This window comes from Microbulbifer sp. MKSA007 (assembly GCA_032615215.1).
GTDB lineage: Bacteria > Pseudomonadota > Gammaproteobacteria > Pseudomonadales > Cellvibrionaceae > Microbulbifer.
The window spans coordinates 2,211,618-2,269,288 of the sequence record CP128433.1; the positions used below are offsets into that span (position 1 = coordinate 2,211,618).

At 45.9% G+C, this 57,671-nt stretch carries 51 protein-coding genes and 1 pseudogene (2 of these 52 cut by a window edge); 43 read left to right on the forward strand and 9 right to left on the reverse strand.

The window, feature by feature from the left end:
* On the reverse strand, positions 1–991 hold the 5' portion of the coding sequence (locus QT397_12720; GenBank protein ID WNZ58155.1) for an amidase family protein. It extends 392 nt beyond the left edge of the window; the window shows 991 of its 1,383 coding nt (coding positions 1–991); it begins with the start codon at positions 989–991; its stop codon lies beyond the left edge, outside the window.
* 180 nt (positions 992–1,171) lie between these two features.
* Between QT397_12720 and QT397_12725 the strand changes: the two genes are divergently transcribed.
* The 11 genes from QT397_12725 to QT397_12775 all read left to right on the forward strand — a co-directional run bounded on the left by QT397_12725 (position 1,172) and on the right by QT397_12775 (position 9,507).
* Positions 1,172–1,768, forward strand: coding sequence for an HAD family phosphatase (locus tag QT397_12725; GenBank protein ID WNZ58156.1), 597 nt, complete (start codon positions 1,172–1,174; stop codon positions 1,766–1,768).
* A gap of 510 nt (positions 1,769–2,278) precedes the next feature.
* Positions 2,279–3,487, forward strand: a complete 1,209-nt coding sequence (locus QT397_12730) for a transposase (protein ID WNZ58157.1) — start codon at positions 2,279–2,281, stop codon at positions 3,485–3,487.
* 74 nt (positions 3,488–3,561) lie between these two features.
* Positions 3,562–4,008, forward strand: coding sequence for a hypothetical protein (locus QT397_12735; GenBank protein WNZ58158.1), 447 nt, complete (start codon positions 3,562–3,564; stop codon positions 4,006–4,008).
* A gap of 94 nt (positions 4,009–4,102) precedes the next feature.
* Positions 4,103–4,450 carry a hypothetical protein gene (locus QT397_12740; protein WNZ58159.1) on the forward strand — a complete coding sequence of 116 codons (348 nt, stop codon included), beginning with the start codon at positions 4,103–4,105 and terminating at the stop codon, positions 4,448–4,450.
* A gap of 394 nt (positions 4,451–4,844) precedes the next feature.
* Positions 4,845–6,209 carry an IS4 family transposase gene (locus QT397_12745; protein ID WNZ58160.1) on the forward strand — a complete coding sequence of 455 codons (1,365 nt, stop codon included), beginning with the start codon at positions 4,845–4,847 and terminating at the stop codon, positions 6,207–6,209.
* 49 nt (positions 6,210–6,258) lie between these two features.
* Complete coding sequence (locus QT397_12750; protein ID WNZ58161.1) at positions 6,259–6,849, forward strand: hypothetical protein; 591 nt, start codon at positions 6,259–6,261, stop codon at positions 6,847–6,849.
* A gap of 113 nt (positions 6,850–6,962) precedes the next feature.
* Entirely contained in the window at positions 6,963–7,196 is a 234-nt protein-coding gene (locus QT397_12755; GenBank protein WNZ58162.1) for a hypothetical protein, read from the forward strand.
* Positions 7,197–7,295: 99 nt separating this feature from the next.
* Positions 7,296–7,691, forward strand: a complete 396-nt coding sequence (locus QT397_12760; GenBank protein ID WNZ58163.1) for a ribonuclease E inhibitor RraB — start codon at positions 7,296–7,298, stop codon at positions 7,689–7,691.
* 112 nt (positions 7,692–7,803) lie between these two features.
* A complete protein-coding gene (locus tag QT397_12765; protein WNZ58164.1) occupies positions 7,804–8,409 on the forward strand; it encodes a DUF4145 domain-containing protein in 606 nt (201 codons plus the stop codon).
* 93 nt (positions 8,410–8,502) lie between these two features.
* Entirely contained in the window at positions 8,503–8,859 is a 357-nt protein-coding gene (locus QT397_12770; protein ID WNZ58165.1) for a hypothetical protein, read from the forward strand.
* Positions 8,860–8,958: 99 nt separating this feature from the next.
* On the forward strand, positions 8,959–9,507 hold the full coding sequence (locus tag QT397_12775; protein WNZ58166.1) for an SLATT domain-containing protein: 549 nt from the start codon (positions 8,959–8,961) through the stop codon (positions 9,505–9,507).
* Positions 9,508–10,035: 528 nt separating this feature from the next.
* Here QT397_12775 and QT397_12780 read toward each other — a convergent pair.
* From QT397_12780 to QT397_12790, 3 genes are all read right to left on the reverse strand, one after another.
* Positions 10,036–10,719 carry a hypothetical protein gene (locus QT397_12780; GenBank protein ID WNZ58167.1) on the reverse strand — a complete coding sequence of 228 codons (684 nt, stop codon included), beginning with the start codon at positions 10,717–10,719 and terminating at the stop codon, positions 10,036–10,038.
* Positions 10,720–11,434: 715 nt separating this feature from the next.
* On the reverse strand, positions 11,435–13,411 hold the full coding sequence (locus QT397_12785) for an alkyl sulfatase dimerization domain-containing protein (protein ID WNZ58168.1): 1,977 nt from the start codon (positions 13,409–13,411) through the stop codon (positions 11,435–11,437).
* Between the two features lie 556 nt (positions 13,412–13,967).
* On the reverse strand, positions 13,968–14,357 hold the full coding sequence (locus QT397_12790) for a hypothetical protein (GenBank protein WNZ58169.1): 390 nt from the start codon (positions 14,355–14,357) through the stop codon (positions 13,968–13,970).
* A 70-nt stretch (positions 14,358–14,427) separates the two neighbouring features.
* Between QT397_12790 and QT397_12795 the strand changes: the two genes are divergently transcribed.
* A complete protein-coding gene (locus tag QT397_12795) occupies positions 14,428–14,550 on the forward strand; it encodes a hypothetical protein (protein WNZ58170.1) in 123 nt (40 codons plus the stop codon).
* A 61-nt stretch (positions 14,551–14,611) separates the two neighbouring features.
* Here QT397_12795 and putA read toward each other — a convergent pair whose 3' ends face one another.
* Entirely contained in the window at positions 14,612–17,758 is a 3,147-nt protein-coding gene (putA, locus tag QT397_12800; protein ID WNZ58171.1) for a bifunctional proline dehydrogenase/L-glutamate gamma-semialdehyde dehydrogenase PutA, read from the reverse strand.
* Between the two features lie 141 nt (positions 17,759–17,899).
* Here putA and QT397_12805 point away from each other — a divergent pair, with 141 nt between their 5' ends.
* The 11 genes from QT397_12805 to QT397_12855 all read left to right on the forward strand — a co-directional run bounded on the left by QT397_12805 (position 17,900) and on the right by QT397_12855 (position 33,942).
* Entirely contained in the window at positions 17,900–18,409 is a 510-nt protein-coding gene (locus QT397_12805) for an Lrp/AsnC ligand binding domain-containing protein (protein ID WNZ58172.1), read from the forward strand.
* 254 nt (positions 18,410–18,663) lie between these two features.
* Positions 18,664–19,818, forward strand: a complete 1,155-nt coding sequence (locus tag QT397_12810; GenBank protein WNZ58173.1) for an acyl-CoA dehydrogenase family protein — start codon at positions 18,664–18,666, stop codon at positions 19,816–19,818.
* Positions 19,819–19,994: 176 nt separating this feature from the next.
* Positions 19,995–22,001, forward strand: a complete 2,007-nt coding sequence (locus QT397_12815; protein WNZ58174.1) for an alkyl sulfatase dimerization domain-containing protein — start codon at positions 19,995–19,997, stop codon at positions 21,999–22,001.
* Positions 22,002–22,068: 67 nt separating this feature from the next.
* The gene (locus QT397_12820) at positions 22,069–23,295 is read left to right on the forward strand and encodes a phytanoyl-CoA dioxygenase family protein (protein ID WNZ58175.1); all 1,227 of its coding nucleotides are present in this window, start codon (positions 22,069–22,071) and stop codon (positions 23,293–23,295) included.
* A 36-nt stretch (positions 23,296–23,331) separates the two neighbouring features.
* Complete coding sequence (locus QT397_12825) at positions 23,332–24,558, forward strand: phytanoyl-CoA dioxygenase family protein (protein ID WNZ58176.1); 1,227 nt, start codon at positions 23,332–23,334, stop codon at positions 24,556–24,558.
* A gap of 780 nt (positions 24,559–25,338) precedes the next feature.
* On the forward strand, positions 25,339–27,183 hold the full coding sequence (locus QT397_12830) for a hypothetical protein (protein WNZ58177.1): 1,845 nt from the start codon (positions 25,339–25,341) through the stop codon (positions 27,181–27,183).
* A gap of 471 nt (positions 27,184–27,654) precedes the next feature.
* Positions 27,655–28,953: a hypothetical protein gene (locus QT397_12835; protein ID WNZ58178.1), complete on the forward strand. Its 1,299-nt coding sequence runs from the start codon at positions 27,655–27,657 to the stop codon at positions 28,951–28,953.
* Complete coding sequence (locus tag QT397_12840) at positions 28,914–31,931, forward strand: RHS repeat-associated core domain-containing protein (protein ID WNZ58179.1); 3,018 nt, start codon at positions 28,914–28,916, stop codon at positions 31,929–31,931. Before QT397_12835 ends, QT397_12840 begins: the two co-directional genes overlap by 40 nt.
* Before the next feature lie 41 nt (positions 31,932–31,972).
* Positions 31,973–32,368, forward strand: coding sequence for a DUF1308 domain-containing protein (locus QT397_12845; protein ID WNZ58541.1), 396 nt, complete (start codon positions 31,973–31,975; stop codon positions 32,366–32,368).
* Positions 32,369–32,653, forward strand: coding sequence for a hypothetical protein (locus QT397_12850; protein WNZ58180.1), 285 nt, complete (start codon positions 32,369–32,371; stop codon positions 32,651–32,653). It begins immediately after the preceding gene.
* A gap of 314 nt (positions 32,654–32,967) precedes the next feature.
* Positions 32,968–33,942 carry a DJ-1/PfpI family protein gene (locus tag QT397_12855; GenBank protein ID WNZ58181.1) on the forward strand — a complete coding sequence of 325 codons (975 nt, stop codon included), beginning with the start codon at positions 32,968–32,970 and terminating at the stop codon, positions 33,940–33,942.
* A 749-nt stretch (positions 33,943–34,691) separates the two neighbouring features.
* Here the strand turns inward: QT397_12855 and QT397_12860 are convergent.
* The gene (locus QT397_12860; protein WNZ58182.1) at positions 34,692–36,221 is read right to left on the reverse strand and encodes an NAD(P)/FAD-dependent oxidoreductase; all 1,530 of its coding nucleotides are present in this window, start codon (positions 36,219–36,221) and stop codon (positions 34,692–34,694) included.
* 195 nt (positions 36,222–36,416) lie between these two features.
* Between QT397_12860 and QT397_12865 the strand changes: the two genes are divergently transcribed.
* The gene (locus tag QT397_12865; GenBank protein WNZ58183.1) at positions 36,417–37,373 is read left to right on the forward strand and encodes an AraC family transcriptional regulator ligand-binding domain-containing protein; all 957 of its coding nucleotides are present in this window, start codon (positions 36,417–36,419) and stop codon (positions 37,371–37,373) included.
* A 22-nt stretch (positions 37,374–37,395) separates the two neighbouring features.
* Here QT397_12865 and QT397_12870 read toward each other — a convergent pair whose 3' ends face one another.
* Complete coding sequence (locus QT397_12870) at positions 37,396–38,598, reverse strand: DUF1254 domain-containing protein (GenBank protein WNZ58184.1); 1,203 nt, start codon at positions 38,596–38,598, stop codon at positions 37,396–37,398.
* A gap of 14 nt (positions 38,599–38,612) precedes the next feature.
* The gene (locus QT397_12875) at positions 38,613–38,927 is read right to left on the reverse strand and encodes a hypothetical protein (protein WNZ58185.1); all 315 of its coding nucleotides are present in this window, start codon (positions 38,925–38,927) and stop codon (positions 38,613–38,615) included.
* A gap of 880 nt (positions 38,928–39,807) precedes the next feature.
* On the opposite strand from QT397_12875, the gene QT397_12880 reads away from it, so the two are divergent.
* The 19 genes and pseudogenes from QT397_12880 (at position 39,808) to QT397_12970 (ending at position 57,585) form a co-directional block, all read left to right on the forward strand.
* Positions 39,808–41,283, forward strand: coding sequence for a long-chain fatty acid--CoA ligase (locus QT397_12880; GenBank protein ID WNZ58186.1), 1,476 nt, complete (start codon positions 39,808–39,810; stop codon positions 41,281–41,283).
* Positions 41,284–41,375: 92 nt separating this feature from the next.
* Entirely contained in the window at positions 41,376–42,524 is a 1,149-nt protein-coding gene (locus tag QT397_12885; protein WNZ58187.1) for a PLP-dependent decarboxylase, read from the forward strand.
* A gap of 3 nt (positions 42,525–42,527) precedes the next feature.
* The gene (locus tag QT397_12890) at positions 42,528–43,568 is read left to right on the forward strand and encodes a hypothetical protein (GenBank protein ID WNZ58188.1); all 1,041 of its coding nucleotides are present in this window, start codon (positions 42,528–42,530) and stop codon (positions 43,566–43,568) included.
* Positions 43,565–44,398, forward strand: coding sequence for a hypothetical protein (locus QT397_12895; GenBank protein ID WNZ58189.1), 834 nt, complete (start codon positions 43,565–43,567; stop codon positions 44,396–44,398). Before QT397_12890 ends, QT397_12895 begins: the two co-directional genes overlap by 4 nt.
* Positions 44,398–44,925: a hypothetical protein gene (locus tag QT397_12900; protein WNZ58190.1), complete on the forward strand. Its 528-nt coding sequence runs from the start codon at positions 44,398–44,400 to the stop codon at positions 44,923–44,925. The genes QT397_12895 and QT397_12900 overlap by 1 nt, the downstream gene beginning before the upstream one ends.
* Before the next feature lie 2 nt (positions 44,926–44,927).
* Complete coding sequence (locus tag QT397_12905; protein WNZ58191.1) at positions 44,928–45,947, forward strand: hypothetical protein; 1,020 nt, start codon at positions 44,928–44,930, stop codon at positions 45,945–45,947.
* On the forward strand, positions 45,940–47,802 hold the full coding sequence (locus QT397_12910; protein ID WNZ58192.1) for an acyl-CoA dehydrogenase: 1,863 nt from the start codon (positions 45,940–45,942) through the stop codon (positions 47,800–47,802). The genes QT397_12905 and QT397_12910 overlap by 8 nt, the downstream gene beginning before the upstream one ends.
* Positions 47,799–49,766, forward strand: a complete 1,968-nt coding sequence (locus tag QT397_12915) for a tryptophan 7-halogenase (protein ID WNZ58193.1) — start codon at positions 47,799–47,801, stop codon at positions 49,764–49,766. The genes QT397_12910 and QT397_12915 overlap by 4 nt, the downstream gene beginning before the upstream one ends.
* Entirely contained in the window at positions 49,763–50,146 is a 384-nt protein-coding gene (locus tag QT397_12920; GenBank protein WNZ58194.1) for an alpha/beta fold hydrolase, read from the forward strand. Before QT397_12915 ends, QT397_12920 begins: the two co-directional genes overlap by 4 nt.
* A 194-nt stretch (positions 50,147–50,340) precedes the next feature.
* A complete protein-coding gene (locus QT397_12925; protein WNZ58195.1) occupies positions 50,341–50,676 on the forward strand; it encodes a hypothetical protein in 336 nt (111 codons plus the stop codon).
* Positions 50,673–51,803, forward strand: coding sequence for a hypothetical protein (locus QT397_12930; GenBank protein ID WNZ58196.1), 1,131 nt, complete (start codon positions 50,673–50,675; stop codon positions 51,801–51,803). The genes QT397_12925 and QT397_12930 overlap by 4 nt, the downstream gene beginning before the upstream one ends.
* A 2-nt stretch (positions 51,804–51,805) precedes the next feature.
* A complete protein-coding gene (locus QT397_12935; protein WNZ58197.1) occupies positions 51,806–52,060 on the forward strand; it encodes an acyl carrier protein in 255 nt (84 codons plus the stop codon).
* A gap of 19 nt (positions 52,061–52,079) precedes the next feature.
* Positions 52,080–52,814 (forward strand): hypothetical protein, encoded by a 735-nt coding sequence (locus tag QT397_12940; protein ID WNZ58198.1) that lies wholly within the window; start codon positions 52,080–52,082, stop codon positions 52,812–52,814.
* Positions 52,814–53,259, forward strand: a pseudogene (locus QT397_12945) (ATP-binding cassette domain-containing protein). The gene QT397_12940 and the pseudogene QT397_12945 overlap by 1 nt, the downstream one beginning before the upstream one ends.
* 90 nt (positions 53,260–53,349) lie before the next feature.
* On the forward strand, positions 53,350–53,517 hold the full coding sequence (locus tag QT397_12950) for a hypothetical protein (protein WNZ58619.1): 168 nt from the start codon (positions 53,350–53,352) through the stop codon (positions 53,515–53,517).
* Entirely contained in the window at positions 53,514–54,104 is a 591-nt protein-coding gene (locus QT397_12955) for a hypothetical protein (protein ID WNZ58199.1), read from the forward strand. The genes QT397_12950 and QT397_12955 overlap by 4 nt, the downstream gene beginning before the upstream one ends.
* A gap of 130 nt (positions 54,105–54,234) precedes the next feature.
* A complete protein-coding gene (locus QT397_12960; GenBank protein WNZ58200.1) occupies positions 54,235–55,464 on the forward strand; it encodes an FtsX-like permease family protein in 1,230 nt (409 codons plus the stop codon).
* 12 nt (positions 55,465–55,476) lie between these two features.
* A complete protein-coding gene (locus QT397_12965) occupies positions 55,477–56,229 on the forward strand; it encodes an outer membrane lipoprotein-sorting protein (protein WNZ58201.1) in 753 nt (250 codons plus the stop codon).
* Positions 56,230–56,241: 12 nt separating this feature from the next.
* Positions 56,242–57,585: a hypothetical protein gene (locus QT397_12970; protein ID WNZ58202.1), complete on the forward strand. Its 1,344-nt coding sequence runs from the start codon at positions 56,242–56,244 to the stop codon at positions 57,583–57,585.
* On the opposite strand, the gene QT397_12975 is transcribed toward QT397_12970, so the two are convergent.
* Positions 57,582–57,671, reverse strand: partial view of a tetratricopeptide repeat protein gene (locus QT397_12975; GenBank protein ID WNZ58203.1) — the end only. Its footprint extends 2,175 nt past the window's final position; only the last 90 of its 2,265 coding nucleotides appear in the window; the start codon falls outside the window, past its right edge; the stop codon is at positions 57,582–57,584. The two genes, QT397_12970 and QT397_12975, sit on opposite strands and share 4 nt — an antisense overlap.

A 57,671-nucleotide genomic window follows, 5' to 3' on the forward strand; every position in this document is an offset into this window, starting at 1 on the left:
GATAGACCGCTTTCACATCCTCACTCTTGATCATTGCTACCAAACCCTCTAGTTGAGTTTGTGGTTGATAATTCGCCAGGAAATGCCCCATGGCTGTCCGCATCTGATGAAACCCGATGGGAAATCCGATTTCGAGAGCGGCGCTGACTATTGGCGAAAGGTCTACTTCTACCAGGTCTACTCCGGCATCAATAAGGGTACTTATTAGAGCCCTGAAAGACTGGCTTACTCCAGGTGAGAGGTTGTCAAATAGAGGATGGGCTAGCCCCAAGCGCAACTGATTGATTGGCTTGCATTGGGGTACGGAGACCCCTGTCATCACTTCAAACAGATAGATGGTATCTTCGACACTAACAGCCATAGGGCCGATTGTGTCAAATGCAGGCACAGAGGGTACGACTCCGTGGCTGCGAAGGCTGCCAGTTGAAGGGCGAAAGCCAACAATACCAGTTAACGCCGCCGGTAATCTGACGGAGCCGGCGGTATCGGTGCCGAGGCCAGCGGGCACAATCCCCGCAGCTACAGCAACAGCGGTGCCCCCCGATGAACCGCCGGGGAAGCAAGCGATGTCCCACGGATTCCTTACGGCACCAAATGCAGCGTTATTGGAGGTTACGCCAAAGGCAAGTTCATGTAGATTGGTCTTCCCAACCACTATGGCCCCACATCCCTCGAGTCGCTCAACCACTGGGGCAGAGGACTCCGGCAGAAAGTTCATGCCAAGGGTCCCAGCAGTGGTATGCATACCCTTTACATTGATGTTGTCTTTAACAACGATGGGGATACCGGCAAGGGGCCTACGGTGGCTACCGGAGGCCAATTCCCTGTCAATGCATTTGGCTTTTTGAAGGGCGCTATGCCGATCGAGGCAGATAAAAGCATTGAGTTCGGAATGAGCAACTGCATTGTCACAAGCTTCTTCAATCAGTGATACTGCGCTAATCTTTCTTGCGAGCACTATCTCCACAAGCTCATGAAGGGAAGTCGTCATAGTTTGCTTACTAGCTTCTGATTGTACTTGGGATCTTAGATCATAGAGAGGAAGAAAGTGGGACGATAAGAATGATATTGGCTAATTTGATAGCACTAGCCTTGATCTCACCGAGGTGTATCTGATGGTGAGGAGTGAGCAGCGCGTTTCTGACCGTTGAAAATATGAGGGTTATGGGTTTTGAAAGTTGATGTATTACTGTTTGATCTCGGCGGCGTACTAATAGAGCTAAAAGGCCGTCCATTACCAACCGGTAAAGCGCCTGTGACTGATGTTATTATCTCCGGTCCGGTAAGGCAGTTTGAGAGAGGAGAAATCACCACAGAAGAATTTGCAAACGCTTTAAAGTCTCAATTGGAAATAGAGGAATCGATAGAGACGATAATCGATCATTTCACAAACTGGCCTACGGGATTCTATCCAGGAGCAATTGAATTACTCAGTTCTCTAGAGAAAAATTACAGAGTGGCCGCATTGACAAATACCAATGAACTTCACTGGCCACGCATCACTCATGAATTTAATGCACATAACTATTTGGGCCCAATATTCGCTTCCCACCTTATAGGTATGGCAAAGCCCGATGAAGCATTTTTCAAGCACGCGCTTGAGCAGCTGGAAGTTGAAGCCAGTAGTGTTGTCTACATGGATGATATCCCTAGAAATGTAGAGGTGGCGAATAAGGTGGGTATGAATGCGTTTCATACCAAGGGCTTTGATTCGGTGTTGGAGGTTCTAGAGCGTATTAATATTCAAGAGAAGAGCTACAAAAATTAAGATAGATGGGGAGTCTAACTGACCACCTTGAGAGGATAATTTTCTAATTTCTGAAATCTATTCATCCTCCCCAGCAACATACCCTCAAGATGATTGCTGCTATCTAAATTAGCATTTTCAGGGGGCACTCATGATTCGGCTTACTCAATTATCGGGGCAAGCAATATGATTTATGCCAGTTAGTAAGCGCCAGCTTGGTTAAATATGATCATGGTGAGTGTTATTTCTGAGTTAGGCTGAAATTTTGTGGGAAACACCCTGAAATCATTGGGTTACGTGAGCAGGGCGAAATTGAGATAGTAGTCATAGTGATCGTTTTTGTAGTTTGTTCGATCGTGCCATTTTAATATAACCACTTGATTTTCTATGGGAAACTGTAGTGGTGGCGGTAGATTGATTATGAGATAGTAGTCAATATAATAGTGATCAGAATGATTACTATATAGCTGTTGTACAAACCCGCTGCGCGGGAGTGGTGCCACTTTTAAATTATAAGAGGCATTTTAGAAAATGCATAACCGGGTATTGCAAAATATATTTTCTGCGTACAGTGGTTATTTATCTAAAACTGCGCAACCACTAAAAAATTTAAAGGCTATCTCCTCGATACAAGAATGCCGTACAAAATCGATGGGAAGCAGTTATTATCGTTGTAAGCACAACCATGTCACTGAACAGCATCATTCTTGTAGGCATAGAAGTTGCCCCCTCTGCTCAGGCAGAAAACAGCTCCAGTGGGTTGATCAGCAGCGTCGTAAATTATTTGATACAGAACATTTTCATGTGGTCTTTACTATACCTCATGAGTATCTGCCGTTATGGCAATACAACGAAGAGAAGCTTACAGATATACTCTTTTTGTCGAGTAAAGAAACCCTGTTTGAATTAATGGCGAGTAAAGACTATCACGGAGTAACTCCCGGGATGCTTATGGCTCTGCATACTTGGGGAAGACAGTTAACTTTACATCCCCATATACACTGTTTGATAACTGCTGGCGGCTTGACTTTAAGGGAAAAATGGAAAGAAACAGGTGAATATTTATTGCCTGTGCGAGTGGTTAAGAGTCTTTATAGGGGAAAATTTCAAGCGCTTTTATTAGAACAGTATCGTGCCGGGTTACTCAAGCTTCCTCCCAGTTGGTCAATTGGCCAGTTTGATATCCTCTTTAAAGCTTGCTATCGCAAGGAATGGTCGGTTCGTATTCAAGAACGGTATGAGCATGGTCAAGGCGTTCTGCTGTATTTTTCACGCTACATCAAAGGTGGCCCGCTTAAGCCAAAGCAGATATTAAACGTGGATCATAAGGGGCTGGATTTTCGTTATTTTGATCACCGTGACCAGCGACGTAAGCAACTTCGGTTAAAGCCTCAGGAGTTCTTAAGACGTGTCTTGCAGCACATACCTCCAATAGGAAAACACATGGTACGGAGTTATGGATTATATGCTGGGTGCAATAAGAAAAAGCACGATCTATGTAGTAATCAAGTGGGTTTAATGAAAGATCAACGACTCCCAGCTGGATTGCAAATCCAAGATCTGATGGTAGAGTGTGGGCAGTGCCATGAATCTACAAAGTTGACTGGCCGAGTGTGGTCTAAGGCGAAAAAAGGAATTTCCTTTATAAAGGGGGCGGCTCGGCAAGATAGTGCCGGCGGGAATGTACAACATGGCGATGAACCAGACACTGCAGGAATGGGCCTCTTTAGTTCGGCCTAAATTCAATGCCAGGTCATTTTTTTTACCGCCTGCAGTGCAGGTTATCTAAGCGTTAGAAGTACGAAGGAGAATTCGTGGGGCATCATATAGAAGCAATTGTAGCCAAAGGCGATATCGATGCAGAGCTACTAAGGAAATTCGAGTTGCCGTGTGTCAACCATGAGGGGTTCTCGATCGTAGGTCTAAATGCAGGGCATTCAGATCATTGGGCAGAAAAACTGTTAATATCAAATGAAAGTAATGGGAAAATTGTTTTAAACTGCCCTGTTACCCATTATTTTGCTAAAGAGCTGGGCTTAAAGAGGTATGCAATTATTTTTACCGACTACTTTGGTGGTATCGGTAAGCAATACGCTGCGGTGTATTCTGATAGTAAAGTTGTAATGGAAGAAACTGAAGGCGGTATTAACCAAGCATTAAGAAATATTGGTGTATTCAAGAAAAGAGATCTAGACGAGTTTGATACGATCTGTCTTGGTCGCTACAGGTCATTTGATGAGCACTTTGCACAATACTTCTAACAAGTTTGTCAAACACCGCTACACACCTTCGGTGCTCCGCTGGACTCGCTCTTGCGTCGCTCGCCGTTTACAAAAGCGTTAGGGCAATTGGTAGATGAACGTATTTAAGAGGTTAGAAGAGCTCAGTAATGATGGTAGCTTCTACCTGAAGGCCTTTGATTTGAGTTTTCAACCATTTGAAGTAGAAAGTGATCTTTCTATCTTTAGTGCTCTAGCTACTGAGCTTGAAACCGAACATGCAGGTTATGAAACTCTGCTACTTGATGTGAATTGGCGTTCGCACTTAATTGCATGTATGTGCCTCATTGTCTCGGAGAATAAGTCGCACCTGGAAGAGCTAAAGAACCGCTTCAAAAATGGTAGTATGGTTAGCCCACAAATTGCTGTTGCAATGGCTCGCCTTCATTTCAGGGAAATGATGGACTTTTTCCCAGCTATATAAATGGCGGGCATGGGCCGGAGTCTTCTACCCAGATAGGGGCGGCACTAGTACTCTTGCAATCGATGTTCGTGCGTGAATTCACGTTTCCAAAATCACAGCTGAACATCGAGCGTTTCTACTTAGGGCTGTCGGTTGCACAGCATCATTCTGGGTTTTGGCTTAAGCATAGAGGCAGTGCCCGGGGTTAGCCCTAACAAAGCGCTGCAAGGCGACGTCTTACTTTGTGCACTTTATGCGCAGTCGCTTTGCTCCTATTTTCGCGCATAAAGCGCCCAAAGTAAGCCGCCTCTGAGCGCGGCGCTAAGTTTTATACACAAGTTTTTTCAGTTTTATTATAAAAATCAATGAGTTACAGTTTGTACGTTATAGGGGCTACAAATTTGGCTGGATAATTATGCAGGACTGGGTCAGGGACGAAGTGAAAAATCAGGTTATGGGTGATACACGATTGAATAAGCGCTTGTCCAATATTCTCAGTAATTTAAGTTCCGACCCAAAGGGTAGCATTCCCTGTGCAAACAAGTCTTGGGCAGAAACCTTTGCAGCCTATCGATTTATCGAAAATGATAAAGTCAGCTTTGACTCCATTATGAGTGGCCATAAATCAGCCACTCTTGAAAGAATCAAGGTTCAACCAGTTGTTCTTATCCCTCAGGATACCACTTTCCTAAATTTTGCTACCGATTTAGAAAGCAAAGAAATGGGAACACTCCGACGCAAAGAGACTAATCAGCAGCTCCTACATACGTCTATCGCTATAACACCATCCAGAGATAATCTGGGTATTATTGAGGGTAGCATGTGGCAGCGAGATAAAGAATCTAGTGCTAATTCTCGCTATACCAAGTCGATACAAGATAAAGAGAGTCGACGCTGGTTAGACCATTATGAATCAGCTTGTGAGATACAAGAGCGCTGCCCTGAAACCACGATTGTGAGCATCGCGGATAGAGAGGGGGATATTCATGAGTGGTTTCAATTAGCTGAAGATCAAAATGAACAGCGGCGTGCAAGCTATATTATTCGAGCCAAGGCTAATCGTAGTTTAGAGATCGAAGGAGAAGATACGACTTTACTTTGGGACTATATGACCAAGCAGAAGTCCATCGGGAAATACTCAGTAGGTATCCCCAAAAGGAATGGACAGCCAGAAAGGGAAGCTAAGGTCAGTGTATCCATTGCAGAAGTAAGATTGCAGGGAAAAGGAAAATCAAAACGACCTCTTTCTCTCTACGCAGTCTTTGCTAAGGAATTAAGCCCACCAGAAGGGGAAAAAGGTATTGAATGGATGCTGCTGACCGATCTTGCAGTTGAGGACTTTAAGCAAGCGAGGATCATTATTGAGTGGTATCGAAGTCGATGGGAAATTGAAACCTATTTCCGAGTGGTGAAAGGCGGATGCCAGATAGAAAGTAATCGCTTTAGAACCGAGCAGCGAATGCTGAACTGTATTGCAATCTATATGATTATTGGGTGGCGTCTACACTCCATGACAACACGGGCACGAACGCTTCCTGATACGTCGTGTACGAAAGTCTACTCTGAAAAAGAGTGGCGTATGATATGGATAATGCAAGCTAAAACCTCCCCACCAAATGAAGCTCCAAGTATGAGAGATATAACTCGTATGTTGGCAGGACTTGGAGGCTTTCTGGGGCGGAGCGGCGATGGTGAGCCTGGAGTTAAAACCGTTTGGCAGGGGTACACTAAACTTCTCCATTATATGGAGGCAGCAGAGGCTTTAAATGAACTTAAATGATGTGTATAAAACACAGGCGCGGCGTTACCTGTCTAGGAGAAAATAACATATGGGTTTGCATGTGCACTCGTTGACTAATATTCCCAAAAGTGAAAATAGAGATTATTTGATCTATTTGCTTGAGTATGGGTGGCATGAGTCTTTAGCCAGAGCGCTAAACGAAAATTTCGATAAAATGGCAAACCTTGCTGCCCAAAATCGGGCTGTAGTAATAAAGGGGACTGAATTGGCTCATTTTGATAATGAGGTTTTTTCTTGGCACCAAATTAACAATGAAAGGGGCGAGGATGTATTGCCAGCGATATTGGTTACAAATGCGCACCCTTCATATTTCTTAGAAAACAATCATGGCTACAGTCGCAGGCGAGGTCTATACCGGGAGCAAGAGGAGAGTGACCTAAAACTTGTTCTAATTCCCTTGAAAAAGTTTTGCTCTACTACAACCGAGGTTGTAGCTTTAGTCGAAAGACTATTTTCGGACATAGAATTAGGGAAAGACCTTTCTGACTTCAGCATTGCTAAAGAAGCACAGAAAGGAATCGGGTCGGCTATTGTAGATTCAATTATATTAGAGCCAAATATATCAGGGGTGGGGTTTAGTTTTAAAAAATTGGGGAGCTTCTTACGTGGCAACAGGTAACAAGTCAAATCACTCGGACTTGGTAAAGCTGTCACCTTTTTTGTTCCAAAAAAGCCGCCAACATCACCAATCCGGTGTTTGAGGCGTTATAGCTCCTTAATGGATAATGCGGAATGTACGAGCTGTTTAATATTTCCAATATCGAAGCCCTGGGTATATTGCTATGGTTTTGTGTTGTATTAGCTCTTAGCTATATGCTAGCTATCAAAAAAACCTTAAAGGTTAAACGAGCGGTTGTAGTTGGTGGATTTATGGCATTATTACCTCCTCTGGCAATTATATATTTGGTCTCGCTGCTACTTAGAAAAAGCCTTTCTGTATCAGAGAGATTAGATGAGACGTTATAACAAAACGCTGAAAATTCGCCCCCAAAAAACGTGGGCTGGACCTCCGGCAAAAAAATGCCTCCGGCCTTTTAGCTTTGCGTTAAATTACCAAGGAAAGTCATGAGGAAGCTTCTTATTTCAATAATGGCCGCGCTAGGGTTTAGTGGCGCTCAAGCGGCCGAATTTCCACCAAATATGGAAATGAATGGCAAAACGATTCAAGCGCTCATTGATGCTGGTTCTGATCCAAGTAAACCGCACCCTCTTGAGCATCATTTTTATTGCTTTAGCTCTAACTCACTTAAAGAGCTTATGGCTAAAGGAGAATCTCTTGGTTACCGTGTAGCTAATGTCGGTGACAACGTACATGAAGGCACTCATTACTGGTATGGCGACTTAATTAAAGAGACCATTTTAGACATTAAAGTAATTAACAGTGAAAACTCTTTAATGCTCAAGCTGGCAAACGAGTTTGATGCTGATTATGACGGCTGGGGAACTCCGGTTGTTGAGTAATTTAACAAGTCAATTAACTACGCGCCTACGGCGCCGGACAGCTAAAAGCGTGGCTGCGCCACAACGCTGCCGGTTATTGAGGCGTTAGGCATAATCAAATCGGAAGAAATTTATGCAATTTTTTGAGAAAGGAAAGTACAACTGGCGATCACTTCAAGATATTCCAAATGTACCCTTTGACTGTGGTTATTGCGGCGTTTACGTCTCTTCTGACAAAGGGTATAAAATAGGAGCGCACGGTGATGGCAGCGGACAACAAGTTGGTGGCATTTACATTTGTTCAAATTGTCACGGACCGAGTTTTTTTGACTTAAGTGCAAATCGGCATCCGTCAGCATCATTCGGAAATTCAGTTAATCATGTTCCCGAAGAACTTGAATCGCTTTATAACGAAGCTAGGCGCTGTACATCACAGAACTGCCATACAGCAGCAGTATTACTCTGTAGAAAAATGTTGATGAATATCGCGGTAAACCAAGGGGCCAAAGAGGGGCTCCGTTTCATTGAGTATGTTAACTACCTTTCCGATAACGGGTATACACCACCTAATGGAAAGCATTGGGTCGACCATATTCGTAAAAAAGGCAATGAGGCAACCCATGAAATCGCATTAATGAACGAAATTGATGCAAAAGAGCTTATCGCTTTCACTGAAATGCTACTCAAATTTATTTACGAGTTCCCTGCAATTGTCCCTCAACCAGAGCCAGCTGCCTAACAAAGCCAGCCAGAGGGACCAAAAAAACCGCCGCTTCGCTCTGGTTTTTCGGCCCCTGCTGGCAACGTTAAACACCTAAAGTATGGAGCAGCAATGCTGCAGAAAGTTGGATTAATTCATCTACTGTTTGCCATTTTCACGTTAGCTTACTGCGTGTTTGCTGTTGTGATCGGTAAAGTAATTGGTTATAAACGAGCTGGGCTCTCAGAAACAATCAGTATTGATATTGAACCAGAGAGATTTTGGGGTATCGTGTTGCTTTATGTAGGTATAGCATTAATTATGGTTATACTAAGTATAAAAAAGAACTTCCCCAAAAAACTTTATGAGCTCATTGATTTTGGTATCCATTCCAAACTATCCATTTTGCAAGTTATATTTATAATCAGCTTTACCGCTTTAATGTACATCACTATTTTTTGGTTAGCTGGGGTGTTAGCAAATGCTTAACAAGTACAAGCAGGTTACTGCGGGCCTTTGGCCCTTCGCGGGACAGCCTACGCTACGCTCCGGCCACCCCTGTTGTAGTCGTTAGCCTTACAAGGAGGAATGATGGATAAAAAGGAAACACTCCTAATTGAATTTGAAAGGATAGAGATGAATGCAGCAACTTGTAAGTTTGCGCATTTTAAATCATCCAGCTCCAAACAAAATCTGACGCTAATTCTTGGAGTTCCGGTTGTTATAATAAATGTATTTATTGGCTCAACCTTGATTAAGTCTTTAGGCGATTATTCGGGCACAATAATCTCTGTGTTATCACTTCTGGCAGCAACTCTTGCAGGAGTTCAAACATACTTAAGCTACCAGAAAAAATCTATGCTACATATTGAAGTCGGTAATTTGTACTCTGACATTGAGAGAGAGTCCAGGATATCGAAAGGAAAAATAAAAGCAGATGTAATGAGCATAGAAGAAGGTTGGGCATCAGTTTCCGCGTTAGAATCAAAATATAGCGAAGCAAATAAAAAGGCACAGGAATGCCCAATATCTGACTCAGCTTTGAGTGGCGCTAGAAATAAGTTTCACTCGCTAAAAAAGGCTAACAAGTCAAACCAAAGGGCGAAACAAGGCTGCGCCTCTGCTAAAGGAAGTTGAAATCTCTCCTTTTCGAGTAGATGCTTGCCTTTTGAATAGGGTAGAAGAGTGCGCCTAAAATAGTAAGTGAAAAACGCGTTATTGGGTACGCATCAGAGCTCAAAGTTGGAGTTGTAGCTCCAGCTGAAGATCTTCAAGTCGATATGGTTACTATTGCCAAATTAATGAGAGTGTATCCAGTGGTGATATTTACGAGACGACAAATAACTTAAGTTATCGATACTGCCCAAATCCTAAACATGGATAGGCAAATAAGGTTTGGCTTTCAGTTGGTAAATATTTAATCAGATGACTTGCTGAATGTTAGCTAACAGTTCTTGCAAAAGCTCTCAGTGCAGTTAGGTGGATTTATTTATAGCTTGTGTTGCAAATAGAATCATAGAAATATAGATGGAAACTGACAAGGGCGCTCAGTGCTTTATCTCTGCCGCCCTTGCCACTAGCAATAACTCATGCAATTAAGTTGTACTCTAATTTTTAACTGCATACCACAATGAACTCGATGTATTGTTGGAGTTGTTAATTTTGTTAGTCCTCAGGGGGTGGCGGTGGTGGTGGAGGGGGCGGCGGTGGTTCGCTAGGGCTGTGCGGTGCGAGGGCAATTAGTAGAGTAACAACGCAGATTGCCTTCATTGTGAGGCCGCCAAGCAAACAAAAAATTAAAGCAAGAGAGTCGTCGTGAAGGTAGGTTAAGACGGGAAACAGCTGTGGTCTTTCCGGTGGTCGACCTTCCTGAATAGCCTCAACTAGGCGCTTTCCTTCTTCGCTAATTTCTATTCTGCTTAAAAGTGCTTGTCGAAGAGTTAAGAGCCATTTCTCCGTAGTGCCATACTTTTTTAAACCTTCTTTAAGCGCTGTCGCCAATGTTTCATCGACCTCTGTATTGGCGCGTATCTGTATTAAAAGTGAATCCGCATCAAGCCTTAGAATTTCTGAAAGACTATCCTTGAGTTGATCAAGAGATTCAAGTGCAACCTGAGACGCTTCAATCATGCATTCAAGTGATTGAAGCATATACAACGACCAGACATTTAATGCCCCGGAGGAAGTTAGCAACTCATCGTAGTATTTTGAATCTACCGCAAGACCATCTTCAATCCTTGTTGCTGCAAGGATTTTGGTGCGAAATGATCGATAAGACTTAAAGTCCCTGGCTGTCGTATCTGTTGCAGCAATCTTTGTTGCTACCGAAAGTTCCATTATATCTTCCATTGTCCATTTCCATTGTCCAATACGATTTAATAATGCGGTGTGGACAGTAAATATTTTATGTGAGCCAATCAAGCCGTTGTAAGGTTTTGTAATTTTCGATGTTGACGGCTAGAAGAACTATTACGTATTTGTTGTTTGGTGCGTAATATCAATAAATAGTAATAGGTTTGATTTGTGCGTGTTGTCTATTTCTATTGTGAGTAAATTGAGGGTTTTTAAGTTGGATTTAATATATGGTTGGCTTAGGTTGTGATTCTGCGGTTATAGGTTTTATTCGTGGTTTATAGCAGGTTGGCTTTTAGGGCGGAGTGAGGTGGGGTGGTGAGTAATCTTATTATGTGCCGAGATTATCTTAATCACTGCAGAGGCTGTTTTAGAGGCTCTTGTAAATTAATCTATCTAAGAAGTTTCCTGCAGAACTTTGCATTCTGTGTGTCATGATTTTCAATTTGGTTGAACAGTTATTGAATGCTGATGCAGGTTTGAAATAGACGAATGGGTAGTTAGTTTGGCAGATGGGTTCACGTGCTATGCGGGGCACATTCTATCAATCGGTAGTATGACTTTCTTGGGTAGGGAGAATTTAGCCTTGTAAACATACAGAGCCCAAAAGGCTCTGTATTGTTTGGGTTGGTATGGGTCAGATATCTGCTGTTATCAGGCGTATTACAGTTTGTGGTTAGTTAGAATTTTACACGCTGGGCGCTTAACTTCTTCAAGGTGTTACAAGGCTAAAATTACGATCAAATTTATCAAATAACCGCCCAAATTTTATTAGTGCCAAAGGATTTCCGCTCACCTTGAGTCTACCATCTTTGATTAGAGTAGGGGCGCCTACTAACCCGCTAAACATCATACGTAAGTCGGTACTGTTCAGAGCGAGGCTGGCAGAGGGCTCGCTACTGTGTCGGCCTGGGTAGCCGTGCAGCACCCCATTTTGTACTACGACTAAGTACTTTTCTCCAGTGTCAGTCATATCGATATTTAAGCGGATATCTGCATCTGCCGCTTTCTCACCATTAAGGCGCACCGCCATCGCGTCGAAAAGCAGCTGGAGAGGGACTCGCGCTACTATTTCTTCATCGGGCAGTATTTCTTCACGGTATTCAATACCATGGCGTAATTCCTTGGCTCCGGAGAGATAAAAGTTGCGCCAGATACCAGATTCTGCCTGGTAGCCGAGTTGCTCCAAGCTATCAGCCAATAGATAACGGGCTTGCTCGTTCTCAGGTTCAACGAAAACCAAGTGCTTTAGCACCATGGCTACCCAGCGATAATTGCCCTGGGCAAAATCCTGTCGGGCCCGAGCCATAATGGCTTCTCCCCCCATGTAGTCGATGTAGTGCTCTGCAGCTTCTTCCTGAGGAATAGGGTGGAGGTTTGCTGGGTTGCCATCGAAATAACCCAGATAGCGATTGTAAACTGCCTTGGCTCCAACATTGACAGTGCCGTAGTATCCTCGATTGGCCCAAGCCTGAGAGAGGTTCTCGGGCAGCTCAAGGCGCTCTGCGACTTCGACCATATCGTAACCGTGGTTAGCTAGGCGCAGTGTTTGGTCGTGGATATATTTATAAAGATCCCTCTGCTTAGCCAGGTAATCCATAGCTTCATCTTTGCCCCAGGTGGGCCAGTGGTGGCTGCTGAAAACCACCTCGGTCTTATCGCCAAATTTCTCCATGGCGTACTCAATATAGCGACTCCAGGCCTTGGCATCGCGGGTTTTCGCACCACGTAGAGTGTAAATATTATGCAGTGTATGGTTGGCGATCTCACTCATGCAGAGTGCGTTAAATTGAGGGAAGAAAAACACAATCTCTGCGGGTGCTTCGGCCCCGGGTGTGTTAATGAAGACGATGTCCACTCCATCGACTGTCATCTCTGCACCGGTTTCAGTAATCTCTATTGTTGGTGTAGCTATTCCGTGCTCACCATCTGATACCCGGTTGCCTAAGCCGGATGAGACAAAACCCTCCGGACTGGAGGGCAGCAAATTTCCAAATTGGTATAACGCACGGCGCTGCATCACATTCCCGGTGCGCACATTCTCGCTAATCGCCTCCTCAGCAAAACCCTCTGGTGCAATAATGTCGATAGAACCGCTCGCGAGCTGTTCTTTAGTCAGAACTCCAGTTATACCGGCGAAATGGTCTGCGTGGCTATGGGTAAAAATAACGGCACTTACAGGTTGCTCTCCTAGTGCCTTGTTGGCCAGCGCAAGAGCTGCAGCTGCAGTCTCTGCGGAAGTGAGAGGGTCGATAACAATCCAGCCGCTTTCTCCCTGCACCAGAGTCATATTGGCCAGATCCAGCGAGCGCACCTGATAGATACCATCTACCACTTTGAACAGGCCGTTATTCAGGACGTTGAGCTGGGCCTGACGCCAAAGGCTGGGGTTGACGGTATCAGGAGGGGTACCTTGTAAAAATTGCATCTGGGATAGCCCATAGACTTCCCGACCTTCGGTATTTTTCACTTGGGCGCCGGGAATAGATTCAATAAAGCCTCGTTTAGCCAGCAGAAAATCAGTTTCATCGCCGAAGGGGAGTTGTTTTGCCAGGGATCTATTGTGGGAAATAGTTGCCTTGGAGGCGGGTTTGATCTCGGTATTTAAATTTTCTGTGTGAGTTTTCGGTTCACTACCACAGGCAATCAAAAAGAAGGACAGCAACCACATCAGTATCAGCGAGCGCATTGAGACTCCCCAAAATCGGTGTACATGAAACTTCATTTTTATACTGGGACAGGGTTTTTATTGCCCAGAGTGGCCTTAGCTTCTCCCACCTGCGGTGGCGCGTCAAGACAAGAATTGTCCCTTTGGCGGCGTAAAAGTCTTTCTGCAAGGGAAGCAGTTTCATGTTACCCACTGGTTAACCAGTTTTGTCATTGGGCTTTGTATTTTCTACCAATACAGTCACGATTGTCGGCATTGTGATGTGTGAAGAGTTTGTGGTTCCTGAATCGAAGACGCTGGATTGTCGTAGCTGATAGTTTAATCTGGTCTGTTTTTATATGCCCTTAGGGATTTTATATTTAACAGGTTTAGGAAGGTTTCTATGATAGTAGATGGTCGTAAAGGTAAGTTTATTTTTAGCTTTTTTCTGTTGGTGCTAGTACCAAGCTAGCCATTCAAAACAGGGTGTCTTATTTATCAAATTCTATTTTAAAAATAAGACACCATCTGGCTGGAATTTGAACAGGTCGCCGATCAAAAATTCTTTAACTTCTATTAATATTAACTCGAGAGGTAATTAAGCGGCAGGTGATATATTTACGCTCTTTCTAGAGAGCGTTGCGCTTAAGAATGCGCAAAATGCCAGAGCTACGATATGAGGCAGGTAAAGTGTGTATTCACTGGTGTGGAAAAAATACAGAGTGGCTTCGCAGGCAATAATGGCAATTGCTGCAGTTGCCCATGGATGCAGTTTTATCAGCCTAGATGCTAAGAAAATGAGTGTGAAAACAATTAGTCCATATCCTAGTAAATGGACAACAAAAATTTCCCAAAGGACAGCCCCTCCATCTGAAAGGAGTGCTCTGAAAGCTTCGGGTATAGCGATGGCTGCAGAATATTCTGTAATTAATGGGCCTAAGTATCCGGCGACTAAGCCTATTATTATTCCAGCTATTGTATTTTTCATTGAATCCATTCTATTTTTATAGAGTTGGCCAACTATACCTTATGTGGGGCTGTTAAAGAAAATACATGGCTTGTTGCTGCAAAAGGCTGCGGTTGAAATTGAAGTAATTGCTTTGATTCATCCGATTATTTTACAGGGGCTGAAAAATTTACGGGGAAGGGAAGCTTGGAGTTGGTACTTTGTGGGTGGTTAGCGAAATGTTTCTCCACAAAAAAGCGGGCTAAAAGCCCGCTCTCTCGTTGTTTTATGGGAGCTTATTGCCCCAATGTAAACAGTGCAGTGTTACCGCCGGTGGCAACAGTGTTAATAGTTTTGGTTTTTTCGCTGGCGAAGCGGAATAGGTAGTGCGGGCCACCGGCTTTGGGGCCGGTGCCGGATAGGCCGTGGCCGCCGAAGGGGTTAACACCTACTACTGCACCAACCATATCGCGGTTTACATAGCAGTTGCCGACGTTGATACGCTTGAATACCGCGTGGGCGCGGCCTTCGATGCGGGAATGCAGTCCGAAGGTAAGGCCGTAGCCGGTGGCATTAATGCGGCGGATTACGTCTTCCAGCTCGTCTGCCTTGAAGCGAACTACATGCAGGAAAGGTCCGAAAGTCTCGCGCTTGAGCACGGAGAAATCTTCAATCTCTACTACCTGCGGGCCGAAGAAGGTGCCATTGCTGGGCTTCTTTGCTTCCTCAAATGCAAATAGCAGCTTGGCTTCTTTAGCCATGCGCTCGCGATGGGATTCCAGCATGCCGAGGGCTTTTTCGTCGATAACCGGACCGATATCGGTATCCAGTTTACCGGGATCGCCGAGGGTCAGTTCTTCACACGCGCCTTTCAGCATATTCAGCAGGTTATCGGCGATGACATCCTGTACACACAGGATACGCAGAGCGGAACAGCGCTGACCGGCACTGAGGAAGGCAGATTGAATTACATCGTCTACTACCTGTTCGGGCAGGGCGGTGGAGTCTACGACCATGACATTCTGGCCGCCGGTTTCGGCGATCAGCGGTACAATCGGGCCTTCTTTCGCTGCCAGCTGCTGGTTGATCAGGCGTGCGGTTTCGGTGGAGCCGGTGAAGGCTACACCGCCCAGGCGGGGATCTTCGATCAGCAGTTTGCCCACTGCGGCGCCGGTACCTGTGATCAAGTGCAGTACTTTTGGCGGCACGCCGGCATCGAGCATCAAGCGCACGGCGTGTGCAGCGATGATGGGGGTTTGCTCTGCGGGTTTGGCCAGTACGGCATTACCGGCGGCAAGTGCGGCAACTACCTGGCCGGTAAAGATTGCCAGGGGGAAGTTCCAAGGGCTGATGCACACGAAGGTGCCACGGCCACTCAAATACAGCTGATTTTGTTCACCGGTAGGGCCGGGTAGTTCGGTGGGCTCACTGAAATGCTGGCGTGCGCCGTTGGCGTAGTAGCGGCAGAAGTCGATAGCTTCGCGCACTTCACTAATGCCATCATTTAGGGTGCGGCCCGCTTCAATGCAAATAATTGCAGCCAGTTCATTGGCTTTATCTTCGTAGAGATCAGCAATTCTATCGAGAATATCCGCGCGGTGTTTTCCACCCTGGCGATCCCAGTCGATCTGCGCTTCAGTGGCGGAGGCATAGGCCTGCTCAATCAGGTGTTTATCAGTATTCGCGGTGTGTCCAATTTTTTCGCCGGTTGCCGGGTTGAAAACCGGTTCTTCCGCTTCGCCCATGGTGCCGTTGACGATAGGGCCACCGAGGAAATGCTTTTCGCGTTGCTGCTCAAGCTCTTTCAGCAAGGGCTCAACGGAGAGTGGATCAGTCAGTTCGATGCCGTGTGAGTTTTTCCGTGGCAGGGCTTCTGCGCCCATATAAATATTCTCCGGGACAGGAATTTGCGGGTGACGGTAGGGGTTGCAGGCTTCGCTTTGTTCCAGGGTGTCCTGGACCAGGGCTTCAACCGGCGTTGCCTCGTCCATAAAGCGGTTAACAAAGGAGCTATTAGCTCCGTTTTCCAGCAGGCGGCGAACCAGGTAGGGCAGTAAGTCACGATGTGCCCCCACGGGTGCGTAGACGCGCACGGGCACACGCTTGCCGTGTACCGCTTCAATTTGTGCGTACAGCAAGTGGCCCATGCCGTGCAGGCGCTGGAATTCAAAGTCGGTGCGGCCATTAGCCAACTCAAGAATCAGCCCGACGGTGTAGGCGTTGTGGGTGGCAAATTGTGGATAGATTGCATCGCCAGCTTCCAACAGTTTTTTCGCACAGACCTGATATGACAGATCGGTGTGGCATTTGCGCGTGTACACCGGGTAGTCCGGCAGGCCCATCTGCTGGGAGTGTTTGATTTCACTATCCCAGTAAGCGCCTTTAACCAGGCGCACCATCAGTTTGCGGCCGGTATCGCGGCCCAGGGCAATCAGCCAGTCGGCGACGTGGGGGGCGCGCTTTTGGTAGGCCTGGAGTACAAAGCCCAATCCTTGCCAGTCTTTAATTTCGGGGTCGCGGGCGAGGGCCTCGAAGATATCCAGCGAGATATCCAGGCGGTCTGCCTCTTCTGCATCGATATTCAGGCCCATATCGTATTGGGCTGCGGCGACACAAAGACGCTTCACCTGGGGCAGCAATTCGTCCATTACGCGATCCCGCTGCAGCACACTGTAGCGGGGGTGCAGGGCGGAAAGCTTGATGGAAATACCGTTGGCCTCAACCACATCCCGCTGGGTGTTGTCTTTGCCGATCTCTTCGATAGCCATCATATAGGCATCGAAGTAGCGGTGGGCGTCGGCCATTGTGCGGGCGCCTTCGCCCAGCATGTCGAAGGAAAAGCGGGTGCCTGGGAGGTTTTCTTTGGGGCCGCGTTTCAGGGCTTCCTTGATGGTGCGGCCGAGTACGTACTGGCCACCCATAATTTTCATGGCCTGCATCATGGAGGTGCGCACCATGGGCTCGCCGATACGGCTAACCAGGCGTTTCATCCAGTGGGAGGGGCGCTCGGTGATATCTGGGTCCAGCTCCACCACGCTGCCGGTGAGCATCAGGCCCCAGGTTGAGGCGTTCACAAACAGGGAGTCGGACTGGCCACGATGGCTGGACCAGTTGCCGGAATGCACTTTCTCGGCGATTAGTTTGTCGGCAGTATCGGCGTCTGGTACCCGGAGCAGGGACTCTGCAAGACACATCAATGCAACCCCTTCCTTATTGGAAAGGCCGAATTGCTGAAGGAAAGCGTCCAGCGTTCCGCGCTTGCTGCGCTGCTGTCGCGAATGATGAACCAGTGCGCGCGAGGTGTTCAGAATTTTCTTGCGCATCTCGTCGCTGGGGCGTGGCGCAGCCAGCAGCTCGCTCACGCAGAGGTTTTCGTCGGCGTGCAAATACTCGCGTGCCCGGTCTCGGGCATTCTGGAGGTCTCCGGCGAAGTTTGTCGACATATCGTCTCCCAAGCTCTATATCTAGGGTCAGAATAAAAAACCGGATTATGTGCGAAAATCGTTAGAATTAATCGCCATAATGTCGCGAGTTGTGGTTAAATATCACGCCTAATTGCGTGATTACCAGTAGGGTATTTTGTAATGTCTCGACAGTTGGAAGATCTTGATCGTATTGATCGCCAAATACTGCGAATTCTGCAACGTCACGGCCGCTTGCCGAACGTGGAATTGGCGCGCCGGGTTAACCTTAGTCCCACCCCATGCCTGGAGCGAGTCAAGCGGCTCGAAAGGGAAGGATTTATTCGCGACTATGTAGCGCTACTCGACCCGCTCAAAGTTCATGCGGGCCTGGTGGTCTATATCCAGGTGACCCTGAACAATACAGCGACTGAGGCATTGGAAGCCTTTAATGAGCATGTGGCTGGACTGGAGGAGGTCCAGGAGTGCCATATGGTTGCCGGTGGTTTTGACTACCTGGTGAAAATTCGTATTAAGGATATGCTGGGTTATCGCCGCTTCCTCGGTGAAAAGCTGGCATCCGTACCGGGAGTACGGGAAACCCACACCTATGTGGTGATGGAGGAAGTGAAGACTGATACCGCTGTAGCGGTACCGGACCCAGAACCCAGTGTGAAAGGTTCGCGGCGCTAATTGAGCGCAGTCAAATATCCTGTGCGGAGTGAAAGAACTGTAGCGATTTTGCTGGTTGGCTTTTTTATGAACCTGGGCAGGAATCTGAATTCTCTCCTCAGGCCTCAATCATAGGGATTGATTGCTGATTTCATGGATGAACAGATGGAATTGGCAACCATTGTCGGCGCGGTTTTTATTATGCTCGGCATAGCGATGCGGTACCAAGGTGGGTGCCGTGTGATTTGTCCGTAATAACTATAAGTAGGTACTGTATGGATTTTTCACTGAGCGAAGAACAGCAGATGATTCAGGATGCGGCAAAGCAATTTGCTGACAGTGAACTGAAACCTATTGCTGCCGAACTCGACAAGACCGGTAATCGAGAGCTCTTGTTGGAGAAGCTCAAGCAATTGGCAGAGCTGGGCTTTATGGGAATCAATATTGATCCCAATTACGGCGGTACTGGTGCTGGTACTGTCGCATTCTCCCTGGCGATCGCCGAGCTGGCGCGGGGCTGTGCCTCTGCTGCAACGACCACGTCCGTAACCAATATGGTGGCAGAGGTTATTCAGGCGGTAGGTTCGAAAGAGCAGCGCCAAAAATACCTCCCCAAAATCTGTAGTGGAGAATACCCTGCGGGTTCTTTCTGTCTCACGGAGCCCGGTTCCGGTTCGGATGCGGCCTCTATGCGTACCCGCGCGGAAAAGCAGGGTGATGAGTACGTTCTTAACGGCAGCAAGCTCTTTATCAGTAGCGCCGAATTTGCTGGTATTTTTGTTGTTTGGGCGGTGACAGATTCTTCCGCGCCAAAAGGCAAAGGAATTTCCTGTTTCCTGGTTGAAGCCGGTACACCTGGCCTGGTGATTGGCAAGGCCGAAGAAAAAATGGGACAGAAAGCCTCTGTTACCAATGAGGTTTCTTTCGACAATTGTCGTATTCCTGCCTCCCATCTTTTGGGTGAAGAAAATCGCGGCTTTCGCATTGCTGCAGGCGAGCTCGCTGGAGGCCGAATCGGTATTGGCTCCCTGGCGCTGGGTATCGGCTTTGAAGCTTTGGATTGTGCCCGGGCCTATCTGCATGAGCGGGAGCAGTTTGGAAAAAAACTGGCGGAGTTCCAGGGGCTGCAATGGCAGCTTGCCGATAAATATACTGAGATGGAAGGTGCGCGACTCCTGTTGCTGCAAGCCGCTTGGCAGAAAGATGCCGGAATGCCGTTTGGCCCTGCCGCTTCAATGGGCAAACTGTTCGCTAGTGAGAAGGCTAACGAGGCATGTTATCTAGCTCTGCAAATGCACGGTGGTGTGGGCTATACCCGTGAATATCCACTCGAACGTATGAGTCGGGATGTGAGAATCACTACAATCTACGAAGGTACCAGTGAGATCCAGCGCCTGATTATTGCCAGGCATTTACTGGATGTCAGATAATATTTAATGACACATAAGCCGGCGCTCTTCGCCGGCTTTTTTGTTTCTTTCACCCTAAATTTGTCAGTTATTCTCCTGATGCCGGCATAAATACCCGCCCGCTTAATAGTTTCCTACCTATCCTCTACAAGGGGCTCTGCCGCTTCACTTTGTGAATTATGGAAAGGAAACAACTGATGAACGTTAACAAGCTGCCGCTGTTTTCGCTATTTTTAGTATTCCTTGCCTGTTCGCTAACGATCGTAAGTGTCATGGCGCAAGAACCCAATCCCGCCAGTGTCGTCACAATGAAATCAAACCAGGCTGTACTGAAAGAGCTCCCCTTTGCAAATCGGAAGGACTTTGAGGATGTAAAGCGGGGGTTTATTGCTCCTCTACCAAATAATGGTGTTATTAAAGACAGCAAAGGCGATACGGTATGGAACTTGGAGCAATTTCAATTTGCTCGCGATAAAGAGGCTCCTGACAGTGCCAACCCCAGTCTGTGGCGGCAACTGCAATTAATTTCGGAGGGCGGTCTCTATGAGGTGATACCGCGAATCTACCAGGTTCGCAGTGCGGACCTCTCCAATATAACTTTTATTGAGGGCGATACCGGGGTCATTGTTATGGACCCGCTGATTTCTGCCGAGACGGCTGAAGCAGCGTTGAACCTCTATCGGCAGCATCGCGGAAACAAGCCTGTCGTTGCTGTGATCTACACCCACAGTCACGTTGACCACTATGGGGGGGTTCGCGGTGTTATCGATGAAGAAGATGTAAAATCAGGCAAGGTTAAGGTAATAGCCCCGCAAGATTTCCTGATTGAAGCTGTTAGTGAAAATGTCTTTGCAGGAAATCATATGGCGCGTCGTGCCAGTTTTATGTACGGGAACCTGATCCCTAAAGATCCCAAAGGTACCTTAGGGTCTGGCCTCGGTCTTGAAACCTCCACTGGCACCATCACACTGATAGAACCGACAGACTCCATTGTTGAGACCGGGCAAACTTTGGAACTGGATGGACTTATCTTTGAGTTTCTCTTGGCGCCGGGCTCTGAAGCGCCGGCAGAAATGCACTTCTATATTCCTCAACTCAAAGCCGTAACCGCTGCTGAGAATGCAACCCACACCTTACATAACCTTTACACCTTGCGGGGAGCAAAGGTCCGAAATGCTCGTGACTGGTCTCGCTACCTCAATGAAACCGTGCAGCGCTGGGGTGGAAAAGCCGAAGTTCTGTTTGCACCCCATCATTGGCCAACCTGGGGACCAGAGAATGTGGTGAATCATCTGAAAAAGCAGCGAGACCTATACAAGTACCTCAACGATCAAACCCTACGATTAGCCAATCACGGGTACAACATGGTTCAAACGGCTGAGCTGATGGAGTTGCCTCCAGAGCTCTCACAATATTGGGCCAATCGCGGCTATTACGGCAGTGTAAATCACGATACCCGTGCGGTATGGAATTATTATTTAGGGTTTTTTGATGGCAATCCCGCTCGCCTGTATCCAATGCCACCGACGGCCGCGGGAATAAAGTACGTCGAGTATATGGGCGGGGCCGCCAATATTATCAAGCAAGCAAAGAAAGACTATGAGGCAGGAGAGTACCGCTGGGTTGCGGAGGTGCTCGATAAATTGGTTTCCGCAGAGCCTAATAATCGTGCAGCAAGAGACCTATTGGCAGATGCGTTAGAGCAATTGGGTTATCAGCAGGAGAATGGCACCTGGAGAAATTTTTTCTTAAGTGGTGCCAGGGAGTTGCGGGATGGTATCCAGAGATACCCTGTCCCTCTGACTGCGAGCCCGGACACTATTCGCAGTATGCCGGCTGGTTTGATTTTTGATTATCTGGGAATTCGACTCAACGGCCCAAAGGCAACTGGCAAAAAGCTCTCCATCAATATCAATATGCCGGACGTAAAAGAAAAGTATGCGCTTGTGCTTGAGAATGCAGTGTTGAACTATGGCCCCCCAGTTGAGAATCCAGGAAGCAGTGTGCAGATAAACCGCTCAGATCTCAATGATATCATCTTGGGTAGTGCATCTATCCAGGAGAAGATGGAGGATGGGAAAATCAAAATTGAGGGCGATGCGGGAGAGTTGAAGATATTACTTTCTTTAATGGACCGGTTTGATTTCTGGTGGAACCTGGTTACGCCTGAACCGATGGATAAGATGGTGCCAAAGGATTTCTAAGATCGGGTTGACTCAGAAGTAAGCGGATTGCGAAAAAGTATTGATCCATAGGAATAGGGTGAAGTGAATGGCAAATAAGGGAAGTACTCTATCTGAGATGTTGAAAGGGATAGGTACTTTGGAGGATAGTGCCGATTTCACTATTTCTTGGTTTCAGAGGTTACATATATATTTGGCAATCATAGGTTTTGTTATCTATCGCCTCTTGATTACCCCATGGAAAGTGCGGAAGAAAAGGAAATTCTTTTCAGATCTGGATGCCCTGAAGAACTTGCCTCTTAGACTCCCACAGCCTGATGAAATAAATGAGGAGGGGGAGAGCAACTTCCTTAAACAGGGTGAATTGGATTTCTTCAAAAAAAATGGCTTTTTGGTCCCATTTTCTGTTGTTTCAGAGGGTGAGGCTGTCAAGCTGAAGGGGCTTGCCCTTGATGAATATGATAAAAGTTTCCATGGAATTAGTTTTCTCGGGGATAAGGTTCGTGATATCGGAATTAGGCATGGGGACTGGCCGATAGAAGATGCTGGAGCCTATCAGGCACTAAGTCCCCCTTCATTTCGAGAGCTTCTAAGAAAGCCTAAAATATCGCACCGTTTAGCTAGTCTACTTGGCAACGAAGTTATTTGTTGGCGAAGTCAATTTTTCCATAAGATGCCGGGAACTGGCCCCACTGTCTGGCATCAAAATGCAACTTTCCGTGAGACAGGTAAATATGCCAAGCTTCAACCAGCGTTAGATGCAGACCCAGCGATAGTTCAGCTGAATGCGTGGGTGGCTCTAACTGATGCTGCTCGTGAAAATGGCTGCTTACTTTTACTTCCTGGATCGTTTTCGGATGCGAGAATTAGTTACCTATATGAATATATGCAAACCAATAGATTCTTCTATCTGTCGCAGCTTCCGCTTTCACTTCCTCATTTATACTTTATGGCAAAAATCGGCTTCTATGGCTCTATATTTGCAAAGAGTGCCTTGGTGTTTTTCACAGCTGTGGAGATTTTAGGGGAGGATTTTTTTGAAAATTTCGAGGTTCTTGATGTTGAAATGAAGGCGGGAGAATGTCTTATTTTTTCTGCCTTAAATATGCATGCATCTTACCCGAACATAACAAAAATTGACTGCCGGTTCTCCTTTCTTGGGAGGTGTACCACAACTCATGTAAAGGTTTCCCCTTCTGGTAAAGATAGATTTCCTAGTGCTGAAGGCATGGTTGAGTTTGAGTTGCCAGAGGTTAGTTCATTTCAGATATATGGTGGTGATTCGTATGGGTACAACAAAGTAATGCGAAACTAGTGGGGGGTAGTCATTACTTGAATGAGGTTAAGTTTTATGGAGACTGGAAAAAGTACTTTTTCGGAGATGCTGAAGGGATTTGGTTCTATGGGGGATGCTGCAGATTTTGCGATCTCCAAAGTGCAAGCCTTTCAAGTTCTAATAATGATCACTGTTGTTTTGCTTTATAAGCTATTAATCCTCCCATGGCGTGGTTCGAAAAAGAAGCAGATGTTTGATGAGCTGGATAAGCTTAGAAATATGACGGTGACTATTCCGAGAAAAAATGTCTCAAGGGATGGTGGTAAGGATGATTTCCTAACAGAAGAGCAAATTTGTTACTTTGAAAAAAATGGTTATTTGCCACCATTTCAGTTGGTTTCTGAAGATCAGGCAGCAAGTTTACGTAAAGAGGCTGAAGACGCATTTGCTGAAGACTTTCAAGGGGTAAGCTATGTTGGCAGTAAAGTAAGAGAGATAGAAAAGCGGCATGGACAATGGGTAATTGAAAGTGCTGGACTTTACCAGGCTCTTAGAATGAAGTCTTTTAGGGAGCTGTTGAGGAATCCAAAATTATCGCACAAGCTTGCCAGTCTATTGGGTGATGAGGTGATGTGTTGGCGATCACAGTTTTTCGATAAATTTCCTGGTGCTAGCGGCACTATATGGCACCAAAATGCGACTTTTAGGGAGACTGGTAAATATGCGAAACTGCAGCCTACAAAAGATACTGATCCCGCAGTGATACAGCTTACTGCTTGGGTCGCTCTATCAGAATCTACTATTGAAAATGGCTGTTTGAGATTTTTGCCGGGGTCGTTTAGTGATGCAAGAATGGATTTTCTATACAGCTTTATACAAGATAATAAGTTATTTTATATTTCTTTGCTTCCTTTTTCATTCCGATATTTTTTTGATGTTTTTAAGGTGGTTTTGTTTGGTCGGATTTTCACTAAGAGTATATTTGTCTTTCTTACGGCAGCGAAGCTCTTAGGAGAGGATTTCTTTGATAAGTTCAAAGTTAAAGATATGGAGATGAAGCCGGGTGAGTGCATTGTGTTTTCATCTCTAAATATGCATGCATCATATCCAAATACATGTAGTAGTAATTCTCGGTTTTCCTTTGTGGGAAGATGTACGGCAAATCATGTACGGGTCGCACCGGGAGGTAAGGATGTATACTCAACAGCGGAGGGAATGGTGGAGTATGAACTTCCAGAGGTAGGTAGCTTTCAAGTTTATGGTAAGGATTCTTTTGGCTACAACAAGATATTGAAAGATTAACCTTTATGTACCTTTAAAAGAGAGCGTCTTACTTGGTCTCTTGTAGTTTGCTCTTTATATTGTGTTGTAGAGTTATATGCGGTCTGCAGTTGGAAATCCTCACTTGTTACTTTGCTGTATAAGTTTTCTGGCTGAAATACTTTGAAAAACCAGCCTCTTCTTCAGGTGTAGTTGATGTGTTTGACCTATCTATGATAGGAGAGAGGCTGAATTCAGGTGGCGGAGTTTTTGACTATATTTGTGTGTTAGTTTGGTTTTTTATTTGCTTTTCTATCCTATCATTAGGTTAGTGTTGGATACTGCCCTATTTAATATCTTTTTATCTTTTTATCTTTTTATCTTTTTATCTTTTTATCTTTTTATCTTTTTATCTTTTTATCTTTTTATCTTTTTATCTTTTTATCTTTTTATCTTTTTATCTTTTTATCTTTTTATCTTTTTATCTTTTTATCTTTCGATGCCTGGAGTTTGTACGCCTTATTTAGGGTCCTGTCGGTGTTGAATGTCTCATTTTTAAGCTTCCTTATTGTGTTCATATTTTTTTAAGTTACGCACAGAATTAAATTTCGTTTCCGCTAAAATTTCGCCCACTTTTGCATTTCATGACTGTCCGGAACTTATATTTTGGACAGTACCTAACACCAAAATAAAAAACACGGCACTTAAGGCGATTATGGAAAAGTTATTCGGGCAGAAATTATTGGTAATTGCACTAACCGCGGCACTTGCAGCTTGTGGTGGAGGGGAGGTTCGTCGGATTCTGACTCCGATTCACCACCTGTGAGCGATGGCGGAGATGATAATAGTGGGGGTAATCAAGATGGAGGAAGTGGAACAGGTGATAGCGGGTCAGATGATAGCGGGGATGACTCCTCATTGCCTGATAATGACCCATCGACTGTAACCGTTGGAGATGTGTCAACAGCTGAACTCGGGTTTGCAACAATTACCGCTACAGATATCACTTTGCCTAACGCAATGGTAAATGCTCAGGAAGTTTACCAGCTGGCCCACTATATTGGCCGTACGGACAGTGAGCAGGATGAGGAAAATATTGATATTCCTATCCGTAGCTATACGGCCTCCTGTGCTACGGATACTGCCCAGCCAAAAATGTATGTATCCACAACTTTGTCAGAGGGGAATAGTGCCTCTGATACAACCTATGGGTCCGTTTACGAGCTTCAATATAACCCAGATAGCATGAGCTTCGAGCAGACGGGTAACGCCACCATTCTGAATCAATGCTATGAGTCACATGGTATTACGGCCAGTTCGGATTGCTCCAGGGTAGCTGTTTTATGCAATACCGAATATAAGGCCAGTGAGCGATATGATATCGAAAAAGATCTGGTAGAAGAGTACGGTACAACCTGGATGAAGATTGAAGACAATCTTGACAGTGTTGCAGGCACCGATAATGAGAAGAAGTATAATGACCAGATCTGGCTAATGGAGTGGGATAACAAGCCTATAACTGAAACTCCAGATGCCTATGTTGTCAATAAAATGCACGGCGGGACTCATTTAGGAGCTCAAGAGCTATTGTACGTAGAGGCTGATAGCCAGGGGCGCACAAGTTATGCGTTTTCCGTGACAGCTCGTGTTCTTGTTAGCGGTTCGCATTATTCGGCAGGGCTGACAGTTATCAATCGGGATGACTGGTCAATGTCCTTCTCTGGAGATGATCACCGGGGTTGGTACTGGGCGTGTGGCCATGGCCACGTTCTGAATATTCGAGCCTTTTACAACCCGGGGAATGAGATGTACGGGGCTCTGTGTACCAGCGACGGAAATAAATATTATCCATCCCCGGGCCTGAATGCGATCGCCATTAAAATGGAGGACAGTGGATCTTCTGTTTATGAAGGCACCTATAATCATTTAGTGCCCTCGACAAGTGCAATGATATCCAACGGTGGTGGCCATACGGTTGTCCCGGTTGATGCCGATACAAATCTCTCAGTTATTGTATCTCCGAAGTACATTGAAGATGCGAACATGGATATGTTCTTACAGGACGAGCTGGGCATCGATATTAGTGGCGATGGACCCTTCGATGAGCAATGTGCTGATAGCGGCATTCGCAATTGCTTCTTCTCATATATCGACAGTGGTGAATATCCCGTAATTTCGAGGCAGGGTCTCTACTCTGGAGATGCCTTGGATACTACTTCCCTGACACGTGTAGGTATTGCAAAAGTTGATGGGGAAGGCAGTATTGAAGGCAATGGTATTGAGTGGCTGGCAACGGATTCCGATTGCCAAATTAGTGATCCTCAGTTGGTTGATCTGAAAAATGGCCGTTACTTATTTGGTTACGCACAGTTCCAATGTATCTCCGATAACCTCCCGTACAATCGCAGTTACAATAAGAGTGGTGATGCCATGCGTATGCTGGTGCCAAAAGCCTACTATGTAATGGAAATTGATGCAGACTTAAATGTACTTGAGGGGCCGGTAAAACTGACTGACTACGGTTGGGGTGGTTTGGATGAGCCTATGTACTTGGGTAATGGTAAGGTTGCCTGGAGCTATATTAAGAATCCTACCCTGGATAATTATATAGGTGGCCAACAAAATGTTTGGCAGGCAATAGTTTATCATTCTGACAGTGTAAATTAATTGTGCTGATTTGGGGTAAGCTTAGGCTTGCCCCAAATTAAATTATACCTCTGCATCTGTGGTATTTATCTCCCTCCCTTTAAGTTGTTTCCGTAACTCATATATACGTGCCATTACAATAGGGTGCATCATTTTTTATTGTGCTCCTGTGTAATCCATTTCCCAATTTTACCTCAGTATAATCGCGCGGCTTTCCCGTTCCGAAAAATACTTTTCGTTTACAGCGGTGACAGAAGTTGCGACTCCCTGAGTTGCGAAGACTGAAATTGGAAATGACAGAGTATTTTAGTGGACTTTATTTTGCTTTGAGCTGGCAGCGAAGGAATGTTGCATGGCTGGTTCGTAATCAATAAAGAGTGAGCTATGCAGCTATTTGTTGAGAATACATATGGAATTGTTTACCTGGCTCGAAGAGGGGGCGGTTTTAGCTCCGGATACTCACTGCCAACTAGTGCTGAGCAAACCCTGGAAATGTTCAGTGTTTCAGCTCTTCAAGAAATTTACGATTACTTCCTGGGTATGGGAGGGAGTTGTTCAGATCCTCTTCAACCAGGCAAGCAGCCTGATAGGTGGGGTGATTTATCAGCCTCATTCCATTTAGATGTTCCTTCAAGCTACTCCTGGGTTGAGAGAGCTATTTATAAGGAGTTAGTTCAAAACCGCTTGGTAATCGAAGAGGCTCCATTTGCTGATGCGGTGCTAGCCGACAAGCAGTCCCAATTGATTCCTAAAGTCGATACAGGCCTTCAGTATATTGTTGACCTAGGGCGAGTTAATTCAAGGTTATCGAACAATGAATCTACTGATCAGAGTGACTTTACCGGAGGGCTAGCAATATGGCGTAAAGATTTATCTGAAGTAGAGACTTTGGTGAGTTCTATTCGCCCTTTGATGGCGCAGGGGTGCACCGCTAAGAACTATCTGCTGTATGAAAAGAGCATTGAAAAGCAAGATGAAAAATCTATACCGACTTCTAGCAGATCCCTAGTAGATGCGCTTGGTTTCGATGCCAATAAAGTTACCCAGCAGCACTTAGAGTTAGCCTTTGAAGTAGCTGAAACTTTATACCAGGATGCGAGGATACGTGAAACAAGTTTACGTTTCTTCCGCGATTACTTAAAAGCTCTATACGCATCCGAGGTTGCCCTACCAGAAAATGGCCTTTTTGAGATTATCTTAACATTCGCCATGGTGGCATCCGTGAGCGATTCCAACGCTGTCGAGATTTCCAAAGATAATGCAGGCTTACTGAGGTCTCTTCAGGGCGTTAGTAACCTAATGCTGGAATTTGCCAAAATCAAAAAGCGTCGCAATGTATTTTTCCATAAACGCGCAGGAAATGCTGAGGGTAATAAGGCGAGCTTCTCTGATCTGAGTTCTTCTGAAGTTGTAGTACCATCTTCCTCCGGCGGGCAAACATCAAGTACAGGAGCGTCGCAAAGCGGTAAAGGAACAGTCAACGATAATTCTGAAGCGGGTTCTGAAAGCAGCCAGGGTTCGCAGAGTTCTCAGAATACAATCTCTGACCAGCCTGATAAAGCTGGGACCATAACCGGCACAAACCATACTGGGAAGGAAGTTCCTAATAATAGTTGTGCTATTGAAGGCGGTGATCCCATAAACTTAAAAACCGGGGAAGAGCGTTTGACCTTAGTTGATACGCTATTAGACGGACCACTCCCCTTGTTTTTGAGCGCACTTACCGCAGTAGTAATCCCAAAGATTTCGGTTTGGGTCATGGTTGGACTCACACCCTGGGAGAGAGACTAATACCGGCGACCAATAAAAGCGTACAGTTTATGGACGCTGAGGGTCGGATAATTAGTTTTCCCTCTCCGGGGGATAGTGACCGCAGCCACAATGTTGTTGAGCAATTAACACTTACTCGTGTCGCCGGCGATCATTGGATTATTACCCCTTACGGGGCTCCCAATGGCGTGCAAAAACACTTTAAGGCAACCGGTGTAACAGGAGGACTTAAGCTTGCGGAAATACGTGATGGTTATGGCAATTACTACCTGTTTCACTATATCGGTGAACGTTTAATATGCATTGAGAGCAGCCTCGGTGAAGCCCTGCATATCAGCCCTCCGCAAGGGCAGCCGAACAGCCTGCGTATCGGTGAGCTTAAGAAGGAAACTCGCGACGGCCACATTAAATTACTCGCAAGCTATGAGTACAGCGATGTTGGCGACCTGGTTAAAGCCACCGACGCCGATGGTTACAGTGAACAGTACCAATACCATCACCATGTAATTAAGCAGCGCACCTTAAAAACTGGCTACCGTTTCCATTTTGAGTGGGATGTCGAAGGCCCCTCCGCCCGCTGTGTGAGACAGTGGGGTGACTCAATCGATGGTCAGGCGACTTACAATTACCAGTTTGACTGGGACGATGATGGTAAGGGCGTTACTGTTACTGATACCCGTGGTGGCAAAGAGCGCTACCGCTTTAACGACCGGGCCCTGCCGATCTATCACCGCGATCCCGAAGGTGCAGAGACTCTCTACAGCTACAACAACCTGGGGCAGGTTACTCGGGTAGAACTGCCCAGCGACGATGGCAGCCTTCGTGAGGAAATTTACCAGTACGATGACCAGGGCCGCCTGATACAAAAGAGCGATGCCGCCGGCAATAACCATCGTATCGAATACAATGCTGAAGGCCTGCCCGCAAAAGTTACCGACCCCGCTGGTAATAACTGGCAAAGGGAGTACAACGAAAATGGCCAGATCGTGGCCAGCAAAGATCCCCTCGGTAACAAGACCCAATACGGCTATAACCCTGTTGGTTTGATCGGCAGTGTTACCGATCCTCTCGGCAATACCACGCGTTATCTGTGGAACCCCGAAGGCAAGCTCGCCGCAGTAAAAGACCCTATGGGCCGTGCCCAGCACTACCGGTACGACAGTGCTCGCCGACTGGAAGAAGTGCAACACGCCCCCGGCCAGCTGACCCGCTATGAATACGACGCTCAGGATCGTATCCATGCGGTGACCACTCCAGACGGTGCCCGCACACAGTACAGCTACAACCCCCATGGATTACTTACCGAAGTCATTGACTCTGAAGGCCGCAGTACCTGCTATGCCTACGATGGCCTCAGCCAGGTAAAGACCCGCACCAACCCGGATGGCAGCTGCCTGGAATATCACTATGACGGCGAGCGTAACCTAATCGGGCTCACCAATGAAAACGGCGAGCGCTACCAGCTAAAATACGATTTCAACGAACGCCTGATTGAAGAAGTAGGCTTCGACGGCCGCGTTACCCGCTATGCCTACAACCGTGCCGGCCACTTGGTAAGCTCCAGAGCCGTGACCGATACGGACAGCGGTAAAGGTATCGATACTATCTTCGAGCGCGATCCCTTTGGCCGCTTGTTGGAAGAGGTCACCCCGGACGGCAATACCAATTTCCGCTACAATCGCAGTGGGCAATTGATAGAGGCGGAAAATGCCCACCGCAAATTGCGTTGGGAATACGATGCCAATGGCCGAGTTACCGGCGACTGGCAGGGCAAAGAAAAGCTTAGCCACCGATACGATGCAGCAGGTAATCGTATTGCCACGACCTTGCCCGATGGAGAAGTACTTAAGTTTACTTTTAACCCTGCCGGACAATTCCAAAGCCTGCACCGTCGCCCTTTAGGTAGTGATACTGATGAGTTAATCACCCGTGTCAGCCATGATGAACAAGGTAGGGAAGGCCTTCGTCAACACGGCAATGGGCTGGAAAGCCAGAGAGACTACGATCCCCAAGGCCGCCTGCAGAAACTCAGACTGGGCAAAACAAGTAATTTAAATCAGAAACCAGTGTCCGATCCCACTTCAGACACAAACCCAGTCCTTGAGCGTGGCTACCAGTACAACAAAGCTGGTCAGATAGCCAAAATTGAAGACAGCCTGCGCGGTAATCACAGCTACCACTACGATGCCCTGGACCGCCTTACCCAGGTAGAGGGCCCCAACCCAGAGTATTTTGTACACGACCCTGCGCACAATATCCTTGCCGCTGCCAACTCAAAAGACGAAGCCAAACAGCAAGCCAGCGCTACCCAGGTAAAAGGCAATCGTCTCGCTTTTCGCGGTGATACTCACTATCGCTACGATATTCATGGTAATCGGATTGCTGAACTGCGTGGTAAAGGACAAAAACTGCAGACGCGTTATCACTACAACAGTCGCCAGCAGCTGGTGCGTGTAGAGAAACTAAAGGTGGAAGAGGGTGTAGAACACCTTCAACAAGATATCCACTACCAGTACGACCCGCTGGGTCGCCGTATTAGTAAGGCTGTAAACAAAGAGAAAAATGATTTCCTTTGGGATGGCGACACTCTTCTAAAGGAAACTAATACCGATAATCAAACCAAACAGGACCTCAGCGCCCGTACCTACTACTTCGAACCGGGCACCTTTAAACCGGTTGCTCTAAAAGAAAGTAATCTAGATAAAGAAGAGGTCTACTACTATCACCTGGACCACCTTGGTACCCCAGATACCCTTACCAACCATGCTGGTGAAATGGTATGGAGTGTTACTTACAAGAGCTATGGCAATATCGCCTTAGCCTATGAAAATCAGATAGAGCAGCCGATCCGTTTCCAGGGGCAGTATTTTGATGAAGAAACTGGGCTGCATTACAACCGGTTTAGGTACTATGATCCGGGTGTTGGGGAGTTTACCCAGCAGGATCCGGTGGGGCTTTTGGGGGAGTCAATAACTATCAGTACGTACCAAATCCAGTAACGTGGGTTGACCCATTTGGGCTTGACTGTAAGGAAATAAATATTGATACAGGTAGTGCAATAGCATTTATTTCTGAAGGGTCGTCCCAGAGGGGTTATCTTAAGTCAATTGTAAAAGATAAAAAAATGATAATGACTAAAATGGCCAAGGCCGAATTTGAGAATATAGTCTCTGGCGTGGCTGGAGAAAAAGAAAAAGCTAGAGCTAAGCGATTTCTTGAAAAAGTCAAAGTAGTAGAGGATGATCCATCTGAAAGAGCGAAAAAATTGATCCCTAGTAAAAAGGTTGGTGAAAATGATATTGTTATCTTTGGAACGGGAGATAAAAGGAGGGCCATTACATTGACGGCAGATAAGAAGTTTCTAAGTGGAGCCTCTTATCAAAAGGTTGATTTTGATGCAATTGTTCATGATCCAGTACCACTTAAGGGGGATTGAGTGAGTATACCTCAGCATTTGGTTACTACCGTTCGGCTAATTCAGTGCGCCTTTCCTAAAGGTATAGACGAAGTTTCTTATTTGATTTTAATCAAAATTTTGAGTGAAGAAATGTCAGATAGAAATCTTGCAGATTGTATTTCTTATTGTTCGGAAAAAAATCTATCAGAAGTGATGAATGATGTGTATAAGGCGCGGTGCGCAGATTATTCTCATCAAGATATAAGTAAAGTGTTACATAAGTTGGAGGGTTGCGGATATAATGAATGGCTAGAAGAAGAGTGAAAGAGTTGATTGTAATTAATGCAAGAGTCCAGGTGTTTGCGTCAGTTAAGTAGTATTATAATCTAGCATTTATAGAGAGTGTTTAAAACTCTCATATTTATCTCAAAAACTATCATTGAGACATGAATCTTTTACATTCAATTATCGATGTCTGAATTTGTCGACTTTATGTCATTCGTGATCAAATTCACTAGCTTACACTTCCAGCTGTATCCCCAATAGATACCTTGATTATATGTTTGCGCTTAACGTGTGATATCCAATAAACGCTAAAGCATATATCTCTACTTGCCTAAAATAAAAAGGAAATAGCCATGCGGTCCTTAATCTGGGCTGGCCTATGTTCGCTACTGTTTAGCAATATGGTCTGGGCCCACTCCACATCTAAAGATGCCTTTCATATTGGAATATTATTGTACGATGGTGCACAAACTATTGATTATGCCGGGCCCTATGAAGTTTTTGGGCAAGCCAATTATCGTTTAACAACGGTTTCGGAAGATGGTGGAACCATTACTTCAGCCATGGGGCTTAAAGTGGCTCCAGATACCAGCTTCGATCAGGACAATCAATTTGATGCTGTAATTATCCCTGGGGGCAGTATTAATGAAGCAATGGAGAGTCCGGAAGTATTACAGTGGATTAAAGAGCAGTCCAAACAGGCTCAGTACGTTCTATCGGTATGTAACGGTGCCTTTATCCTGGCAAATACTGGGCTTCTGGATGGTAAGAAAGCAACCACCATTCGCGGAGCATTTGGTTCTTTCGAGAAGAACTTCTCAGATGTTGAATTGGTAAAGAATAAAAAGTTTGTTGATAACGGCAAGTTTATTACTACAGCTGGCCTTTCATCTGGTATAGACGGCGCTTTATATCTGGTAAGTAAGGTTGATACGATTGAAAAAGCCAAAAGTGTTGCAGCGAAGATTGAGTACCTGTGGGTGCCAGAGGGGGGCTATATCCGGGGGATGATGGCGGATAAAATCATGCCAAACCTTGGTGACTTGCCTGAGTCAATTCAGTTTGTTTCTAAGGAGTATAGCTATGGTAGCCTGGAAGAATGGTACACTGCGTTTCAGCTTTCCGGTAATGTGGAAACTGTAAAAGCCTGGTTAAGTGAGCAAATGAAAGAAAATCCTGAGTGGAGTAAGGGGCAGGGTAAGTCTATTGACAATAAATGGGTGTATCAGTTTTCTGATGATCGTACTGTATTGCAAGTTGACTTTGTTGCTCCCTCTGATATCAATCCTTGGGTACTTAAGTTAAGCATATTAGATCAAGCGTCATAATTTGGTAGCTTTCATTAAAGGTGTGCGGGTTTTGTACTCAATTCCCACTTTAAGGTTTGTTTTGTGCAGTTGTAGCGCGGGCGATATCTGGTTGTCGTGTGCTAGGCGAAATCTATAAAGGTAAAGGTGGAGACGATAAAACCTAGAATATAGGAAAAGTATTTGCTTTCTGGTCTTCAGATTGAACATACCGTTTGCACCGCCACATCGTCATTTTTGAATTACATTGGGAAGGTTCTTCATTCCGGCGATAGCATATTTGATAGGGCTTGGAAATTGACCAGCCTCTCTTAATGTTATTAAATGTTTGAAAATTTGTGAACGACGGGTTTTTTCCGCCGGTAACTTGAATTTGACAAATTCTGTCCCAGTTTTCTAGTTGTATACTTACAGAAGACGCCATTGAAGCTATTGATAGCGAGGACAAAATTAAAAAAATACTCACAGCTCTCACAGTAAGCCATCCCGTCTGGTGACCTAATATTCGGATTTGCTACCCCAAGATTATATGGTTACGTGAAGCCCGTAACGAATTTCGAGAAGGCATCGGTGGCGGATTAATTAGAAGTGTTTGTTACTTTTTTGTGAGGCGCGACTGTTAGGTCAAATTATGTTGATAGCGGTTGTTCACTATGGGGTTTTAGTCTGAGCTTGGAGTTAGGGATTTTGTGCGGCCTCTATATCCGTCTACCTGATGAAAAGTAAAATAGATGCGAGCCGAGGCTCGCATTCTTAATGCTACCTGAAATTTAAATACTGCTTACTTCGATAGAGGATATGTTGTTTTTATCTTGTGCCTTTTGAGTTTTCTCGGTGTCAATTTGGTGGGGCAAAAAAGTTAAAAATTCATCCTCAATCGCTGAATCAAGGAGTATCTTACAGTCCTCTTCATAGTTATTTAACAGGCGCCATGGATAGCGCTTACCTTGCCTGGGAAGTTCTCCATTTGCCCGTTTTACATAGCCAGAGTCCAGGCTGCTCATTACCGAACCTTGTTCAGAACTGCCTTCGCTATCTATCGCTGTACACACTTGAAAGTTATTTGTTTCCATATACTTGAATAATCGGCAAATATAGCGAGCGGTAATGTCTGCTTTAAGAGTCCAGGGAGCGTTGGTATAGCCGAATACCCATGAGATGTTAGGAACCCCCTCCATTAGCACTGCTTTGTAAGTCAGCTTTTGATTGACTGCTACCGGTGCACCATCAATACAGAGCTTGATACCTCCTAGCACTTGTAACTTTAATCCGGTCGCACTGATAACAATGTCTGCGTCTAATTGTTGCCCTGACGTAAGCAGGATACCCTTATCTGAGAAAGTTTCTATTTCACCGGTGGCAACAGAAGCTTTTCCTGAGCAGATTGAGGAGAACAGATCTCCATCGGGTACAACGCAGAGACGTTGATCCCAGGGGTTGTAACTGGGATCGAAGTGACTGAGATCGTAATTAGCTGGAAGGCTTTTTCTTACATCTTTTAATAGTAACTTTCTAATAAAGTTAGGCCAGCGCTTAGCAGCTTTAAAAATCCAGCGCTGTAACTTGATATTGCGCCAGCGTCCTAGCCTGTGGACCCAGGGTGCTGGCAGAAATTTTGATAGTACACGAGAGATTTTATCGATAGATGGAACTGAAATGATATAGCTTGGGGAGCGTTGCAACATGGTGACATGTTGGGCGGTGGTTGCGAGCGAAGGGACCAGGGTAACAGCGGTAGCGCCGCTGCCGATTACGATAATACGCTTGCTGCGGTAGTCCAGATTTTCTGGCCACTGTTGGGGATGAATCAGTTTTCCTTGATAGTTTTCTATACCTGGATATTGCGGCAAGTAGCCCTCTTTATGGTCGTAATACCCAGTACAGGCAATCAGAAAACTACAGGTATATCTCACTGGGCTGCCAGATTCGGTGTTGTGACCTTCCAGAGTCCAAGCTCGGTCTGTATTGGACCAGTTCGCCGTAGTTAAATTTATTCCAAAGTGAATTCTCTTTTTAACGTCGTATTGCTTTGCGGTGGTTTCAATATATTTTTGGATAGATGGGCCATCCGCGAGTATTTTCTCGCCGGACCAGGGCTGGAAGTCATAGCCGAAGCTGTACATATCGGAATCAGATCGAATGCCCGGGTATTTAAAGAGGTCCCAGGTGCCGCCGACTTGTGCCCGACGCTCGATAATGGCGAAGCTGCGCCTGGGGCATTCGCGACTCAAATGACAAGCCATTCCTACCCCTGAGAGTCCCGCGCCGATAATTAATACATCGAAATGAGTCGATTTCACAATCCCTATCCCTGCAAATTTCTATGCCTTATAGACTGGGTAGATGTGCCCGTGATTTATTGTTAGATTGCGACAAATAATTGTCTTTCCGCGCCACAAAGATGGGGAGCAAGTTATGGGTAGCCTTGTACGAGTCAGTATTCTTTCCGGTTTCAGTGAATTCGTGGAGCAGCTTGGGGGCAGGGGGAAGCCTTCTTGGCCGAGTTCGGTATGCCTTGTGATATCAGCCCGGCGGATTCCCGCTTGGTATCATTTGTTGAGGTCGCGCGCCTGCTGGAAACTGCAGCACGCCGGTTAGATCGCCCCGATTTGGGGCTGTGCCTCGCATCGCGACAAGGGGTGGAAGGCTTGGGTGGGATAGGTGTAGTTGCATGCAATGCGGCCACTCCCCGGCAAGCCTTGCTATCCGTTAGGCGCTTTCTTTCTCTTCATAGTTCATCCCTCAGTATGCAACTGGAACCATTAAGTGAGGGAGATGTACTACGTATTGTTTTTGATTGGCAGGACCCAGCTCTCAATAGCTATCGCCAGATCCGAGAGCAGGTGCTGGGAAATACGCTGACGATGATACGGATGTTGGTAGAGACTGAGTGTTGCCCGCAAAACGTACTGCTGCCTCATGGTCCTCAAATGGTAGAGGGTGACTACTGCAATTACTTTGGGTGTGGGGTTCTGTTTAGCTCGGGCTATTGTGCGATGGACTTCCCAGCTGCATTTCTGGATACACCACTGAAGTCTGCCGATCCAGTGGTTGAGCGATTGGCCATTCACCATTTGGAGCAGCAGAGTGCGACGCTGCCCGTTCCTCTAACTGTAGAAATTCGACAATTACTCAGTGAAATACTGCCCAGCGGCAGATCTCAGCTCGGCACTGTGGCAGGGGCGCTGAAGCTCCACCCCAGAACTTTACAGCGCCGCCTGGCTGCGGAAGGGCTTAGGTTCGAAGAACTATTGGATAACGTGCGGCGGGATCTGGCGACTCGATACTTATCCGATCCGAATCTGGCCTTGGGGCAGATTACGGGTTTGTTGGGGTACTCCGAGCAGAGTACATTTCAGCGAGCTTGTCGACGTTGGTTTGCGGAGACTCCCCGGAATCACCGCATACGCCTTGCAGGCAGCGCAATTGTGGGGCGGCCAGAATCTCCGTGAAAGCCTGGAGGGGGCAGTTCTTTCAATATTCAGTAGGCTCCACCTCTCCAGGACGCCAGGTTTTCTCCAGCCATGGCCCCAAGGGTCCATACAGTCTCAGGATTACGAAAAAACCTTTGTTAGGTAAGGTCTCCAGCCAGTTTTTCTCAAACCCTTTTGGCGCCTTGGGTCCAAAATAAACGTCATAAGAACCATCGGAATTTTGTCTTATCCCTTTCGACTGGCTGCTTACTGCGGGAAAGGGTTGGCTGGTTTTTAACATTGAGCGCGTTTGGCTGTCGTAGATATTTACTGCCCAAAAGGCATTGACCGGTACATCGGGGGGCAGGTGCAATTTGTATTTTCTAGAGCCATCAAAAGGCTCTTTGTTTTCATCGACAAAGGCAATGGCGTAATCAGAACCTTTGCCAGGTTCAATAGCAGTCATTGCTGGGCTGACACCGGTATAGGGGTAGAAGTAGCTGACTCGGGCGTCACTATTAATGGTTTTGCCATCGGGGCCATTGAAGAAGATGTTCTTGCCGGGAAACGCCATTACCCAGGCGCTATCTGTGCCTGGGTAGATTTTGATATCGGAGAGGGATTTGTCTGTCCGTGGGTACCAAACAATTGAGCGGGCTATACCATTACCAATTGCAACTGCGTCCGTAAGAATTTTGGTCATTCTTTTATCTGGACTGAAGGCTTTCCCTTTTTCAATGCCAATTGAGGCAAAGAGGCCGCGCGTTTCTGGGTTAAGCATCCCAACCCACTCGTATTGAACGACTTCATTAAGGTGCTTATAGAATTGATAGTCATTAGGGTGGATGGTGTTGAAGGCCTTTCCAGACGCACTGATAAAGACCATCCTTGGCGGGTTACCTTTTTGAGCCAGGGGGTAGATTCTCAAGTTGTCTTTGATGTTTTGTACGGCCTCCGGCAAAGGCTGGTGACTTGGCGAGCGCATAAACACCCACAGTCGGAAGGAGCGAGGGTAGATGGGAATGTAGCCGAAGGGAATATTGCCTTTATAGTCTGGTGGCAGTAACAGAAACTTTCCCCCGCGCCCCTTATCCGGGCCAGAGGAGCCGATATCTTCAACAAAGCGGAACCACGCATCATTAAACGCGCCCATAACGTCGGGCGGCGAGTGAAACACAGTTGGTCCGTCTCGTTTTAGATCTAAAAAAGCCAGCGTATAGATAGTCGAAGTATTGCCTGTGAGAAAAAGAGACTCAGAGTTCATTAATCGATCGAAAATCAAGACTTCATTGGCAGACTTAGCGCCAAGCTCTCTTCCCCTTTCATCAGAGCATGTACTGATGCTCCCTGAATTCCTTTGAGGAAACTATCTACCGCACGCATATGATCCAAATAGTCGTAGAGCTTTTCTGCGGTCTGGGGGTAGGGAGCGCCATCGCGGAATTCGAGGGTGCCAATACTACTGTCCACCTTATCTGGAGTACTGATTGATTTCAGAGTCTCTGGATGTAAATCGGCGCAAAGCGGCAGAGAGCTGGTTAACAGAAGAAAAACTCCGACAGACCCAAATGCGTACTGAAGTAATCGAATCAAAATAGCTACCTCTATATGCAAGGCGTGCGTGATACGTAAGTGTGTGGTATTGCTTCCTCTATTGGGGTTATTTCGTGCCAATTTTTTGTGTTAACTGCCGGATTATAAAGATGGCTATCCCCAGGCGTAACTTGGGTATCTTTAGCGATAAGTTTGGCTTAATTTTGATCTGGTGAGGCCGGTGATTCAAAAGGTCAATTTTATTGTAATTATTGGTCTGTAGTATTTAGGCTGGCGCCCATGTTTTGTCTGGCAGACCCGGATTTAAAGGTTTACTTGAAGTCAGTAATTTCACGCCGCTACTGATTTGGTCTCTGTAATCGAAATTATTACATTAACTTGCATTCAAATATTTATCTGGCTTTCAGCGCCGGTAGCCGATCACTTGTAAAAGAAATCTCTCAAGGTTTCATGGTTCTCAAAAACCACCTTCAGAAATAAGTTTGAGTAATTTTTAATATTTGCCCATCCTATTTTGTGACCATTCGGTTCAAATTTTTTGGGCTTTATAGGGTTTTACTACCAAAAAAATTATTTTCTTTTTTTTGGTCATTTGATGGAATTAAATCCTGAATAAATTGGTTTTTCATTGCCTATTTTTTTACTTGGTAGTGGTGCGAGATCGGAAAAAGGGTTTATTAACTTCTTGATTTATTTGTCTTTTGGAATGTTTGTAATGTTTAGTCAGATCGAATAATTTCTAACAGGATGAAACTTTTCATGGATTGATAAAGAGGTTGTCATAAGCTTTACAGAAAATGCTTGTCATTATTGGGTCATCCGATTTATAAAATGATCGTCCCATGTAGCCGGTTTGAATAGTTTTTTTTAGGCTTATTCGGACTAGATCAAAAATCTTAGAATAATAAATGGACTAAAAATGTTTTCTCTTGCCAGCCTGTTCGAGAAAGTTGTGGAAAAATGTTGGCAAGGTCGTCTGGAAAATCTGGATGGCGAGGTTTTGACCGTGGCTCACTGTGAGAATGCGTGGCTCTCACTTACAAACGAAGAAGTTTGTTTCAGTGCTGGCGACCGCATTTTAGTGTGTACTCAGTCTGAAATAGAGGCGGTCGCCATTATGTTGGCGGCGTGGAAGATGGGGTTGGTGGTTGTACCTGCAAAGGGGGATCTGAGCCATTCTTCAATTAAAATGATCGCTTCAGACTGTAATGCCAAGGCGATATGGCGTGCTGGAAAAATTCAGGCCTTGCCCGATTATCAGCAGGAATGCTCAGAGTTTGAAGTGTCTTCTATTCCAGTGGTCACAGGCGTAGATCTGGCTCTGGTGATCTATACCTCAGGAAGTACTGGTAAGCCAAAAGGCATTATGCTTACCCATCAAAATGTTCTGACCTCCTTGGCCTCAATATCCCAATATTTGGGCCTGACAGCACAGGACAGAATTTTGTGCTTATCCCCTTTATCATTTGACTACGGTCTTTATCAGGTACTATTTGCGCTATATAGCAACTGTACAACCATCCTCTACGACAAACCATTTAACCCCATACAAGCCCTTAAAACGATTTCAGAGCGGGATATATCTGTTCTTCCGATCGTGCCAGCAATGGGGGCTGCGCTGGTGAAACTGGTGGGTTTGGTTAAACCTGATCTCAGCAATCTGCGCAGTATCACCAATACTGGGGGCCATTTATCTGAGTACATGATTCGTGCCTGGAAGGAGTACTGCCCAAGTCTAAATGTTTTCTCTATGTATGGTTTGACTGAGTGCAAGCGAGCCTTGTACTTGGAGCCAGAGCTTTGGGAAGAAAAGATGGGTTCAGTTGGCAAGCCGATCCCTGGCCTGGATGCACGTGTATTTATACCTCACTCAGAGGTCAGTAAATTTAGAGAAGCAAAAGCTGATGAGGTAGGTGAGCTTTATGTTCGTGGGGCGGCAGTGATGCAAGGCTACTATAACCCGGCCGCTCAAGGTGGTGCAGAAATCTTTTCTGGCAGATATCGGGACGACAACTGGTTGGCGACAGGAGACCTTTTTACCCGTGATCAGGATGGCTTTTTCTATTTTAAAGGGCGTTCAAAAGACTTAATAAAACAAGGTGGATTTTGCCTGTTTCCAAAGGACTTGGAAAATCATATTGATATGTGCCCATTGGTACATATCAATGCAGTCATCGGCACTAAAGATAAGCTCGAGAATGAAGTGGCTACTTGTGTTGTGGAGCTTCATGAGAATACCGCTGACAATCAGAAGCAGTTTCGCACTTGGCTGAAAGCGAACATAGATACTGACTACGTGCCGAGAGATATCAGGTTTATTGATGGAATTCAATTAACCGCTAATAGCAAGGTCGATAGGAAGCGCTTAGAACAGGATTTACAAGTCCATGCCTAATGATCTGAGTATATTTAGGCGGGATCCCGCCTAAAACATAAAACGCTAACTTAATAAAAATATAAACGATACGTTTAACCCTTGGGGGAGTTATGGGTGCACTGTCAGATGCGCTGGTTCAACAGTTGGGCCAAAATAAGAAACAGCTATCTACACCTTGTTATATCTATTCCGTTAAAACTGCTCACGATAACTACAAGCAGCTGAAGGAAGCGCTGGGCACGGGATTGATATACTCTCTGAAAGCCAATAGTTGCCTTGATTTAATACTTCGTTGTGGGCACATCTTTGAAGACGGTATTGAGATTGCATCTATAGGCGAACTAAATCTACTTCCTAAAGGGAATAGCCCCCGATTTGTCAATAACCCATCGGCAGATAAGGCCTTTATACGCGCTGCCATTGCGAGTAAGTGCCATTTAATTATCGACAATCTGAATCAATTAGCTTTGGTTGAGGAGTTGAAGGCAAGGCGGCCAGTAAACCCTGTCGTTTTAAGGCTTAATCCCTCAATCTTGAGCCACTTTGATAGGAATCAAAAGGGATTAAGAAAAGATCATTTTGGTTTCGACTGGAATGGCTGCCTTGAGGCTTTGAATTTTTGCAAGAAACATGAGATTCCAGTTTTAGGTTTTCATTTGTTCAGGGGCTCATACTCCTTTAATAAAGGTGCTTTCGATACTGCCAAAGTGGCTTTACAAGTTGTTTATGAGTTTGAAGAAATACTGGGATACCCTCTGTCATTAGCCAATCTAGGTGGTGGGTTTGACCCCAATTGGCGGGAGCAGGAGTTTGATTTTGAGCAATATAGAAATTTGATTGCTGAATTTCCAGATCATATCAAGGTAGTTCACGAGAGTGGTCGAGCAATTATGGGCTCAGCCGGCTATTTCGTCACGGAAGTTCGCTATAAAAAGTCCATTAACGGTGACAAGTACGCCGTATGTGATGGGGGAATGGCCCAAAATTTTCTGTTGGCGAAAACGGAAAGTACCTTTAAACGATTCCAGCAACCTCATGTTTTGCGTAATGGGACTCCTCTAAAAGGGAATGATGAGGGGCAGAAAGTCCTTTTAGTGGGCACATCTTGTAATAAGGAAGATGTGATTGGGGAAGTCAACAATATTGACCTTCGAGAAGGGGACTTAGTCATATTTGATGGATGTGGTGCCTATAACGCAAGTTATACCGTAGCACCTTTCCTCAAGTTGCCGGCTCCGAACTCTTATCTGGTGGAGTAGATCATGGAAATGCAATCGGTTGTAGGTGGTTTTGTTCTCAATCAATTATCCAGTATTTCACCAGTGCCCAGCACATTGAAATCGCTGTTAGAAAATTCTTGTGCTCGGCTATTCGATGCATCAATGATTATCGAAGATCCTTTGACAGAGCTTGCACCACTTAGGGACGCTTCGGTTCAGCAGCCATTAGAGCAGTTTGAGCAGACCTTTGTTATTGATCAAATTATTGACACTGTCCGGGATGAAGGACTGGATAATCACTTTCACAATATGATCGGGCTATTTGGCTCGATTATGTTGAGCCTGACTGCTACAGATGATCAGCTTGCCCAGGTCAATAAATGGGTGGAGCAGGGGATTTTCGGCCACTTCCTTATGACAGACCCCGGCGGCCCGAGCCTTATGGGTTGGAAGACAGAGCTGGTTGAAACTGATAGCGACATGCTACTGAATGTCGACAAGATCCACGGCATTGAGGCACATAAGCTTGGCTTTGCCATGGTAGTTACCAAGCAACCGGGAAGGCCTTTTCCCCTGACAGTGATGTTGCCGCCAGAACTCTGTAACCAACTACGGCAGAGTACTGTAGGAGAGCCGTTTTTAAATGGCACCTTACAGCTGGGAAATTGTAAGGGTAAAGTATCAATTACCAAAGATATGTTGTTGAGCAAAGGTGGGTTGGGTAGCGTCAATCGATTTTTAACACTGGTTCGCCCGCGCTTTGTTAAATCACTAATGCACTTTGTGCTTTGGCTACATGACTGTAAAGAAGCTCATTTAACCTGCGAAGATCAGGCTCATATAGAGTATCTAATTTATTTGTGTAATGAGCAGGTAGCCGAAACCACTTTCTCTATGCACAGCGTAAACCGTGTACTGGCAACGAAATTTACCAGCAATGAGCTTTTGCTGAACCTGGTCTTGTCAGGAAAGATCAAATCCGTGAATCGACAGCGTGATCTGTTGGCTTTCACAAAAATGGAAGGCAGTTCATATCGGTGCTTCTTTGAGATATATAGCAAATTTAAGGGGCTGCGGGTATGAGCCTGTATTTACGATCTGCAGCTTTTATCCCTATAGAAGGTATCGCTGTCTCATCCAGTAGTGATGTATCAACTGCCTTTGGTGATATTGCCAGGATTATCCGAAGACAGACAGATAGTGTATTAGATGCCGCTCCAGAGATAAAAGATTCGCAAATAGATCGCCATTTTTTATGCTCTACCATGATTGAACTTCCTTTGAGCTCATCGGCGATTAGTGAGCAGGACTTCAATTACGGTGATAATGCAAGAGCGCCAGTTACCAGTTTTGTTAATACCTATGAATGTGCATCTTGGGGTTATAGCCTTCGGCATTACCTGACACAAAATCCGGAATCGCGCTACTTACTGGTTAGTATTCTTGACGCCAATGTTTTAGATCTAACGTTTTGGCGAGAAAATGAAAATTGGGGCGATAGTGGTTTTGGTCTCTGTACACTGTTGTTTGAAGTGCGGGATCTTGACAGTATAAACCTTAATGCATCCTGCACGATTACTTATAATACAACTCCGGAATTTGCCACTGTCATCCGAAAAATGGCTGTTGGACGAGATGACCTGACTTTATCTTTACCATTCTTTCCAGAGAATATTCGCCAGATTTTCTCCAAATTGTTGTCGGCCAATCAAAAGTTACCAGACTTGCATGATCGATGGGGGCATTGTTTTGGTAGTGATCCCTGGCTGAATATTATTTGCCAAGGCGCTGAAAAAGGCTTTGACAAGCAAGAAAATTTTCTGGCTTGTTCGATTGCATTGAATGGCTATTATTGCACTGTAGAAGTTACCGTTGATGAACAAAGTCACTTCTATCTAATGGAGGCCGCGTGATGAAGACTGTTGAGCTATCAACGTGTCTCGAACGTAACCCCTATCCGGACACATTGAAATCCTGCTTAGCACAAATGCTGCCGTTGTGTACTGAGCAGGACTATCTTGCATTATCCAGCCTACCAGTTAATTCCAGTCCGGTGCTACTGAATCATTCGGAGCACTATCAATTACTGCTGGATATTCTGCGATACTTTGAAGATTCTGAACTGGATATAGACTTAATCTTGATAAAAATGCAGATGCCCGCTGGTGGGCGTATGCCAAGTGCTCTATTACAAGACACCGTTTTAATGCTTCATGACCTGGCTGGTGAAGAAGCGATATTGGTTAGAGAAGGAAAACGATATATAGCTATTGAAGATAGCTTGGTTCGCCACCCATTTGAAGCGGGAACAAACCAGCTGAAAATCAGGTTGGCAGTGGATATTGATTGCCATGATCTCTTAATTGAGGGGCTTTCTAAACTACTTATCGAGTGCGGTTTCGGTGATATAACAATAAACACCATGGACGGGACAGCATAAAGATGTTTATTAAAAACCTATGGGTAGACAGTGGTGGGCAGGTTGATCGATTACTTGATGCCTTGAGAGGACACCTGGATCAATATGATTTGTTACCAGAACTTATCTATGTGGTTTCTGCGGGAGAGGCTAATGTTCTACAGGATAGTCGGGTTGTAGAGTTTATAGCAGACCTTGAAGATGGTGGGCATAATATTCGATTTGTGGGTAGCGCCTGCACCAGCTTCCATGCTGCAGTATTGAGTTTTTCAAAGTGTAGTGAAGCCGAAGCTTTGATCTTAAATCTCGAACTGGGCAAAGAGCGGCAACAAGAGTGCCTGGATTCATTGGGAATTGGAGTTGGACCTGATCAAGATGGCTTAGATGTTCTTGTAGGTGTGGCGGCTACCTGGATCTGTCGAGAGTATTGTGAAACACATCTCTGTCAAATATCCAGCTGCGATATTCTCTCTCAAGCGCCATCTTTATCTGGCGCACCAGATTTAGTAAAGAGTATTAAGCAGGTAATCTCAACCAGCTCTAGTGATGATACTCGAGTAGTATCCTTTGATATCCGCTCGAAATGGGCCAAGGGGCTCCTGAAAGGGTTTTCGCACAGCGACAAGGCCTCATGGTTACCCAGTATTGAAGAGGACGGCTGGCACTATTTGAGTATTAAGCCTCTCTCTGAATTGATCAGTTATTACATTGAGGAAAAGGTGACTGATCTATGGCTGTTAACTCTAGGGGGTGGCGGCAGGGTAGGTTGCTTGAAAATAGACATTCCTTCGCCCAATTTTCAGGGATTTCTTTCAAGACTGGTAAATGTTGAGAAATTGGTGTTGGAAGACGCCTATATAGATTTTAGTTCCGCCCAGCACCTGGGTGACACTCTAGGCCAGGATTACCTTTCGCATATTCGTGAGGCATTAAGGTATCCCAAGAGGATTTACCGTGGAAGACACAATCAGATATTTGACTGGGTATTAGGTGCAGGTAGTTGGCGTACGCTGTTGGAATATCAAGGAGCAAGACATGGATAATAATATTTATAAAACTGATATAAGAGAATTTAAATTCCTTATTGAAGAACAGTTCCATGAAGCTAAAACTCTGTTCAGCGACCAGATGTTTAAAGGGTGCTCACCAGAGATTCTCCATGAAATTTTAGTTCGGGCTAAAAAATTCTCTTATGAGATTCTCGGGCCGGGATACCAGGATTCAGATCGAGAGGGATGCCAGTTAGAGAATGGGAAAGTAAAGCTCCCGAGCGCATTCCCTGAGATGTGGCAGAGGTTTAAGGAAGACTGGGGGAATATTTCCTCACTTGAGGGCGAACAAAATACAACTATTCCGCCCTTTGTAATGCAAATGCTCCTGGAAATGTTTATGGGGGCAAATCCAAGTTTTATGACTTATGGTGGTTTTTGCTTGCCGTCCTCCACCTTGGTGGAAAAATATGGAACCGATCTGCAAAAAGACCTGTTCAGGGACAAATTAGCCACCTCAGAGTGGACATCTTGTCTCTGTCTCACTGAACCCCAGGCGGGAAGTGATGTATCACTTGTAGAGACTCGCGCTGCGAAACAGGAAGATGGCACTTATTTGTTAACGGGCGAAAAATACCTGATCAGTGCCGGTATGCACGACCTGACAGAAAACACCGTTTATTTCGTTATGGGTCGTGGCGAAAAAAGCGGCTCGGGCACCTACGGATTGTCCTGCTTTATTGTGCCTAAGTACTGGGTTGAAGAGGATGGGAGTCTCGGCGAGTTTAATAATATCGAATGCATTTCTCTAGCCGAGAAAATGGGCTTTAAAGGGTGTGCAAACACTCACCTTAGGTTTGGAGACAATGGCCCCTGTAGAGCTTACCTACTGGGGAATCGTGAGAATGTAGGCTTGTTGCAGTTTCTTACCTTGATGAATCAGGCACGAATCAGCACAGGTGTCTACGCCTTGGGTATGGCTTCCTCAGCCTACTACAATGCACTTTCCTATTCGACAAAGCGTCTACAGGGCAAGAGATTTCACGAGAGCTTTAGCTCTACCGCAAGCCGGGTCAATATCGTTGAGCATACCGATGTCCAGCGTATGTTGTTGGAAATGAAATCCAAGGTAGAGGGCTGTAGAGCACTGATTGCTAAACTGACATTGTCAGAGAGCTTAGTCAAAATCTACCAGGGGCAGGAAGACAAAAAGGATCGCATTGCTCACTACCAGGGTTTAATGAACCTGCTAACTCCAGTTGTTAAAGCCTATATCAGCGACCAGGCTTGGCGTATCTGTGAATTGGCAATTCAAACCTGTGGTGGTCAGGGGTATCTCAAGGATCTGGGTATAGAGCAATATGCCCGGGATATTAAAGTGCTGGCAATCTGGGAGGGAACGAATTATATCCAGAGCCAGGACTTGATCCGCGATAAGTTAGGATTGGGTAATTCCAGTAAGCTATTCCAATTCTATCAGGCAGAAATTGATAATTTCCTCGATCGGGCCACGGACTATCCTCAGTTTGAGATTGAATTTGAGCGCTTAAAGACCTCGTTTGGACATTTCGAAGCAGCACTGAAAGCTGTGCAGGTATGGGTGAAGACAAAAGAAATGTTCAAAATCCCTGCCTATAGCACACGTATTCTACATATGCTTGGTGATATAACCTTGGCCTGGCTTTTATTGGAGGCTGCATGCGCGTCATCAGATAAGTTGAGTCAGGACCTGAACGATACTGATGAGGAGTTCTATCGCTCGAAAATAGTCAGTGCTAAATTCTTTATTCGCAATGAGTTACCCCGCACCAAGCTGGTGCTGGATATCCTTCAGGATCAGGACTCTTTTTGTGAAATGGACGCTTCCTCCTGGAATTCATTATTGTCAAATGTGGAGGCTGTCTCATGAACAAGCTTGATCAGCTGGAATCCAATTACGATGTAGTGATTATCGGTGGTGGATGGGCTGGCTTAACCCTGGCCCGTCAGCTTAAACTCAATAAGGATGCTTTAACCATATTGGTTGTTGAGGCAAATACTGAATTTAAGGCCAAAGTTGGTGAAGCGACAGTGGAGATGACCGGCCACTACTTTATGAAGCAGTTGGGCTTGGTGAATTATCTCTATAGGAATCACTTGCCTAAAAATGGTCTGCGTTTTTTCTACGATAACCCTGAGCATACACTGTCATTAACAGAGATGAGTGAGCACGGAACCACCAGTATTCCGCCTCATCCAGCTTTTCAAATTGACCGGGCCAGATTGGAATCCGACCTTGTCGATATGAATAGGGCGAATGGCATAGAGGTTATTCAGGGCGTAAAAGCAAAAAATCTTAACATACAGCCAGGTGATGAACTCCATTCTATAGAGCTTATGGAAGATGGCGCTAGCGGAGTGGTTAACGCCCGCTGGTTAGTAGATTGCAGTGGTCGAAATCGGGTTGCTAAGAAGCATAAGAAGCTTACCCGAGTTGAGAATGTCCCTAAACACTTCTCTGCCTGGGGTCGGTTTAAGAACATACAGGATATCGATTCCATGGGAGATATGAATTGGAGAAAGAAGGCCTTTGGACGCTTTCTTTCAACGAATCATTTTTCTGGAGATGGTTACTGGGTTTGGTTTATACCCTTAAGTGGTGGCTATACCAGTGTAGGTATCGTTGGTGAGAATAGTAAATTCGACAAGCCGCCCACAAAGAAGCAAGATTTCCTAGATTTTTTGTTGGCTTATAGAGCTATTTCAGAGCTTCTGGAAGGCGCCGAGCTTATTGATTTCGAGGCTTGGGGACAGCTTGCCTATAGAGCGGATGAGTTTATCTTTGAGGACCGCTGGGCTACCTCCGGATTTTCCTCGATGTTCCTTGATCCTCTGTTTAGTGGTGGGGGCGATATGATAGCCCTGTTTAATGACCATATTTGTAAGTACATTGTTGCCGATATCTCAGACAATAATCGTGATGAAGCTCAGCAGCGGCTTGCAAAAGAATTGCCGATCGCAAATCAAGTGGTCACAGAATTTTACCAGGGCCTTTATGCCCATGTAGCAAATGTATACCCGGTTATTGACTCTGCTGAACTGTGTTCTCCTTTGCTTGCCTACAATACCGCTGCTTATTTCCTGGAGAGTGCCTGGGATTATATGTCAGGTAATTATCTGGATCAGGAGTACTGGCTACGCAAAAGTTACCTGCGCCGTGGATACATGGCCCTTGAGTTAATCCTGCAACGCCTTTTAGTTGAAACGACAAAAGAGCTTAAAGCTCAGAATCGATATTTTCGCAGAAATAGTGAAGGTTTCTTTGAGTCCGGTGCCGATCACTATAAGTACTTTGTATATTTAATGGGAACCCAAGGCCGGGACGGTTGGCGAATCGATCTGCGGGTCAAACTTTGGGTTGAAGTTTTCCTGAGTGTTGTCCAGGCGCGACTCGACCTCCCTAAACTGGCAAACCGGATGGTTGTTCAGCAGGCTATTACCCTACCTGATCTTTTACAAAAGCCAAATATGAATGGGGCTGACCTCAATTGGCTGCTTGAGAAGTTATCTATCAAGCTTACAGATCTAGTCAATGAGGATATGGCAGATCCAGTGAGCGTTATTGTATCGGAAGAGTCCTTCCACACAGATACGATTGAAGTTATGGATCTTGCGGGTAGCTACTCCAATAAAGAACTTGCTGAGGTTAACAAGAAAGCAAAATCTATCTGGGTGCAGACTCAGGAGTATATTGCGATCCCCAGTATGGTTCCTGTATTTCTTGCTTTTGCACGCAGTCAGCCGGATAGCATAATGGATTCGGTCATTGACCAGCGTGAAGCTATGCCCACAGCTGAATTAGACTCTGCTCATGCGGATTCGGAGGTTGTGTGATTCAGGAGTTCTTTCAGGCGCGGGATGGAAAAAAACTCTCCTTTCGCTGGTTGCCATGCGATGAATCTGACTTGGTGCTTGTCTGCATGCACGGGAGCACGTTCAGTAGCCAGTGGTATTTAATGTTTGGGCGGATGGTACACCGAAACGGTATTAGTGTGTGTTTGCCAGACTGGCGAGGCCATGGTAAGAGTGAAGGTGTTCCGGGGGATCTCGATTATTCCGACCAATTGCAAGACGATCTTGCCGATCTATTAAAACACCTCAAAAAAGAGGGGCTAAGGCCTTTGTTCTTGGAGGGCACAGCGCGGGATCATTGGTTGCACTTAAATATCTGCACCTATATGGCAGTAAAGATATTGCAGGCTTTTTTGCGATAGCACCGCCTCTGACTCAGTCAGAGGAAACAAGAAAGTACGATATTCCCGCATCTGGCTTTGAGTATTACATTCGTTACGGAAGGAAGCGTCACTATACGCGGCCTAGGGCATCGGCTGGTGATCAGAATCTGCCAAAAATAAAAATGCTGAAATATTGGCTGGCACTTTTGTTCCCCCCATTGAGGAAGTTATCAGTGCTGAGCTTTCCCCCGGTGGGATCAGCAGCAGGGAATCAGGGGCGAGTTTTGGACTGTACGTTTAACTTGCTCAGCGCCTATAACGTAAAGAGATACGCAGATCTCTTTGCAAGTTTAAATGTACCCTGCCACTTTTTTGTTGGAGAGAAGGACGAAGTACTTGATACCCACGTGCTCCACTCCGTTTTGAGCTGGTATCTCTCTCCCAATATTAGGGCTGGACTCACCGAGCTGCCCAGAGCTACTCATATGTCAGCTATTTCTGCTTCGGCGAAGCCTATTTCCAGCTGGTTGACAACTTTGGTGCGGCAACCTGAGGGGGCTGTTGCATGAGACCTAGCAAAGGCAAAACTCCCCTGATGAGAGAAAAAATGTTGCCCGTCGGTGGAGAGGTTTCACTGAGTTCATTTTTAAATGATGCCGATTGGGGGGCAGGGCATGGCGAAAATTGGACATCTTTAGGAACTATAAAGAGAAGTGATAAAAACACTTTTCACTTGCAAGTTGGTAAGGCATTTCGATTTCCCCTTTATTATTACCTGAAGGACGATCGTCTATTTGTTGGTCAGGATTTATCACTGTTTCCTGCTGTTGGTGCCGATACGGTAGATTGCCACTACTTAATTGAAATTGAGTATTTTGGTTTCTCCATAGAAAGAAAGAGCCTTTTGCAGAATGTTAAAATGCTCTTTCCAGAAGATGATGTTGTTATATCAGCCAGAGAACTGATTTGGCTCTCAGCTGAACATCATCAATCTGGGTCATTTGATGCCGCTCTGGTAACTCCTGAAGAAGCTACCGATAAACTCTACAACAGTTTACCTGAAGTAACCTCTAAGCTTTTCTCGCCTGTTGATACCACTTTTTATGCTCATATTGCCAATCGTTTGGCGGAGTCAAGCGGCACCAAATTAAAAGTGGGTAGACAAAGCCTGCCTTTAACGGTTGGCTATAAGGAGAAGCGGGCAAAGATCTTTAATAAGGCTCATAAAAATAGAGTCGTAGAAGGGATCGATCTACAAAGTTACACCGTCATGGTGCAGGGAGAGTTGGATCGAGCCTGGCAGGACTCAGAATCAAGTCTCGATAGGGAACATTATACCTTCCAAACTTTCTATCTGCCTTTTGCCCAGTTTTTACTCAATATACTGGCAATGAATACCAGCAAGATGGTGGAGATTGTTGAAGGTTCGGGAGATGAGGGGGTAATTCCCCCGGCACTTTCAATAAGTGATAAACCTATCTGTAATATTTACGAATCTTTTCAGCGGGTGTTTTTTTATGGACACCATTGGCTTGCAAAAGTCTGGTTCTATATACCGCCCATGATCAGTTCTGCTGCCATAAAACAGCAGCAAAAATACTCAGAACGAGAGCAGCATGTTTGTGTTTTTACTTTAACATTGGACTACTTGCTGCGATTTAATAACTTAAAAATAGGAAATGTTACTGGAGAGTAATTATGTCTACAGCAGTTGTAGAGAACAAGGTACAAGAGCTTTGTGAGCAAATAGCTCTTATGCTGAATGTTGATGCTGTCGATGCAGATACACCCATTGCAGAACTCGGGGTGGATTCCCTGAATATTGTCGAGGTGATTCTAATTTGCGAGCAGTTATACCCGGGGGTGATGAGCCCTGAAAATCTTGTTTTCGACGAACACACCACCCTAAGGGAAATGGATGGTCAACTACTTGAAAACTCGGAAGAAGTCTAGCGTACTTCGGGAGCAGTCAATGTTTAAAAAAGTACTTACCATTCTTATCAGTAGTTTTTTTATTGGAAATGTTGTTGCCTGGTTTTCAGGTGCTGCTCCCATCGAGTTTGGCAAGATTGCCTATTCAGAAGGCGAGATGGAGCAGGTGGAGTTTCTCCAGCAGGAGATTGGTGAAAATAGTACAGATCCCGACTTGATGTTGGAGCTTGGGCAGTTATTTAGTCACCATAACGAGCTTGAAAAGGCTGCACACTTGCTGGAAGCCGCGTATCAACAGCGTCCAGACGATATGCTGATACGTGCAGCGTATTACTCCAATGAGGGCAAGCGCGCAGGTGCAATGTTTGATCCTGCAATGGGTCTTTACAAGCTCTATCGTCTGCGGCATGCGATGGATGAGGTGGATCAAGCGGGTCTCAGTGCCGATTCAGACTTTAATGTACGCCTGATACGGCTGATTACTTTTTCTTATGTAGGAGAGGTAAGCGGCCACTTTGAGCGGGTGTTCGAAGATGAAGCCTGGTTTAAGAATCTGATGGATTCAGATCCCGATCTATTGCCGGCTGCTATGCAGCAGGTGGTGTATTTGTCTTTGGCTAATGCCTACTGGGTGAAAGCTGGAGAGGGCACTGAGGATTTGGCAGTGGCCATGGATTACTACCAAAAAGCAATAGCAATGGCTCCTTGTCCTGCCACGATGCAAACCTCTTGTGAGCAACTGGGGCAAATGGCAGTCACCCTGGGTAAAAGTTAATGTTGGTTGAGCTAAAGCGTGTTTCAAAGCGCTATCGATTGGGCGATCTCTGGGTCGATGCCTTGCGGGATATAGATCTTGCTATCGATCGAGGTGAGTTTCTGGCTGTGAAAGGGCCCAGCGGTAGTGGTAAGAGCACATTATTGAACCTTCTATCCGCATTGGATCAGTGTGATTCCGGATCAGTTCATATTGATGGCGTTAATCTTGGGAGTTTGGGAGAGCATCAGCGCTCCCTGTTCCGAGGTCGTCATATTGGGATTGTTTTCCAGTCTTTTAACCTAATTCCCGTGCTTACAGCACTTGAGAATGTGATGTACCCGCTGACACTGAGGGGGGCTAACAATGCCAGGCAACTAGCATTAGACGCTCTGGAAGCAGTAGGGCTTGCCAAGTTGGTTAATCAGCGCCCTACCCAGCTTTCGGGGGGCAGATGCAGCGAGTGGCGATTGCCAGGGCAATTGTCAGTAAGCCGGATCTGGTGCTTGCGGACGAGCCCACAGCTAATCTGGATTCGCGCACGTCGGAGAGCATTATGAGCCTTATGAAGCAGCTCAACCGGGAGCAGGGTGTCACTTTTATCGTAGCCACCCATGATGATTATGTAACCAGCTTGGCATCTCGTGTTATCGCGGTACGAGATGGTCATTTGGTAGAGGATACAGCTTCGCCTCAAGGTATTGTTCAGGAGGCTTTTGCATGACAGCAATCATAAAAATGTTGCTGGCTAGGGGCCCGCTAACTAGAGCGGCTTTGGCTATTTCAGTTGCATTCTTAATTTCTGCACCAGCTTTGGCTGAAGACTTCGTCTTTCCAACTCCGATTCCATTCACCAATAGTGAAAGGGAAGCGCTGTTTGCTGCTGTCAGTGGAGAAACGACCAGTGAACAGAGAAAGCAGGCCTACTTGGCTCAGCTTGCGCGCCTTACGTCGATGGAAGATGCAGAGTTGCAGGATGTTGAGGAGTTAGAGGCTCTGATGCAGTCACTGGTGGAGAGTCTCCCGGATGACCCCGAACTCAATGCTGCATTGGGATCGACAACTTCCTTTAAATCCAGCTTCTACCTTGATCGATTGGCAAAACTATCGCTGTTCTCCAGACGAGGCAATCGCATGATGGATCGGGCTGTTAAACAATCTCCATTCAATCTGGGCGCCCGCCTTCAGCGGGGAATCAGCTGTGCCAATATGCCGGCCTTTCTAAAAGAGCGCGCTACGCTGTTGAAGACCTGGAGCTGGTTAGGGAACAGGTGGGCAATCGGTTCGGTAAAGAATTTCTTGGCTTTGTAGAGTTCTACCTTGCCCAGGCTTACGAGCGCAATAAACAGCCCGATGATGCCCGGGTTCTTTGGGGAAAGGTGGCCGAGTCGGATACCGACTGGTCCGCTAAAGCCAAGCTGGCGCTTCGGAGTATTTAGTCATGGGCTTGGGTTGGAAAGTTGCACTGCTGAATATTATGCGTAACGGGCGCCGCAGCCTGATTACCTTGGCTGCGATCGTTTTCGGTTGTACCAGCCTGATTATTTTTGGCGGTTTTGTACAGTCGATGTATGAGGGGATGCGGGAGAGTATGATCCGCTCGCAGCTTGGTCATATACAAATCTATGCCAAAGGCTACAACCAGTTTGGCAAAGCGGAACCGGAAAAATACCTGATTGCTGATGGGGACCTTCAAAAGATTTCCGAGCTGGTAGAAAACGAAACCGATACACTGGTGGTAGCACCACGCCTTAATTTCAATGGCCTGCTTAGTGATGGCAAGCAATCGATAGCCATCACTGGAATTGGTATCGATGCGGAGAAAGAAGTGATGCTTTCCTCTGCAATTCAGATTGTTCAAGGGGACGATCTATTTCCAGAGGATATTTCTGCTGCCCACCTTGGAGAAGGCTTGTTCAATGCTCTGGATGTTCAGATTGGGGACTACTTGACCCTGTTGGCAAGCACCCAGGATGGGGCAATCAATGCTGTCGATGTACAGGTGATGGGGGTAATCACAACCGGTGTTAAGGAACTGGATGATCGCTTGCTCAGGGTGAATTTGCCTCTGGCCCAGGAATTACTCTATACGTCAGATATTACACGGCTAGTGGTTTTATTGGAGGAGACCGAACTTACATCTACCTCAATTGCGACTCTGACCAGTGTCTTTGAGCAGAACAATTTGAACCTAGAAATAAAAAGCTGGGAAGAACTGGCGGGTTATTATCATCAGGTTGTTGGCCTGTTTAACGGAGTTTTTGGTTTTATTACCGTCATTGTGTTGGTAATCGTCGCATTGAGTATTTCCAATACCATGTTGATGGCAGTAATGGAGCGCACCCGTGAGCTGGGTACTATTCGGGCCATGGGCGGCACTCCTCGCCAGGTTGTAAACCTGATTTTACTGGAATCGGTATTTCTCGGTTTAATCGGAAGTTTGCTGGGGCTACTGATTGGTGCACTGGCAGCCAAGGGAATTACCTATGCTGAATGGATGATGCCCCGGCCACCGGGCAGCACCCAGGACTATCCTATCCGTGTGTTTGTCGTGCCGGATATCTTATTGAAAACATTCCTGTTGGGTTTTTGTATTTCACTTGTTTCCAGCCTTTATCCAGCGATAAAAGCATCCCGGCTGCCGGTAGTAAAAGCACTTAGGTTTACTTGATTTGGGTCTTCTATGTATAAGTTGAATTCTTTTTATGGGTGGGTGTTGGCGATAGCCTGCTTGTTGTTTAGCTACTCAAGTTATGCATCGGTTTCGGCTGAGTCACTGGTTAATAAGCTGGATGATTTTCGCGGGTTCAGGGATCAGGGCTTTAGCTTTGATATCACCAATATCAGCTATAAAAAGGACAAGGAGCCCCGCACCAATAAGCTCAGTGTCAAAGTGTTTAATGAGCAATCACTGATCCAGTTTTTGGCACCCGCCCGGGAAAAGGGCAGGGCAATGCTAAAAGAGAGCGCCAATATGTGGCTCTATATTCCCGGCACGCGCAGGGTTATCCGGATTGCACCCTCACAGCGATTAATTGGTGAGACCAGTAACGGTGATGTAGTGGGGGCAAATTTCTCCAGGGATTACACCGCAGAGCTGCAAGGGCAGGAAACTGTTGATGGGGAAGATTACTGGGTGCTGTATTTATCGGCAAAATCCTCTGGTGTTGCCTATGACAAAGTAAAAATATGGATGGCACAGGCTGAGGGAAACCTGCCTTTAAAGGGGGAGTTTTATACCCGCTCCGGGCGCCTCCTTAAAACAGCGCACTATAAAGAGTTCAAGCAGTTTGAAGGCGAGCTGAAACTGCATAAATTACTCTTGGTGGATGCACTCATTGACGAGAGTTATACCTGGATGAAATTCGATGACTATCGTCTTGAGAGCCTGGACCCGGCAATTTTCCAAAAAGGCTCCCTTGGCAGGCTGAATTGAGGTGAGTCGGTAATGGTTATCAGAATCAGGAAAATTCTCCCATTTATACTCCTTTCTCTCGCTTTTGCTGAAAAAGTTGCCAGTGCCGAAGACTATCAGGACCCTTTCGAGACCAACTCGGAACTTTTCGATGAAGTGAGCACTGAGGAAGGGGTTTCTCGAGTTGTTTGGGATATTGATGCTTCGCTACTGGGGTATCACCAGCAGAATGAAGTTCAGGATGACCTCTATTTCGATCCGGGTCTGTTTGTCTTTGATGAACAAGAGTCTTTGCTTGCTCTGGATCTCAGTGGCCAGTTCTCCCTGGGAGCACACTTCTCAGTTTACTCGCGGTTTGCGGCGATAGAGCACTATCGGTCTAATGAGGCTGGAACATCTGAAAAAGAGACAGAATCCCATCTGCTAGAGGGGTATTTCTCTTCTTACACTGACAACCGAAGGTTTGGTATTAACGTCGGTCGGATAAAACCTCAGTGGAGCAACGGTTACAACTGGTCTCCAGCAAATCTTTTAAAAGCCACATTTGATCGCCCCAATCTGGATGCCGATGAGCTTACCCAGCAACTGGGCTGGGATATGGCCCATCTTGATTTCCGCTATGGTCGCTGGAACACCGGCATTTATATGGCTCAGGTTGAGGATGAGCTGGATGGTCACTTTGACACTAGCGTAAATGACCATGAGTTTCAGTACGCACTCGTGGTGAATCGTGAAGGTGACTTGGATACCCGCTTGGTATTACATCAGATAGAGGGGGAGGCAACCAATGTCGCTCTCGGGTTGAGTACTTTGGCTGGAGACAGTGCCACACTCAGGTTGGAGGGGGCTTGGGAACATCAGCGGGAGTTACCGCAGCCGGGCGAACTCTCCTATTTTCCAGCAGAGGACGATGGTTATTTGAAGCTGGTGCTTGGTACTCAGCTCAGCTTCAACCAGGGATGGGATGTTACTGCGGAGTATCTGTATAACCAGCATGGATTCGATGATGACGAGTGGGATTTGGTTCAAACGCAGGTAGATAGTGCAAAGAACGGATTGAACAGCGCGCGGGTTTATGAGGCGATTGCTTTTCTGTCCGATAGTTTTCACCTTTTATCTACCGGACAACTACGGCAGGAGTATTTGTTCTTGATGTGGGGTAACACCCGGCTGGATAAGAAGTTTCAATATCGCCAGAGTGTGCAATACAACCTGGATGACAAGAGCCAGTACCACAACCTGGAATTGATTCAGAACTGGACTGAGCATTTTAGTACTCGACTGCAAGCCCAGTTTTTCAGGGGCTGTGAGTCCTGTGAATTTGGTCTGCTGCCAACTGAAAGGCTTCTTAGGTTAAGTCTCTATTATGATTTTTAGCGTTTGCTGGCTAAAAGTGCTTCATATTTTTGTGCGATTTCCCGCTTGCCGGATTCCCTGCTAATAGAAATTAATGCCCGCAAAAT

Bases quoted from the DNA above. Each gene is read 5' to 3' on its own strand.
- QT397_12730 (WNZ58157.1), top strand. From the start codon at position 2,279: ATGCATAACCGGGTATTGCAAAATATATTTTCTGCGTACAGTGGTTAT.
- QT397_12740 (WNZ58159.1), top strand. From the start codon at position 4,103: ATGAACGTATTTAAGAGGTTAGAAGAGCTCAGTAATGATGGTAGCTTC.
- QT397_12745 (WNZ58160.1), top strand. From the start codon at position 4,845: ATGCAGGACTGGGTCAGGGACGAAGTGAAAAATCAGGTTATGGGTGAT.
- QT397_12750 (WNZ58161.1), top strand. From the start codon at position 6,259: ATGGGTTTGCATGTGCACTCGTTGACTAATATTCCCAAAAGTGAAAAT.
- QT397_12755 (WNZ58162.1), top strand. From the start codon at position 6,963: ATGTACGAGCTGTTTAATATTTCCAATATCGAAGCCCTGGGTATATTG.
- QT397_12760 (WNZ58163.1), top strand. From the start codon at position 7,296: ATGAGGAAGCTTCTTATTTCAATAATGGCCGCGCTAGGGTTTAGTGGC.
- QT397_12765 (WNZ58164.1), top strand. From the start codon at position 7,804: ATGCAATTTTTTGAGAAAGGAAAGTACAACTGGCGATCACTTCAAGAT.
- QT397_12770 (WNZ58165.1), top strand. From the start codon at position 8,503: ATGCTGCAGAAAGTTGGATTAATTCATCTACTGTTTGCCATTTTCACG.
- QT397_12775 (WNZ58166.1), top strand. From the start codon at position 8,959: ATGATGGATAAAAAGGAAACACTCCTAATTGAATTTGAAAGGATAGAG.
- QT397_12780 (WNZ58167.1), bottom strand. From the start codon at position 10,719: ATGGAAGATATAATGGAACTTTCGGTAGCAACAAAGATTGCTGCAACA.
- QT397_12785 (WNZ58168.1), bottom strand. From the start codon at position 13,411: ATGCGCTCGCTGATACTGATGTGGTTGCTGTCCTTCTTTTTGATTGCC.
- QT397_12790 (WNZ58169.1), bottom strand. From the start codon at position 14,357: ATGAAAAATACAATAGCTGGAATAATAATAGGCTTAGTCGCCGGATAC.
- putA (WNZ58171.1), bottom strand. From the start codon at position 17,758: ATGTCGACAAACTTCGCCGGAGACCTCCAGAATGCCCGAGACCGGGCA.
- QT397_12805 (WNZ58172.1), top strand. From the start codon at position 17,900: ATGTCTCGACAGTTGGAAGATCTTGATCGTATTGATCGCCAAATACTG.
- QT397_12810 (WNZ58173.1), top strand. From the start codon at position 18,664: ATGGATTTTTCACTGAGCGAAGAACAGCAGATGATTCAGGATGCGGCA.
- QT397_12815 (WNZ58174.1), top strand. From the start codon at position 19,995: ATGAACGTTAACAAGCTGCCGCTGTTTTCGCTATTTTTAGTATTCCTT.
- QT397_12820 (WNZ58175.1), top strand. From the start codon at position 22,069: ATGGCAAATAAGGGAAGTACTCTATCTGAGATGTTGAAAGGGATAGGT.
- QT397_12825 (WNZ58176.1), top strand. From the start codon at position 23,332: ATGGAGACTGGAAAAAGTACTTTTTCGGAGATGCTGAAGGGATTTGGT.
- QT397_12835 (WNZ58178.1), top strand. From the start codon at position 27,655: ATGTTCAGTGTTTCAGCTCTTCAAGAAATTTACGATTACTTCCTGGGT.
- QT397_12855 (WNZ58181.1), top strand. From the start codon at position 32,968: ATGCGGTCCTTAATCTGGGCTGGCCTATGTTCGCTACTGTTTAGCAAT.
- QT397_12870 (WNZ58184.1), bottom strand. From the start codon at position 38,598: ATGAACTCTGAGTCTCTTTTTCTCACAGGCAATACTTCGACTATCTAT.
- QT397_12880 (WNZ58186.1), top strand. From the start codon at position 39,808: ATGTTTTCTCTTGCCAGCCTGTTCGAGAAAGTTGTGGAAAAATGTTGG.
- QT397_12885 (WNZ58187.1), top strand. From the start codon at position 41,376: ATGGGTGCACTGTCAGATGCGCTGGTTCAACAGTTGGGCCAAAATAAG.
- QT397_12890 (WNZ58188.1), top strand. From the start codon at position 42,528: ATGGAAATGCAATCGGTTGTAGGTGGTTTTGTTCTCAATCAATTATCC.
- QT397_12895 (WNZ58189.1), top strand. From the start codon at position 43,565: ATGAGCCTGTATTTACGATCTGCAGCTTTTATCCCTATAGAAGGTATC.
- QT397_12900 (WNZ58190.1), top strand. From the start codon at position 44,398: ATGAAGACTGTTGAGCTATCAACGTGTCTCGAACGTAACCCCTATCCG.
- QT397_12905 (WNZ58191.1), top strand. From the start codon at position 44,928: ATGTTTATTAAAAACCTATGGGTAGACAGTGGTGGGCAGGTTGATCGA.
- QT397_12910 (WNZ58192.1), top strand. From the start codon at position 45,940: ATGGATAATAATATTTATAAAACTGATATAAGAGAATTTAAATTCCTT.
- QT397_12915 (WNZ58193.1), top strand. From the start codon at position 47,799: ATGAACAAGCTTGATCAGCTGGAATCCAATTACGATGTAGTGATTATC.
- QT397_12930 (WNZ58196.1), top strand. From the start codon at position 50,673: ATGAGACCTAGCAAAGGCAAAACTCCCCTGATGAGAGAAAAAATGTTG.
- QT397_12935 (WNZ58197.1), top strand. From the start codon at position 51,806: ATGTCTACAGCAGTTGTAGAGAACAAGGTACAAGAGCTTTGTGAGCAA.
- QT397_12940 (WNZ58198.1), top strand. From the start codon at position 52,080: ATGTTTAAAAAAGTACTTACCATTCTTATCAGTAGTTTTTTTATTGGA.
- QT397_12950 (WNZ58619.1), top strand. From the start codon at position 53,350: ATGAGCCTTATGAAGCAGCTCAACCGGGAGCAGGGTGTCACTTTTATC.
- QT397_12955 (WNZ58199.1), top strand. From the start codon at position 53,514: ATGACAGCAATCATAAAAATGTTGCTGGCTAGGGGCCCGCTAACTAGA.
- QT397_12960 (WNZ58200.1), top strand. From the start codon at position 54,235: ATGGGCTTGGGTTGGAAAGTTGCACTGCTGAATATTATGCGTAACGGG.
- QT397_12965 (WNZ58201.1), top strand. From the start codon at position 55,477: ATGTATAAGTTGAATTCTTTTTATGGGTGGGTGTTGGCGATAGCCTGC.
- QT397_12970 (WNZ58202.1), top strand. From the start codon at position 56,242: ATGGTTATCAGAATCAGGAAAATTCTCCCATTTATACTCCTTTCTCTC.